We start from the raw sequence: 54,880 nt of genomic DNA, 5'->3' as shown, positions 1-54,880 counted from the left end.
GAGCCGACGATCGTGGCACCGGAACGCGATGTGCCGGGAATCATCGCGAGGCACTGGAAGAGGCCGATCTTGAATGCAAGCGACGGCGGATAATCCATGATGTCGGTATATTTCGGGTTCAGCGGCATGCGGTCGACGGCAAGCAAAATGACCCCGCCGATGATCAGCACCACGCAGATGAGCATGGGCGTTTCAAACAGGACGGTCTTGATGAAGTCATGCGCCAAGGCGCCGATGATGGCCGCCGGCAGGAAGGCGAGAGCGACGGCCAGCACGAAGCGGCGCGCTTTCGCGCTTGTCGGCAGAGCGAGCGCTATCGATACAAGCTTTTGGAAATAAACAAGAAGTATCGCAAGGATCGCACCGAGCTGGATGAGAACCGCAAAGGTGTTGCCGGGTGATTTGAAGCCGAGGAAGTGCCCGGCCAGCAGCACATGCGCCGTTGACGAAACGGGAATGAACTCCGTCAGACCCTCGATGATACCCAGCAGAAGCGCGCTGATGATCGATTGGTCACCCATGAGGAATCCTTCTTTTCAGGGGGAAGTGGCAATGGACGGCAATTGCGTTAAACTTGTTTTAAAGTCGCCAAGCTCTTATAGCGTCTTGATGAAGCGAAACTGAAAAAGTTTTCCGGCAGATGCCGATCATGACAACCAATCGTAAAAATTGAGTACCGATGCCAACTCTCTATCACTCTCCGATGTCGACCGCATCCCGGTTCGTTCGTCTGATCCTTGCGGAATACGGGTTCCAGACCGATCTCGTGGAGGAGCAACCGTGGGAAAGACGGCGGGAGTTTCTGGCGCTCAATCCGGCCGGCACCCTGCCGGTCTATCTCGACGACAATATGCGCTCCCTCAGCGGGCCTTACGTGCTTGCGGAATTTCTCGATGAAACCCATGGGGTTTTGAAGCGTGACAGGCGTCTTCTGGCGGAAGACCCGTTTCAGCGGGCGGAAATTCGCCGCCTGACGGAATGGTTTCTGCAGAAGATGGAAAATGACGTGACCCGGCCGCTGGTGCGGGAGCGTGTTTACAAATTGCAGATGACGACCGCGCAAGGCGGCGGCCCGCCGGATTCCAAATTGCTGCGCACAGCCCGCAACAATATCCGCCAGCACATAAAGTATCTGGAATGGCTGGCCGGTTCGCGCACATGGCTGGCGGGTGATCGGCTGAGCTATGCCGATCTTGCTGCTGCTGCCGCGGTTTCGGTTCTGGATTATCTCGGCGAGATCAACTGGCTCGAGGCACCCATCGCCAAGGAATGGTACCAGCGGGTGAAATCCCGTCCGTCCTTCCGGCCGTTCCTGAGCGAGCGTATTCCACGCCTCGCCCCCTCCTCCCATTATGCCGATCTGGACTTTTAAGTTCAGCCTTTCGGTTGTTTGCTGCGGCCCGGGACTGCGCCTATATATGACGCGCAACAACCCGCAGGAGAGACTACCATCGACGTTGCCGACGAGAAGCAGCGGATACGCGCGCGCAAACTGACGGATTTCATTCGTCACGAAGCCCTTTCGCTTGGCTTCGATCTATGTCGCGTTACAGCGCCGGACAGCATTCCGCTCGCACCGGAACGGCTGAGAGAATTTCTCGGCAAAGGTTATCACGGCACGATGGCGTGGATGGAAGAAACCGAGGCCCGGCGGGCGGAGCCGAAAACGCTGTGGAGCGATGTACGCTCCATCGTCATGTTCGGCCTCAATTATGGTCCCGACGAAGACCCGCGCAATCTGCTCTCGAGACCGGACAAGGCGGCCATTTCGGTCTATGCCCGCAATCGCGATTACCACGACGTCATCAAGGGGCGGCTGAAGGAAATCGCCACGCGCTTTGCCGCACGCGCCGGCGAGGATGTGAAGGTCTTCGTCGACACCGCCCCTGTGATGGAAAAACCGCTCGCCGCCGCCGCCGGTCTCGGCTGGCAGGGCAAACACACGAACCTCGTCAGCCGCAGCCATGGTTCCTGGCTGTTCCTCGGCAGCATGTTCACCACCGCTGATCTTTGTCTCGATGAGGCCGAGAAGGATCATTGCGGCTCCTGCCGGGCCTGTCTTGATGCCTGTCCAACGGCGGCCTTTCCCGCCCCCTATCAACTCGACGCCCGTCGCTGCATCTCCTATCTCACCATCGAACACAAGGGGCCAATTCCGCATGAGTTCCGGCCGATGATGGGCAATCGCATCTACGGCTGTGACGATTGCCTCGCCGCCTGCCCATGGAACAAGTTCGCGGCCAGCGCCTCGGAAATGAAATTGCAGGCGCGCGAGGATCTGAAAGAACCGTCCATCGATTTCCTCCTGACATTGGATGATGCTGCCTTCCGCAGCTTTTTCAGTGGCTCTCCCGTCAAACGCATCGGCCGTAGCCGATTTATCCGCAATGTGCTGATTGCGGCCGGCAACTCCGGAAACCGGCAGTTCGTGGAACGATGCAAGGCTCTTGCCGAAATGGACCCTTCGCCGGAGGTACGCGGCATGGCCGCGTGGGCTTTATCGCGGCTTATGGACAGGCAGGAATTCCGTACATACTCTGCCACGCGCGCACCGGAGACTGATCCGGAGGCGGAAATGGAATGGCAATTGGCAGAGGCGTGAACCATGCATGTGATGATTTTTGGCGCGGGTTATTCGGGGAAAGCCATTGCCTACGCGCTGAAATCCCAAGCAGCAGGGATCTCCGGCACCACGCGCAGTCAGGACAAATTCTCTGGCCTCGCCAGCGCACAGATGACGCCCTTGCTCTTTGACGGCGTCCAGCTCAATGATGAGCTCGTCGCTGCAATGGACAATGTCACGCATCTCATACAATCCGTCGCGCCGGGCAAGGATGGCGATCCTCTCCTTCCGCTTCTGGGCGGCGACTTGAAAAAGCTCCTGCCCAATCTGGCATGGATCGCTTATCTTTCTACCGTGGGTGTTTATGGCGACCACGGCGGCGCTTGGGTGGACGAGACAACACCCTGCCGCCCCGTTTCCCCACGTTCTGTGGAGCGGGTAGCGGCTGAGGCCGCATGGACTGAAGCGGCCCGCGACGCCGACGCGCCGCTTTCCATCCTGCGTCTATCCGGAATTTATGGCCCGGGGCGCAATGCCTTCATGAATTTCGAGAAGGGAACGGCGCGGCGGCTGGTGAAGAAGGACCAGGTATTCAATCGCATCCGCGTGGAGGATATCGGCGCGGCGGTTGCCTTCCTGGCACAGAAACACGAAGGCGGCATCTTCAACGTGACCGATGATGAACCCTGCCCCCCGCAGGATGTGGTAAGCTTCGCGGCAGCGCTGATGGGAGTGGAACCACCACCCGAACAGGCCTTTGAAACTGCCGATCTAACACCGATGGCGCGCTCTTTTTATGGCGAGAACAAGCGCGTTTCCAACGCCAGAATTCGCGATCTGGGCTTCGATTTTCGCTTCCCGGAGTACAGGGCCTCGCTTCGACAATTATGGGAAAACGGCCTCTGGCGAGGCTGAAAAATGCCATCTCCAAAAGCGATGAAAAATCCTTCCAATCCCGCTTTTGCGGATGGTTTTCGTCTTATTTCAGCCAATTAGGATTTTATTAACCAAGCCGAAATCACTAAAATCGTAGTCATTAGAAAAATATTTCACTCACATTTCGTGAAGTGGATTCACGAAGCCGTGACTTGCAACAACATTCCCATTGAGCATTGATTCTTCGTTATTTTTTCCGCTTCTTCAAACGGGCGCGGCAATGGCAGCTTCCGGCCGATGATCACGAATGTTACGGTCTGTAACAGTTCGTGATTTGAGATCAGCTTTTTTTCGCCATTTTTCCCTCGCCCTACAATCTCGCATCAAAAGGCGTTCAGGCCAGTTCATGGCCGTTTAGCAAGGGCACAATCAATCGGCGCGGGGCCGATTTTCAGGGAAGCACTGTTTTGAATATCCGTCGTATAACTTTCACCGCTGCAACTATCGCCGCCTGTTCCATCATCGCGCCTCTTCAGGCGAATGCGGCAAATGGTTGTGGAGGCGCATCGTGGTATGCGTTGACCTCCAAGACTGCTTCTGGCGAGCGTATGAACGCCGCCAACCTGACCGCCGCCCACCGCTCCCTGCGGTTCGGCACCAAGGTCAAGGTTACCAACGCGCGCAACGGCAAGGCCGTCGTCGTTCGCATCAATGATCGCGGGCCATTTATCAAGGGTCGCGTTCTCGATCTTTCCAAGGCTGCGGCCAAAAACATCGGCATGATCAACTCCGGCACTGCCAAGGTCTGCTACGAGGTCGTCAAAGCCGATTGAGCCTTGCCCTCGCCGCCATTCGCGTCTACCAACCGGACTTGTCAGGAAAACGAGGTAGACAATGCGATTAGGCGGGCGTTTGGCCGGAGCAATCGAAGTATTGGCGGATATTGAGGGACGCAGGCGTCCCGTCGCCGATGCTCTGAAGGACTGGGGCCTTGCCCATCGTTTCGCCGGGTCGGGCGACAGGGCCGCGATCGGCAACATTGTCTATGATGCGTTGCGCATGAAACTGTCGCACGCCTGGCTGATGGATGACGACAGCGCCACCTCACTCGGCTACGCTGTTCTGCTGCGTCAATGGGGCAAGAGCTTCACGGAACTGGCAGCGGAATTCGATGGTGACAAATTCGCGCCTGCCGCACCGGACGCTGAAAGACAGCAGGCATTTCTCTCCCGTTCCCTCGCCGAGGCGCCGGCCCATGTTCAGGGCGACATTCCCGATTGGGTGCAATCTTCCTTCGAGACCGCATTCGGGGAGCGCTGGCTGACTGAGGCTCAGGCGCTCAATGAGCGCCCTACTCTCGATCTGCGTGCCAACACCTTGAAGGCGACCCGTGAAAAGGTTTTGAAGGTTCTTGAGGAAAGCGGCGCGGAGGCCACGCACATCGCCCGTCAGGGTGTTCGCATTGCCGCAGGCGAAGGCCCATCCCGCCTGCCGAACGTCACCGCCGAACTCTCCTTTCAGAAGGGCTGGTTCGAAGTGCAGGACGAGGGGTCGCAGATCGTCGCCGATCTCGCCGGCGCGCATGAGGGTGATCAGATCCTCGATTATTGCGCAGGCGGCGGCGGCAAGACGCTGGCCATGGCTGCCAGCATGAACAACAAGGGTCAGGTCCACGCCTTCGACGCCGACCGCAAGCGCCTTGCGCCGATCATCGAACGGCTGAAGCGGGCCGGCACGCGTAATGTGCAGGTTCATGACCGCGCATCGGGCCTCACGCCGTTTCAGGAAAAATTCGACCGCGTTCTCGTCGATGCCCCCTGCACCGGAACCGGAACATGGCGGCGGCGCCCCGACACCAAATGGCGGCTGACCGCGCGCAATCTGGAAGAGCGCGTGCAACAGCAGGGCGAGGCACTTTCGCAGGCCAAGGGATTCGTGCGCCCGGGCGGAGAGCTGCTCTATGTAACCTGTTCGGTGCTTCCCGAAGAAAACGAACAGCAGGTCCGTCGCTTCTGTGAGCAAAATCCAGATTTTGCCATTGGTTCGGCGTTGGAGCGGTGGCAAACGACTTTCGGCAGCAATGCCAGCAAACCACATTCTTCCGACGGCAAGACAGTGACGCTCACGCCTGCAACCACAGATACGGACGGTTTCTTCTTCTGCCTGATGAAACGCAGAGCATAAAAGCATTTTGCATCCAGGGATTTTACCTGGGAAATACAGCACGGGCTTGTTTCAAAGCATTCTAAACTAGAATGTTTGACACAAGTTTGTGATTGGGTCAGAACTCGCTTGCCGCAGCGTGAAGTTATTTCATGCCTGCTCAAGGAGAGGGATCATGATCCGCAAAACCATTCTCAGCGCTTCTTTCGCGCTTCTTGCCGCATCGGCGGCTTTCATCGCGGTTCCTGCAAAGGCTGCCACCGACGCGGCCGCTGTTGTCAAGCACTATGCTGATGTCGCACATGCGAAATACGAGGATTCGCTGATCACAGCGAAGGCGCTGGATAAGGCCGTCGACGCATTGATCGCCACACCGAGCGAAGAATCGCTAAAGGCCGCGCGGGAAGCCTGGATCAAGGCACGTGTTCCCTATCAACAGTCGGAAGTCTATCGTTTCGGCAACCCGATCGTTGACGATTGGGAAGGCAAGGTGAACGCCTGGCCGCTGGACGAAGGCCTGATCGACTACGTCGACGGTGCCTATGGTACGGAAAGCGACGAAAACGAGCTTTATGTTGCGAATATCATCGCCAACCCGAAGATCAAGATCAGTGGTGAAGAGGTCGACGCCTCCAAGATCACCCCGGAACTCATCGAAAGCCTGCACGAGGCGGGCGATGTCGAAGCCAATGTGACGACCGGTTACCACGCCATCGAATTCCTGCTCTGGGGCCAGGATCTGAACGGCACCGGGCCGGGCGCAGGCAACCGCCCTTACACCGATTACGACAAGGCGAAATGCACGAACGGCAATTGCGATCGCCGTGCCGATTATCTGAAATCCGCCTCCACCCTGCTGATCAAGGATCTGCAGGAGATGGTCGACGCCTGGGCGCCGGAAGGCGAAGCAACCAAAACGCTGGAAGGCGATCCGAAGGCAGGCCTCACCGCCATTCTCACCGGCATGGGCTCGCTCTCCTATGGTGAATTGGCCGGCGAACGCATGAAACTTGGCCTTTTGCTGCACGATCCGGAAGAGGAGCATGATTGCTTCTCCGACAATACCTATAATTCGCATCTCAACGACGCGATCGGCATCGCCTCGGCCTATACCGGCGACTATACCCGTGTGGACGGAACGAAGATGACTGGCGCGTCGCTCTCGGAACTGGTCGGCGCCAAAGACAAGGCGTTGAACGACGAGATGCTGGCGAAGCTGGACAAGACGCTCAATGCCATGCACGCGATGGAAAAGCGCGCTCAGACGGTTGAGGCCTACGATCAGATGATTGGCGAGGGCAACAAGGAAGGCAACGCCGTGGTTCAGGCCGCCATCGATGGCCTCCTCGACCAGACGAAGTCGGTCGAACGCGTCATTGCAGCGCTCGATCTCGGCAAGATCGACCTCGAAGGATCCGACAGCCTCGATAATCCGAACGCCGTTTTCAAATAAACGGCAAGAACGGGCCGCAGGGAGACTGCGGCCTGTTGCTCCCCGCACGCGTTTGACTTTCATGGAAATGTCTCTGTCGCCGATCCGTAGGCCGTTCTTATTCGCCGGGGCAGCCTGTCTTTTGGCGACGGCGACGCTTGCCGCATCCTTGCGTGACGATCTGACGGAAAATGACAGAAACCGCGTTCTTGCCGTAACCGCTCCGGCGATCGATTTTACCGACCCGGAGCCTTTCGAGGCCATGTCTGGCGGGGCGTCGACCAATACCAACAGAACTGACAGCAACGCGTTTTCCCATCCGTCAGCCACCATGCCCCCGAAGCGGAGGCAGGATTTTAAGCTCGGCAACGCGCTGTTTCAGAAATTGTGGGTCTCTTCTCCTTCTTCCACGCAGGCTTCAGACGGTTTGGGGCCGCTCTTCAACGCCCGATCCTGCCAGACGTGCCATGTGAAGGATGGCAGGGGCCGTCTGCCTCTTGCCGGCGAAGACGCCGTCTCCCTGTTTCTACGGCTGGCAAGGCCGGCTCGAGACGAGGCGGAACGGACGGCGATCGCGCGCCATGAAGTGTTGAACTTTCCTGACGACACTTATGGACGTCAGCTTCAGAATCTTGCCATTCCCGGCCTTGAGGCCGAGGGCAAGGCTGTCATCACCTATACGGAAAAGCGGGTGTCCCTGGCGGATGGCGAGATGGTGACGTTGCGACAGCCTGATTATGCCGTGGCAGAGTTGAAATATGGCCCGCTCGGCGCCGATACTTCGCTGTCAGCACGCATTGCCATGCCGACCCTTGGGCTTGGCTTGATAGAAGCTATCAGCGACACCGATATTCTGGCCAACGCCGATCCGGACGACAAGAATGGGGACGGCATTCAAGGGCGTCCCGCTTGGGTCAAGGATCATCGCACCGGCGAAACGAAAATCGGGAGGTTTGGTTGGAAAGCTCAGAACGCGAGCGTACGCGACCAGAGCGCAAGCGCTTTCTCCCACGATATCGGCATCTCCACACCGGATGCGCCGAATGCCTATGGCGACTGTACCGACAGGCAGAAAAAATGTCTCGCCATGCCAACGGGCGTGCAACCGCGGCTCGGGCCAGTGGAGGCGCCGGATCAGGTTCTCGATCTCGTGACCTTCTACACTGAAAACCTCGCCGTGCCGCAACGGCGTGATGTCGGTGAGCCGATGGTGCTGCGGGGCAAGCAACTCTTTTACGCCTCGGGCTGCACGGCCTGCCACACCCCAAAATTCGTCACCCGACGCGATGCCGCCGATCCGATGCATGCGTTTCAGCTTATCTGGCCCTATTCCGATTTTCTGCTGCATGACATGGGAGAGGAGCTTGCCGATGGCCAACAGGTGGGCGAAGCAAGCGGACGACACTGGCGGACCCAGCCTCTCTGGGGCATAGGTCTGACAGAACGCGTGAATGGCAATGGTTTTTACCTACATGACGGGCGCGCACGCAGCGTGACGGAAGCGATATTATGGCATGGCGGCGAAGGGCAGAAAGCGCGCGACGCCTTTGCCGTCTTGAAAAAATCCGACCGGCAGGCTTTGCTGGCCTTTCTGGAGTCTCTTTAATGAAAAAAGCCATGCGAAAAATCTCCGGCCTCATATCCATGCTGATGCTTTTGACCACACAGCCGGCCATGGCCCAGGATGTGGAACTGATGCCGCCGCCACCGCTCAACCCCGCACAGGTGCGCGGCGTCATGGAAAAGGCAGTGACCGGCTTCATCCGACCCGGCTACGACCACTTCCGACGCTCCGCAGAGACGCTGGAGGACAGCATGAAGGCTTTCTGCGCGGCGCCTTCTGCTACGACGGAGAAGACGGCGAAGGACGCCTTTGCCGATACCGTCTCAAGCTGGTCGACCATCGAGATCGTGCGTATCGGCCCTGTCATCGAACAGAACCGTTTCGAGCGCGTCCTTTATTATCCCGACAAGAAGGGGCTCGGGCTGAAACAGGTTCAGCGTTACCTTTCCGACAAGGATGAAAGCGTTACAACCGCTGAAGGCCTGAGTGGCAAGAGCGTTGCCGCACAGGGGCTTGGTGCTCTGGAATTCATTCTCTACGGCACCGGCGCGGACGAACTTCTTGATAAGAAGGGCGATTTCCGCTGCCGTTTCGGAGCCGCCATTGCCGGCAATATCGCCGATGTCGCGGCAGAGCTTTCCGATAGCTGGAACGCGGCCGATGGCGCACAGAAAAACTGGACGCAGCCGGGGCCTGATAACCCCGTCTTCCGCGACGAACGAGAGGCGCTGGTTGCCCTGCTCGGCATTCTGGTGCACGGCGCCGAGGCGATCCGCGACCAGCGGATCGAGACCTTTTACAAGGGGCCGGACAAGGCGACGTTTCCCCGCACCGCCATTTACTGGCGGTCTGGCCTGACATGGAGAAGCATCTCCACAAACATCAAGGCCATTCAGACACTGCTGCATACCGCCGATATGGCCGAACTCGTCCCCCCCGACCAACGCTCCATCGTAAATTCCATCGACTTCATCGCCAAATCGATGATCCGCGTGGCCGGGACAATCGATACAGATGTGCAAAAGGCGCTGGATCAGGACGATCAGCGCGCGAAGGTGGATTATCTTCTGCTGAACGGCAAAGACCTTATCTACAGATTAAACGATCAATATGGCGGCGCGATTGGCCTCAGTTCCGGCTTCTCTTTCGCCGATGGGGATTGAGCCGATGATCTCCGGCACCAGGCGGACACTGATAGATCGGCGCAGCTTCATCAAAGCGGCGGGAGTTTCCTTCCTCACCGCCTTGGCTCCCCGTTCACTTTATGCGCTTGAGCGGACAGACGCGGTCTTTGCTTCTGCCTTCCGCGCCCGTGACGGGTCCTACGGCATTGCGACGGTGAGCGAGGGCGGCGAGATCATCGACCGCGTCACGCTTCCTGCCCGCGCCCATGGAATGGCGACGAGCCGCGCGACCGGCATGACCGTGGCCTTTGCCCGCCGGCCGGGGACATTCTTTATGGCCTTCGACCCCGGGGGGCATCGCGAACCGATCGTGATGCACACGCCGGAAAACCGCCATTTCTACGGTCATGGACAGTTTTCGCCAGATGGGTCGATCCTCTATGCCAGCGAAAACGACTTCGACGGCAATCGTGGCGTCATCGGGCTCTATGACGCCAGAAACGGCTTCATACGCATCGGCGAATACGACGCGCATGGCGTCGGCACGCATGACATGACAATGAGCGACGACGGGCGAACGATCATCATCGCAAATGGTGGTATCGAAACCCATCCGGATTTCGGCCGCACCAAGCTCAACGTCGACAGGATGCAACCTTCTCTCGTGCTGCTGGACGCAGCAACCGGCCATTTGATTCAGAAACACGCGATGCCGAACGGACTGCGGCAGCTATCCACACGTCATGTCGATATCGGGGATGACGGGCGCATCTGGTTCGCCTGCCAGTATGAAGGACCGCGCAACGATCTTCCGCCACTTGTCGGCCATTTCTCTAGGGGTGAGGATGTAACATTTGTGGATCTACCGGAAGAAACAACGGTCCGCCTTGCCAATTATGTGGGTGCCATCGCCGTCAACCGACGCGATCAGCTGGTTGGCCTGACCTCGCCCAACGGCAACGCCGCCGTGACGCTGGATGCAAAAACCGGGCGTGTGGTTTCCGAGACGACAGTGCGGGACGCGGCAGGTGTTGCGCCCGCCTTAAGAGGCATCGCGGTTTCGTCCTATCAGGGGTTTTTCGGAACCCGGCGCAGCGATGTGGCATGGGACCAGCACATCGTGCGGCTATCCAGCTAAAATATTGAAAAAACAGGGGAACAAAAGCCCAGCCGGCGCATTGGACCGATCATGAGAAATCTTGCGATCTATATTGTCTTTGTGGTTGTCGTTGTTGCCGTAGGGGCGTTGATCGGCGTCAACAATGTACCCGGCGAATGGTATCAATCGCTGCAGAAGCCTTTCTTCAATCCGCCCAACTGGATTTTCGGGCCTGTCTGGACCGCGCTTTACGTGCTGATCGGCGTTGCTGGCGCGCGGACATGGATTCGCAGGCCGATGGGAACGCGCATGCGGCTCTGGTTCACCCAGATGGTACTGAACTTTCTGTGGTCGCCGATCTTTTTCGGCATGCAAAGTCCGGCTGGCGCATTGATTGTCATCATCCCGATGCTGATCAGCATCGTCGCCTTTATAGCGCTTTCCTATCGTCGTGACCGCATATCAATGTGGCTTTTCGTACCCTATGCCGTATGGGTCGCCTTTGCGACGGTGCTCAACGCAAGCATCGGCATGCTTAACTAAAGTGCTTGCGCATTTCCAAAGGAAAAGCGCGCTGGATTTTTCCTAATTTCTCTAATTTGCCGCATCGCCCTTGTCTTGCCTGCCGCCCCGCGCCATGTCAGTTTGCGATGAGGCAGAAGCAGGCAGGCAGGCCATGGAGATCACTGATCCCGGCGATTTTCGTCAGCGGATAGAAAGAAGCTTTGCGCGGCAGGGCGTGGTTCAGGCGATTAACGCCGAAATCAGCCGTATCGAACACCGGCTGGTGGAAATCGAACTCCCTTTTCATGAAAAGCTGACGCAGCAGCACGGCATACTGCATGCGGGTGTCATCGCCGCCGGTCTGGATACCGCCTGCACCTATGCCGCCTATACGATCATTGAGCCGGAAGCCTCGCTGCTGACCATCGAGTTCAAGGTGAACCTCATGTCGCCGGGACGCGGCGAGCGGTTTCTGTTTCGCGGCGAGATCATCAAGCCAGGCAATAATCTTATCGTCGCCGATGGCCGCGCCTATGCCCTGTCTGATGGGCCGGCAAAGCTGATCGCCTCAATGACGGGCACGATGATGGTGGTGAAAGGACGCGAGGATATTACCGGATGAGCTACCGGCCTATGCATGTCGCGGATAAATCAATCCTCTTCGTCATGGCGGCTTCCGCCGAATACGGTCCCCACCTGCAGGCACGCATCACACCGCTGATGACCGGTGTTGGACCGGTCGAAGCGGCTATTGCGGTCACGACCGCTCTTGCCGGTCTCGATACGGCGGGCCATCTGCCAGACCTCGTTGTGTCGCTCGGCTCCGCCGGTTCCCGCACGCTCGAACAGACCGCAATCTACCAGGCGGTGTCTGTTTCTTATCGTGACATGGATGCCTCTCCCTTCGGTTTTGCGAAGGGTTGCACACCGTTTCTCGACCTGCCGGCGGAGGTGGCCTTGCCATTGCGGATACCCGATGTTGCCGGGGCGCGGCTTTCCACCGGCGCCAACGTCGTTTCAGGCGAGGCCTATGGGCTGATCGACGCCGATATGGTGGAAATGGAGACATATGCAGTTTTAAGAGCATGCCAGCGTTTCGGTTTACCGCTGATTGGCCTGCGCGGTATTTCCGACGGCAAGGCCGATGTGAAACACGTGAATGACTGGACCGAGTATCTGCACATCATCGACGAAAAACTGGCGGATGCCGTTGACCGGCTCTGTCGCGCTATCGAAGACGGCGCGATAGCCCTCTGAACCTTGCGATTTTCGCGATTTTCTACCGTTTGCCACCCGCTTCCGGGTTGCCTAAAGCCGCCATTTTCTTTAAAGGCTCGCCATGACCCAGATAGCCCATCCCGACAGCATTCTCATCATCGATTTCGGCAGCCAGGTGACGCAGCTGATTGCGCGCCGCATCCGCGAAGCCGGGGTCTATTGCGAAATCCACCCGTTCCAGAATGCCGCAGAGGCGTTTGAGAAACTTCAGCCCAAGGGCGTGATCTTCTCCGGCGGCCCCGCATCTGTCACGGCGGAAGGAAGCCCGCGCGCGCCGCAGGCAGTGTTCGACAGCAAGGTACCGATCCTCGGCATCTGCTATGGCCAGCAGACACTGTGCACACAGCTCGGCGGCGTTGTCGAGGGCGGCCATGCGGCGGAATTCGGCCGCGCCGATATCGACATCAAGAAGGCTAGCCCGCTGTTCGAAGGCTTCTGGGAGCAGGGCAAAAGCTACCCGGTGTGGATGAGCCATGGCGACCGCGTGACGAAGCTGCCGGAAGGCTTTGAGGTCATCGCAACCTCCGAAAACGCACCGTTCGCCATCGCAGCGGACGAGAAGCGCCACTATTACTCCACCATGTTCCATCCGGAAGTGGTGCATACGCCCGATGGCGGCAAGCTGCTGTCAAACTTCGTGCACAAGATCGTTGGTCTGAAATCCGACTGGACGATGGCGGCCTATCGCGCCGAGATGATCCGCAAGATCCGCGAGCAGGTCGGCACCGGCCGGGTGCTCTGTGCACTTTCAGGCGGCGTCGATTCTTCGGTTGCAGCTATTCTCATTCATGAGGCTATCGGCGACCAGCTGACCTGCGTTTACGTCGATCATGGGCTGATGCGGCTTGGGGAAAGCGAACAGGTCGTCGGCATGTTCCGCGACCACTACAATATTCCGCTTGTTCATGTGAACGCATCCGACCTGTTCCTCGGCGAACTCTCCGGCGTTTCCGATCCGGAAGTGAAGCGCAAGACCATCGGCCGTCTGTTCATCGAGGTTTTCGAGGCCGAAGCGGCCAAGATTGCCGCCGATGGCAAGGGTGCTCCGAACTTCCTCGCGCAGGGCACGCTCTACCCCGACGTCATCGAAAGTGTCTCCTTCTCCGGCGGCCCTTCGGTGACCATCAAGAGCCACCACAATGTCGGCGGTCTTCCCGAGCGCATGAACATGCAGCTCGTCGAGCCGCTGCGTGAACTCTTCAAGGATGAAGTGCGCGCTCTTGGCCGCGAACTCGGCCTGCCGGAAAGCTTCATCGGCCGCCATCCCTTCCCCGGTCCGGGTCTTGCGATCCGATGCCCCGGTGCGATTACCCGTGAAAAGCTCGATATTCTGCGTAAAGCGGATGCGATCTACCTCGACGAGATCCGCAAGGCCGGTCTTTACAACACCATCTGGCAGGCTTTCGCCGTGCTGCTGCCGGTCCAGACCGTTGGCGTCATGGGCGACTACCGAACTTATGACTTCGTCTGCGCGCTGCGCGCGGTGACCTCGGTGGACGGCATGACTGCGGATTTCTATCCCTACGACATGAACTTCCTCGGCCGTGCGGCAACCCGCATCATCAACGAAGTGCGCGGCATCAACCGTGTCGTCTACGATGTCACGAGCAAGCCGCCCGGCACGATCGAATGGGAATAGGACCATACTCGATACGGTGAGGTTGCTGCCGCAACGCCACCGTATCTAAGGAAGAAAGACGACGCCGCGACTAGTTCGCGGCGTTTTTGTTTTGTCGGATGAGATAGATCATCTGGGCAGTCAGGCCGACCACGAGGATCGCCAGCAATCCTGCCTGGGCGCCGAGAAGCAGCGGCGATTTCAGGTCTGTCACTATCGGATGACCGTCGGGAACACGGCGCAGAATTTCACTCACCGTCGGGACCATCAACAGAAACGCGGTAATGCTGAGACAGATGGTTTCAATATATCTGGCGATACGCGTTGAACCCAGAACGCGTTCGATACCGTAGCCTGCAAGCAGGAACAGGATGGTCAGGACGCCAACGACGTAGCTGATTGGCTGATGCGACACAAGAAAGACAGTTGCGGCGCCAATCAGCATGGACACAAAGTAGATTGCCCCGGGCGTGGATCGGGGGACGATGCGACCGTAACGGGTAAACATGAAAATGGCCGCGGGAATGGCGGGCAGGCTGCCGAGCGTGTGGATCCAGCCAAGCGAAGAAATACCGAACATGCGAAATTGCCTTTCTCTTCCTGAAAGATGGGGTGGTCCGGAACGCAGATTGTCACCGGCATGTCTGCCAGAGCAGCGTCATTAGTTGATCGGTCGGTCTCGTTTGGGTCATGCGTCGACGCCCCTCGCAAGATGCAGTTCAAGCGGTGATGCGCTCCAGCATCGGGCGGGTTATGGCGCCAAAGCTTGCGGCATCGCCATGTGCGCGCGCTGAGAGCATTGCGCCGTGCATGGTGGCCATGAACATCTCAGCATTGACCCGCGCTGTGCCGGTTAGTGCAAGGCGCCCCTGGGAAGCGCCGCGCTCCAGCACGGCTGTAAGCCAGTCCGAGAGACTCCGAAAATGCGCACGCACCTCGAGAACGACCGCTTCGGGAAGAATCGGTATTTCGCCGGCAAGCAGCGCACAGACGCAGAAGGGGTGGGTTGCATCGGCGATGCAGCGCTCCCAATAGCCGATATAGGCGCGAAGCTGCTCCAGCGGATCTGGAATGTGCTGCTCCAGCGCGGCGATACCGGCTTCGGCCTCGTGCCTGTACTGTGACACCAGTTTCGCGACCAAGTCCGCCTTGCTGGGAAAATGGTGATGGATACTCGCGTTGCGAATGCCGACTACATGGGAAATATCGGCATAGCTAAAACTATTATAGCCCCCTCTCACAATCAGGGTCCGGGCGCACTGGAGAATGTCATCGGCTTTGGTTTTAGAGCTTTTCATGCCTTTACCTACCAACTAGTAGGTAGAATGTCAAACACGTTCTTCGCAGTGAATAAGCCCCGGCGATGGGATCCGGACGAGGATCGACCCCGACGATCACAGGCGGAGAACCATAAAAGAAAGGCATGCCCTCAGCCGTTGCCCCGTCATTGCCTGGCCCCATCGACATATCACTCGCATTGGCTTGTTGGTTGGCCCTGCTTCCCGCCACCTTGGCTAGCGGATTGCTGGTCCTGCGGACCAGCTGGGAAGATCGTCTGCCCTAGACCGAGTTGCCGGGTTATACGGATTGCGTTAGCGAAAGTCCGTATCGGATATTGCCCGGCATATGGTGAAGTTTTGTTCGCTTTTTGTTCTTCCAATTTTCCTCGGCGATGATAATATTGCGGCCTTGAGCAAAGGCCGTGGAGCATCGTCGTGAGTTTCGAGTTGACGGATAATGGAGGGTCAGGGCAGCTTTTCCTCGAAGGCTTCGATCTGGAGAAGCAGCGACGGGTCAATCCGCGATTTGGCAACAAGGTCTTGATCGTGCTGAAGCCGCCGGTGGCCTTGGCGGAAAGAATTTTCACCGATGCATCGTGCCATGCCGCCGGGCGGACGAAGCGGGCGGCCCATCCAGCCGAGCTTCTGCATATCACCCTCCTTTGCGTCGGGTGTTTCGACACCGTGCCTCGCAGTTTCGCAAACCGGCTGAAGGCGGCACTGGGGGAAATAAGGGCGCGTCCCGTTCCGATTACATTCGATGGCAGCTCGCTTTTCGGCAATCGCAGCTGTCTGGCGCTAAGCAGCCGCCGCGAGATGCTGGAGCTCAGAGCATTGGCGAAGATGGTGCAGCGCGCGCTTTGGCGGGCCAATCTGCCCTTTGTTGCCGCATCGTCGTTCACGCCGCATCTCACCGTGGTCTATGGCTGCGGGAAAATCGATATCATGCCTGTTGAAAAACCATATAGCTGGCTGGCGGGCAGCTTCGAACTCATCTTCAGCCATAATGGAGAGACGCGGCACGAATCTCTCGGGCGCTTCCCGCTTTCGGCGAAAGCGGACCGCTATGAGCAGCCGGAAAGTCAATTATATCTGCCGGAAAAAATATTCAGGCCGCAGAAGCGGTCGGCGCACAAGATGGCGGCACGATAACGCTTACGTGAAAAAGCACGGCATACATGCCTAGCATTAGCTGCCAAACTGCTGTTAGACGCAGAGGATGCGCCAACAAAAGCGCAGTTTGTAGCGCCCGCCGAGAACCAGGTGTTCCGGTATCCGGCGCGAGCGAGGCGGTGCCGCCTCGCCGGGAACGATAACCAGCTTAGAGCTGAACCTTGTCGAAAGCCTTGCCATCGATGCCGAGGGCTTCGAGATCGGCACGGGCGGGCTTGCGATGCGCGCGAACAGCGGCCGAAACCGAGAGCGCTGCACCGAGAACGGCGAAAGTTTCACCGAAGAAGTTACGCGATGTCTTTGCAACCTGCCGCATTTTTCTCTCCATCTTTGATGCCCAGATAATGGGCATTTCCGCACCGTTCTACAACTCATGATGTAGCAGGGAAGCCATGCAGCTTTGCTCGCGCTCGTTCGGATATCAGCCATTGCGATTTCGCATGGCTCAGGCTTGGCGTCTTCAAAAGGACGCAGGGCGCCTCAGCCGGCGGGTTGAATAAGGCGGATATTTTGTTATGCCGGAAAGCTTGAACACAAAGAGGCTGGCAGCATGACGATCATCATTTACGGCATCAAGAACTGCGACACGATGAAGAAGGCCAGAAGCTGGCTGGAAACCCATGGCGTCGACTATTCTTTCCATGACTACAAGGCCTCGGGCATTGACCGCGCCCATCTGGAGACATGGTGCGATGCCGCGGGCTGGGAAATGGTTCTCAACCGCGCCGGTACGACCTTCAAAAAACTCGATGACGGCCAGAAGGCTGGCCTGAGCCGCGAGAAGGCCATTGCACTGATGCTGGAGCAGCCCTCTATGATCAAGCGTCCGGTGCTGGGGGCGAAGGGCAAGATAACCGTCGGTTTCAAGCCTGAAACCTACCAGACTCTTTTTGCGTGACTGCAATCTGCCATGTCCAAAACAACCCGCGCCACCCAGATGCTGAACAAGGCGGGCGTCGCCTTCACCACCGTTACCTATGATTACGACCCGAATGCAGACCGCATTGGCCTGCAGGCGGCCGAGGCGATCGGCGAGCCACCGCATCTGGTGCTGAAAACGCTGATGGCGGAGCTGGACGGCAAGCCGGTCTGTGTCGTCGTCCCTTCGGATCGTGAGGTCAGCATGAAGAGGCTTGCGGCCGCTTTCGGAGGCAAATCCGCCAGCATGATGAAACCTGCCGATGCCGAGCGTGCCACCGGTTACCATGTCGGCGGCATCAGCCCTTTCGGGCAGAAGAAGCAGGTGCCTACGGCCATCGAGGCCGAAGCGATGACGCATGATTATGTCTACATGAATGGTGGGCAGCGCGGCTTGCAGGTGAGGCTTTCTCCCCGAGATGCCCAAACGGCACTGAAGGCCATTGCCGCACCGCTGGTCGCCGATTGAGGCGCAGGGGCGCGCCTGAAAGCGTTTGGCTTTCAGGAGGAATGGGCTATGGTCGGCGCCTCCGATTGAAATAGACGAAGGCAGATCATGACTGTTTCCCCCATCGATCCCGTCAAACTCGAAAAACTGGCCGAAGTCGCCATCAAGGTCGGTCTGCAATTGCAGAAGGATCAGGATCTGGTGATTACCGCGCCGCTGGCAGCGCTGCCGCTGGTGCGATTGCTGACAAAACATGCCTATATGGCGGGCGGCGGACTGGTTACCACCTTTTACTCCGACGAAGAAACCACGCTTGCCCGCTATCGCCATGCGAGCGACGCCAATTTCGACCGGGCTTCCGGCTGGCTTTATGATGGCATGGCAGAGGCCTATTCGAACGGCGCGGCGCGGCTGGCAATTGCCGGCGATAACCCCATGCTGCTGGCCGAACAGGACCCCGCCAAGGTTGCCCGCGCCAATAAAGCAAACTCCACCGCCTATAAGCCGGCGCTGGAGAAGATTTCCAACTTCGACATCAACTGGAACATCATCTCCTATCCGAACCCCTCCTGGGCAAAGCAGGTGTTTCCCGACGTGACGGAAGACGAAGCCGTCCGCAGGCTAGCCGAGGCCATCTTCGCTGCCTCGCGGGTGGATCTGGCTGATCCGGTCGCCGCATGGGCTGAGCACAATGCCAACCTTGCCAAGCGCTCGGCGTGGCTGAATGGCGAACGTTTCGCTTCACTGCATTTCACCGGCCCTGGCACGGATGTGAAGATCGGCCTGGCGGACGGCCACGAATGGCATGGCGGCGCCTCCACCGCCAAGAATGGGGTCACCTGCAACCCCAATATCCCGACCGAAGAAGTGTTCACGACACCGCACGCGTTGCGGGTCGACGGTTACGTCTCCAGCACCAAGCCCCTGTCGCATCAGGGAACGCTGATCGACGATATCCAGGTAAAGTTCGAGGGTGGACGTATCGTCGAAGCCAAGGCTTCGAAGGGCGAAGCCGTATTGAACAAGGTCCTCGACACTGACGAAGGCGCGCGGCGTCTCGGTGAAGTGGCGCTGGTGCCGCATTCCTCGCCGATTTCGGCAAGCGGCATCCTGTTCTACAACACGCTGTTCGATGAAAATGCCTCGTGCCACATCGCGCTCGGTCAGTGCTATTCGAAGTGCTTCCTCGACGGCGCGTCGCTGTCGCAGGATCAGATCAAGGCGCAGGGCGGCAATTCCAGCCTGATCCACATCGACTGGATGATCGGCTCCGACAAGGTGGATATTGACGGCGTGAGGCCGGATGGCTCCACGGTTCCTGTCATGCGCAAGGGCGAATGGGCCTGACGACACCTATCTCGGCAACTGGCTGCGCTGACTGAGCCAGATGCTGAAGAGCACCGCAACGAAACCTGCGATCTGCGCTGGCGTGAGGCTTTGGCCGAGCGCCAGCCAGCCGAGCAGGGTTGCAACGACCGGGCTTAGAAAACCAAGCGATGCGGCGGCGGAAGGTTCGATGCGGGCAAGGCCGCGAAACCACAGAAAATAGGTCAAGGCAGCGCCAATAAGACCCAGATAGGCCATGCCGAGAATATTGGCGGCTGTCGGCGTCGGCAGTGCGGGTTCAAAAAAATACGCGACCGGCAGCAGCAGGATACCACCGGCTGTCAGTTGCCAGGCGGTAAACGTCAGGTTCGACACCGGCGGACGCCATTTGCGGGTCAGCACTGTTCCAAAAGCCATGGACACGGCACCGGCAAGGCCTGCCGCCACGCCGATACCATCCATCGCAGCCCCCGGCGCCAGAACCAGAAGCGCCACACCGACAATACCCAGAAAACCGGCCGCGATAGCCAGCGGCCGGACCGGTGTCGCGAGAAACAGCCGGGAAAGGCCAATCACGATCAGGGGCTGGACCGCGCCCACCGTTGCCGCCACGCCGCCGGGCAGCCGATAGGCCGAAACGAAAAGCAACGCCCAGAAGAACGAGAAATTCAGTGCCCCCAGAATGAGGCTGCGCGGCCACCAGACACCGTTTGGCAGTTTTCTCACGAAAAGCAGCAGCAACACGCCAGCCGGCAATGCGCGCAGCATGGCGACATGCAGAGGGTATCCATGAGGCAAAAGCTCGGTCGTGACGAAATAGGTCGTGCCCCAAATAGCGGGAGCAAGGGCAGTCGTCAGCACATCGGCGGCATAGCCTGTGTTTTTCTTCATTTCAAGAATCTCTATATCAAGACAAATGCATCCTAAGTGATTTTATCTTGACGTCAAGATACTAATTGTTATGCCTTGATGATGAGCAAAGAACCACTTGACCGTGTCGATCACATTCTGGCGCAATGGCGCAGGGAGCGGCCCGATCTCGATGTCGAACCCATGGCGCTGCTGGGGCGCCTGAACCGTCTCACCACCCATCTAGCGCGAGAGGTGGAGACCGTGCTGCTGAAGCACGGACTTTCCTCCTCCGCTTTCGATGTTCTCGCGACATTACGGCGTTCCGGATCACCCTACCGGCTTTCCCCCGGCGATCTGCTGGCGATGACAATGGTAAGCTCCGGCACCATGACCAACCGCATCGACCAGCTCGAAAAAGCTGGGTTTGTGAAGCGCATACATAATCCCGACGACCGGCGCAGCGTCTTGATATCGTTAACACAACCGGGATTTTCCATTGTCGAGGAAGCGGTCGGTGCACATGTCGAGAACCAGCAGCGCCTGGTCTCCAGTCTGAGCGAGGAAGAGCGCACGACGCTGAACCAGCTGTTGAAACGGTTCTTGCGGGATTTCGAAGCGTAGGCATTTCCGCCTGGCAAACATAATGCTCCGTGATGCCGCTTGTTTCGCGCCGAAAAATCCTGTAAGCAATTTTCCGTAAACCTGTACTACAGGTTGGAGGAAAAATGTTAAGTGCCATTTCGCATGAATCCGGTCTCGTCAGCAGCACGATTGGCGCGATCACGCGTCATATCCGCGAAAACGAACTTGCGCCCGGCGCCAAGCTCCCGAGCGAACTTTCGCTCTCGCAGCAGCTCGGCGTTTCCCGCACCGTCGTCCGTGAGGCCTTCCGGTCCCTATCGGCCATGCGGCTGATCGATGTCAGCGCCGGCAAACGCGCTACGGTAGCGACGCTGGATCATGGTGCGATGTCGCTGATGTTCGAACATGGCATTCACACTGAGCAGATCAACATTCAGCAGATCTACGATGTGCGCCGCACGATCGAGGTCAGAACCGTGACGCTCGCGGCGCTCAGAAGAACGGATGCGGAAGCGCTCACCATTCTCGACCATGCCAACAACATGGAGCGGGACTTTGGCGACAATGACAAGGTCATGGAACATGATCTGGCTTTTCACCTTGCTGTTGCAAGAGCCTCCAAGAACCCGGTTTTTGAACTCATTCTCGGCGCCTTTCAGAATGTAACGCGCCAGACGTGGCCGATCGGCTGGAAAAGCCGCACATCCGATGCACAGCGACATGCTGCAGGCGAACTTCACATCGCCATCGGACGGGCCATTGCCGCCGGTGACCCGCAAACCGCTTCAACGCTGATGGCGCGTCATTTCGATGAAAGCGTTCACGCGCTTCTGGCGGCCGGCATCGCCTGATTTTTTTCAACGCCGTCCCAGACGGAAACTGACTGCCTCTGGAGGAGACACTTCATGAAAATCACCAAACTCGAGACCGTCCGCGTGGCGGAACGGGCAAACCTGCTCTGGGTTCTGGTCCATACGGATGAAGGCATTACCGGGCTTGGCGAAACCTTTTATGGCGCCGAGACGGTGGAGACCTATGTGCATGAATATATTGCACCCAGGGTCATCGGCCGCGATCCGCTGCAGATCGACCTTCTGGCGCAGGATCTCGTCGGTTATCTCGGCTTCCGCTCATCCGGTGCGGAAGTGCGCGGCAATTCGGCATTCGATATTGCGCTTTGGGATATTTTCGGCAAGGCCACCAACCAGCCGATAGCCCAGCTGCTCGGTGGTTTCAGCCGCAAGGAAATCCGCACCTACAATACCTGCGCGGGCACGGAATATATCAAGAAAGCCACCGGCCAGCAGACGGCCAATTACGGCCTCTCCGGTGGCAAGGATTATGACGATTTGAACGGCTTCCTGCATCGCGCGGACGAGCTTGCCCATTCGCTGCTGGAAGACGGCATCACGGCCATGAAGATCTGGCCTTTCGATGCAGCGGCGGAGAAGACGCGCGGGCAATATATCTCGATGCCGGACCTGAAGACTGCGCTTGAGCCGTTTGAAAAAATCCGCAAAGCGGTGGGCGACAAGATGGATATCATGGTGGAGTTTCACTCCATGTGGCAGCTTCTGCCCGCCATGCAGATCGCCAAGGCGCTCACGCCATACCAGACCTTCTGGCATGAAGACCCGATCAAGATGGACAGCCTTTCCAGCCTGACGCGATATGCCGCTGTTTCGCCCGCACCGATTTCCGCGTCCGAAACGCTGGGCTCCCGCTGGGCCTTCCGCGACCTGCTCGAGACAGGTGCTGCCGGTGTGGTGATGCTTGATATCAGCTGGTGCGGCGGGATTTCCGAAGCGCGCAAGATTGCCTCGATGGCGGAAGCCTGGCATCTGCCGGTCGCCCCGCATGATTGCACCGGGCCGGTGGTGCTCTGCGCCTCCACACATCTGTCGCTCAATGCGCCGAATGCGCTGGTGCAGGAAAGCGTGCGTGCCTTCTACAAGACCTGGTATCGCGATCTCGTGACCGCATTGCCGGAAGTGAAGAACGGCATGATCACAGTGCCGCCAGGCGCTGGCCTCGGCATGGAGCTGCATCCCGATATCGAAAAGACCTTCACCGTCAGCCGCCGTTTTTCAGATGCGGCATCGATCTGATCAGAACAGGCTGCCCTGGTTGCCAGGGTCCGAAGAAGCCGGTTTGACCGGCTTCTTTTTCAACGCGACGGGCGTATCCGGGGACGGCGTCCCCTCTCCCGTTGTGATGGCGGAGACGCGACCGTCAGCAAATTCCATAGAGACAACAGCGCCTGACGCGATAGCCGCCGCGCGAGTCAGCGGCCGGTTCTCATCATCGCGGATCACCGCATAACCGCGATTCAGCACGTTCTTATAGGACAGCGATTGCAGGATACGATCATGGGCGGCGAGACCGGAACGGTTCTGCGCCATGCGATGCAACACGGCGGTATCGGCGCGACGAGACGCGGTGACGACGCGTTCCTTCTGCCGCTCCAGTTGGCCGAGAAGTCGGGCGGGGAGCGAACGCAACGCGGAATCGAAAGCATCAACGCGGCCCTGCCCCTGCAACAGGCGGCGTTCCACCAGGGTCTCGGCCCGGTGCATGCGTTCGGTGATCCGCTGCCTGTGGTGTTTGAGACCGTTCAACAGGGTTTCCGGCCTGAGACCCGAGGCAGAACGTTCGAAGGCACGGCGCTTGTTGAGGGCTGTTATTTCCAATCCGCGACCGAGACCGCTCGCGGCTTCGTCGAACCGGCGGCGCGGCAAAGCAAGAAGCTGATCAAGCGAAGGCAGCGCGCGCACCAGCGCACGCACACCTTGACGGCGATTGTCCATCTGCCGCAAGACCGAACCGGAAAGGCGGGCAGCGAGGCCCGACAGCTGCGCTTCGAGTTCCGCCCGCACCGGCACCGCCATTTCGGCGGCTCCCGTCGGCGTCGGGGCGCGCACGTCGGCGGCATAATCGATCAATGTCGTATCGGTCTCGTGTCCGACGGCGGAAATCAGCGGGATTTCGCTCTCGGCAGCGGCGCGCACGACGATTTCGTCATTGAAGCTCCAGAGGTCTTCGAGGCTGCCGCCGCCGCGCGCAACGATCATTACATCGGGGCGGGCAATCTCGCCGCCGGGCTGAAGCGCGTTGAAGCCGCGAATGGCGTTCGCCACCTCCTCACCCGAGCCTTCGCCCTGCACTTTGACCGGCCAGACGACGACATGGACCGGGAAACGATCCGAAATGCGGTGGAGAATATCGCGGATGACCGCGCCCGTCGGCGAGGTCACAACCCCAATGACGCGCGGCATGAAAGGCAGGCGGCGCTTGCGGGCCGGATCGAACAGCCCTTCCGCCGCCAGCCGCCGGCGGCGATCCTCCAAAAGCGCCATCAGCGCGCCGGCGCCGGCGGGCTCAAGGTTTTCGATGACGATCTGGTATTTCGAGGAACCGGGAAAGGTGGTGATCTTGCCGGTGGCGATGACTTCCATGCCCTCTTCCGGGCGGAATTTCAGCCGCGAGAAGGTGCCCTTCCAGATCACCGCATCGATGCGGGCACGATCATCCTTCAGTGAGAAATAGGCGTGTCCTGACGAATGCGGCCCACGATAACCAGAAATTTCGCCCCGCACCCGCACCTGTTCGAACGCCGTCTCCACCGTGCGTTTGATGGAGCCCGACAGTTCGGAGACCGAGAATTCGGCAAGATTGCTCAATGCGGCGTGGGAGAAGATATCGCTCATGCCTGTTTGTAACCAAAAGCCGTCGATTCGGAAATGCCAGCGCCGGCCAGCGCTTTTTTAACCGCGATGAAACCATATCCTCAACTACCGAGTTAGGAAAATGGGGAATGGAGGAGAAAACAAGGGTTCGTTAGGGAAGACGGCGTTACGTCTGTCCCAGGCCCGGCAACCAAAGAGGAGGCGGCATCATGATTTTTCTTACCGCCACATTGCTTGGCGTAACCGCAGTTGCGTTACGTTCGGTTTTCAGCATCGTTTTCATCTGCATGATGATTATCGGTGCCTATGGCGTGGCGATTGCACTTTCTCCCACGGCCGTACCGCTGATGTCGCTGCTTCTGGCACTCGCCGGTTACAATTTCGGTGTCGTCGGTGTCGTTATCAGCCTTCTCGTGCTGCAGCGCCCGCGTTCCACTCAGCCAACCCTCTAAAAGTCCCCCGGCCTTGAGGCTTCCGCGCTTTGCCCTTACCGAGATTTGCGGGCTGGCCGCCGACATCATCGTTACCTGCCTGCTTATGCTCTATCTCGGCGTTGATCCGCTCGTCGCCCGCGTGCCCGGCGCGGCAACGGGTCTCGCAACAAGCTGGCGGCTGAACCGGGTCAATGCTGAGGCATCAGTTAGGCCGAACGGTTTTTTGATGAACGCCGTAACTTTCACCTCACGTAGTGTCAGCGTCGGGCTTTTTGCGCTGCTGCAATGGCGCAACCCCCTGGTGCAACCGCTTGTGACACTTGTCTTTTCAGCATTCGCGGCACTGGTGCTGGCGCTTTACGGCTATTGGCGGCTTCAAAGGCAACGGCAAGAGCGAGACTAAACCGTTTCCCAGCCGTCCTTTTCCGCCGCCCGGTAAATGGCGTCGATGAAAAGCTGGTTCTTCCTTGAGCTTTCCAACGTGACGACGTCGCCCTCACCTTTCGCCGCACGGGCAAAGGCCTCCGCTTCCAGCTTGTACTGACGGCTGTCCTGAAACCGGAAGATTTGCGAGGCGTTATGGGTCTGATTGGTTAACTCGATCTCTTCCGCACCCCACCGATTGGCGTTGAAAGGCGACTTTACCTCGATGTAACCGTCCGTGCCATGGAAGACCATGAGCTGGCGGGAGGCGAGTTGTGTCGCCAGATAGAAGCTCAGTTCAAAACCGCCAAAATCGGCCCTGACGCTAGCGTAGATATCCGTGCCGAATTCACTGTCGCGTTCGACGGTCGCTTGCACACGTTTTGGTTCCGCACCGGTGACAAAACGCGTCACGATCGTCGGGTAGACGCCGATATCCGGCAGGGCGCCGCCGCCCAGTTCGGGAATATTACGCATATTACCGGGATCGCGGTTGAAGTAGGTGAAAGCGCCCTGCACATGTTTCAGCGAACCAATTGCGCCCGAAGCCAGCAGTTCTTTCACTTTCGCCCAGACCGGAGCGTAGGCCACCATGAAGGCCTCGGATACGATAACGCCGTTACGGTCGCGCGCGGCGATAAGGGCGTCTATCTCCTCGGCCTTTAATGAAATCGGCTTTTCGCAAAGAACATGCTTGCCGGCATCAGCCGCCCTGACGGTCCATTCCACATGCTGCGAGGTGGGAAGCGGAATATAAACCGCATCGATGACATCAGAAGCCAGCATTTCTTCATAGGAGCCGAAAGCGTAGGGCACTGAAAAGCGATCGGCCACCGCGCGCGCTTTGGCAGGATCGCGGCTGGCGATGGCGCTGACCACACAGTTCTGTGCATCCTGTATTGCCGGAATAACGTGGTCCTGAGCGATTTTCGCCGTTGAGATTATTCCGAAGCGCAGCATTCCGTTCTCCCGTTCTGTCATTCCTGGAAACTTAGCACCGCCACACACTCTGGCAAGCCGCGGCAGCGCTACTGATAAAGAATGGCCGGATCTGTCCGGTCATTGTCGGTCTGGCTGCTTTTATACGTACATCAAAAGGGAAATGATGCTAGATATGAACCCAACGGAGAACCGTGAAATGTCCTCTTCCAACACCGCGCTGCTTGTCATCGACGTTCAGGAATCCTTTCGTCACGCCCCTTACTTTGATGAAAGCGGCCTCACGCTTTATCTTGAGAAACAGCAGGCGCTCATCGATGGCGCCAAAGCCGCTGGTATTCCCATTGTGCAGATCTTCCATGTCGATGGTGACAAGGCCTTCTCAAAAGACAGCGGTTACATCCGTGCACTTGAGGGCGTAAGAATTACCCCAGATGTCACCTTTCACAAGAACCGCCATTCGGCCTTTGCCGGCACCGGTCTTGAAATCTGGCTGACTGAGAAGGGCATCAACCGATTGATCGTCTCCGGCATCCGTACCGAGCAATGCTGCGAAACCACCACCCGGCACGCTTCCGATCTTGGTTACAAAGTCGACTACGTCAGCGAAGCGACGCTGACTTTCCCGATGACACATGCTTCCGGCACCGTTTTCAGTGCGGAAGATATCCGCAAGCGAACCGAACTGGTGCTGGCTGGCCGCTTCGCGCGCATCGCAACTGTCAGCGACGTGCTTGCAACCATCAAAGAGGCCGCCTGATGGATGAGGGCGGCACCCGCGTCATTCCCTTTTATACGCTTGTGCCGCCACATGCGCTGTTGCTCGATATAGCCGGCCCGCTTGAGGTGATCCGTTATGCCAACGGGGAACAGCGCGACATTCATTTTGACTGCCGGTACATTGCTGCGAGCGACGAACAACAAACTTCCATTGGCCTTGCGCTTGCCCGGCTTGAGAGCTTGCCGGCGAGGTTGCCGGAAAATGCTCTTCTACTGATCTCCGGGAGCACATCACGCTTTGACAGTGATCCGGAGACGCAGCGTGAGCGGCAGGCGCTGGCGACATGGCTGCGCCGTGCAGTGCGTCCCGACACCACGGTGATTTCCATTTGCTCCGGCGCGCTTCTGGCGGGCGAAGCGGGCCTTTTCGACGGCCGCAACTGCACGACCCATGCCGACTGTATAGAGGGGCTACGCCGCATTGCGCCATTGTCACAGGTGGCCGAAAACCGCCTTTTCGTCGAGGACGGCAACCGTTTCTCCAGCGCCGGTATTTCCACCGGCATCGACCTGATGCTGCATGTGGTCTCCCGGCTGACATCGCCTGCGGTTGCGGCACGCATCGCCAAAACCATGGTGGTTTATCTCAGGCGTAGCGGTAACGATCCGCAAATCTCCCCCTGGCTCACAGGCCGCAACCACATCCATCCCGCCATTCACCGGGTGCAGGACCGCGTAATGGCCGAACCGGCGCAGGACTGGTCGCTGGAGCGGCTAGCGGATATCGCCGCGCTCAGCGAAAGGCATCTCTCACGTCTGTTTCGCGAGCATGCCGGCATCAGCGTCATCGATTATGTCAACCTGATGCGGGTCAACCTCGCCCGTGATATTCTCGCAAACAGCCGCCTTGATATGGAGGCCATTGCCGAACGGGCGGGTTTTGCCTCCGCGCGGCATTTGCGGCGGGTCTGGCAGCAGCATAACCGGTATCCGCCCAGCCACTATCGCGGCTTTCACGCCTGATAATCTCGGACCTCCCGCAGCCTGATGATTGCCATCAAAGGAATTGAATGGTTATGCCGGCGGGCAGTTGCTAACCTTGCGATAAGACAGCAACAGGAGCATTCCCCGTGGAAAAACGAAGCCTCGGCCGCACCGGCCTCTCCATCGCCCCCATCGTCTTCGGCGGCAACGTGTTTGGCTGGACAGCGGATGAAAAGACGTCCTTTGCCCTGCTTGACGCCTTTTTTGATGCGGGGTTCAACGCCATCGACACCGCAGATGTCTATTCCGCTTGGGTGGATGGGCATGTGGGCGGTGAATCCGAGGCCATCATCGGCAAGTGGCTGAAGCAATCCGGCGTCAGGCGCGAGGACGCGGTGATCGTCACCAAGGTGGGTTTCGACAATCGCGGCCAGAAGACCGGTCTCAGTGCCAAGTGGATCGCCGAAGCGGTCGAAGCTTCGCTGAAGCGGCTTCAGACTGATTATATCGACCTTTACCTCGCGCATAAGCCGGATGCCGACGTGCCGCTGGAAGAAACACTTGCCGCTTTCGCAAAACTGAGGGAACAGGGAAAAATTCGCGCCATAGGCTGCTCCAACTATTCCGCGGGCCAGCTTCAGGATGCGCTGGACACGGCAGCAAAAAATAATCTTCCGCGTTACGACGTGCTGCAGCCGGAATACAATCTCTATAACCGCAAGGATTTCGAAGGCCCGCTTGCCGAGCTTTGCCAGAAGGAAGAGATTGGCGTCATCAATTATTACAGCCTAGCGGCCGGCTTTCTGACCGGGAAATATCGTGCCAAGGCCGATACAGAGGGCGTCGCCCGCAGCTATCGCGTGGGCGAATATGTCAATGCCCGTGGCCTTGCCGTTCTGGGGGCCATGGATGCGGTGGCAGTCGAAACGGGGGCCAAGCTTGCAGATATTGCGCTGGCCTGGCTGTTGAGAAAGAAGGCGATAACCGCGCCCATCGCCAGCGCCACCAGCCTGTCCCAGCTCGAAAGCTTCAAACGCGCCGTCGAGTTGAACCTGACGGATGAGATGATGACGCTTCTCGACAAGGCGGGTGCATAAATGGAGCTTGTAATTCGCGATGCGCAGCCGGCTGACCGGGCGGAATGGCTGCGCCTGTGGAACGACTATCTCGCCTTTTACGATGTCGATCTTGCCGACGAGGTAACCGACCATACATGGGAGCGCATTCTCGACCCCGCCTCCCGCGTTTCGATGCGGGTGGCAATGCTTGGCGACCGCATGGCCGGTTTCGCCATTCACCACTTCCATGATTCCACTTGGGTGAAAACGCCTGACTGCTATCTGGAAGACCTTTTTGTCGATGGCGAAATCCGCGGTAAGGGGACGGGCCGGGCGCTGATGGACGACCTTATCGCTATCTGCAAGGAAAAGGGCTGGTCCAGGCTTTACTGGAACACCGGCGAGGACAATCACCGCGCCCAGAAGCTCTACGACAGCTACGTGAAAAACGACGGCCATATCCGCTATCGCATCACCTTCTGATCACCCCCGGAAGCGGAAGAAATCCACGAAGGCCCTCAGCGCCGGACGCATCTGCCGGCGCGAGGGGTAATAGATGTAAAATCCATCAAACGGCGCGCACCAATCCTCGAGAACGCGGATCAGCCTGCCCTCCCTTATATCGTCTTCGACACGCTGTTCAAAAACGAAGGCAAGCCCTGCACCGTCTATCGCCGCCCGGCGAATGAGACTCTGGTCCGACAGGATCAGCGGCCCCTGAACGTCGACCACAAGCGCTTTGCCATTTTTCTCCAGCTCCCAGCGATAGATCAATCCACTCGCAAAACGCCGGCGGATGCAGCGATGCCGGATGAGGTCCCTCGGATCACGGGGAGGCGGATTTTCCGCAAAATAGGACGGTGCGCCGACAATCGCGCCACGCCAGGCCCCGCTCGCTTTCACGGCGATCATATCTGCATCGAGATGTTCCCCGAGACGAAGCCCGGCATCGAAACCTTTTGCGACAATATCTTCAAAGCGATCATCGGTCGAAATTTCGAGGGAGATTTCGGGATAGAGCCGCAGGAATTCCCCCAGCCGGGGCACAATAAGATCTTCAGCGGCAAGTCTGGGGAGAGTGATGCGCAAAGGACCTGCGGGTCGACCGCCCTGTTCGGCAAGGGTATCGATGACGGCGTCGATATCGGCAAGCGCCGGACCCAAGGTTTCGAGAAGCCGCTTTCCTTCCTCTGTCGGAGAAACGCTGCGGGTGGTACGGTGAAGTAGCCGCAGGCCCAGGCTCGCCTCCAGCGACGAGACCGCATGGCTGACGGCGGAAGGGGCAATGCCGAGTTCGGCAGCCGCCTTGCGAAAGCTCCGGCCTTCGGCAACGGCGGAGAGAACGGCCAGTTGGGAGAGTTGCACACGGTTCATTGTTCTAAATTATAGAACAACCCACGCGGATTTGCAGCGATTATTTTTCCTGCTCTCATTCGCTATGTTCCCATCACGCCCTGATGACGGGCGGTTCCTTATGGAAGGACGAACAGATGAAAAGCAGAACCCTTGGAGACAATCTGACCGTATCGGCGCTCGGCCTCGGTTGCATGGGAATGACCCATGCCTATAGCCCGACGGGCGATGAAAGCAGTGCGATCGCGACGCTGCATCGCGCTGTTGACCTCGGCGTTACATTTTTCGATACGGCGGAAGTTTATGGGCCCTACACGAACGAAATTCTCCTCGGCAAGGGCCTGCAGCCTTATCGTGACAGGGTGGTGATTGCCACCAAGTTCGGCTTCAAGATTGATGGCAGCAAACCCGCGGGCCAGATGATGGTGGGAACGGACGGTCGACCGGAAAATGTTCGTGCCGTCGCCGAAGCCTCCCTCAAGCGCCTCGACGTTGACGCCATCGACCTCTTTTACCAGCACCGTGTCGACCCCGATGTGCCAATCGAAGAAACTGTGGGGGCGATGGCGGAACTGGTGAAGCAGGGCAAGGTAAAACATCTCGGCCTTTCCGAAGCCAGTGCCGAAACGCTTCGAAAAGCCCACGCCACCCACCCGATTGCCGCCATTCAGAGCGAGTACTCGCTGTGGACCCGCGACCCGGAAGAAAATGGCGTGCTGGATACCTGCCGTGAGCTTGGCATCGGTTTCGTACCGTTCAGCCCGCTTGGGCGCGGTGCGCTGACCGGAGCGCTGAAATCGCTGGACGGACTTGCGGCCGATGATTTCCGGCGTGGCCTGCCGCGTTTCCAGGGTGAAAACTTCGACGCGAACCTGGCGCTGGTCAGACTTCTGGAAGACATGGCTGCCGAAAAGGGTGTGACTGCCGGGCAACTGGCATTGGCCTGGGTGTTGGCGCAGGGGGATTTCATCGTACCGATCCCGGGCACCACGAAGATTGCCAATCTGGAGAAAAACGTCGCGGCCGCTGATGTGTCCCTGACGCCGGAAGAAGTCGAAAGCCTTGGCGCGTTGCTGGCTCCGTCCAAGGTTGCGGGCGAACGTTATCCCGAACGCATGTCACAGATGGCCAATCGTTAAAAAACAAAAAGCCGCGGTGGTTGCCGCGGCTTTTTTCAATCTGTTATCCGACGTCAGGCGCGCAGAACGCCGCCTGTCGATTTCTCGACATTGCCGACGATCTTGGCCGTCAAGGCTTCGAAATCCTCATCGGTCAGAGTTTTGTCGACCGGTTGAATCTGCACTTCGATGGCGACCGACTTGCGGTTTTCTCCGAGCGATGCGCCTTCGAAAATATCGAAGACATTGACGCCTGTGATCAGTTTGCGATCAGCGCTCGTTGCCGCCTTGATGATCGCCCCCGCCTCTACGGCCTTGTCAACCACGAAGGCGAAGTCGCGCTTGACCGCCTGGAAGGGGGAGAGTTCGAGCGCAGGCTTGGTGCGGGTGGCTTTCTTCTTCGGCTCCTGCATGGCGTCGAGATAAATCTCGAAACCGCAATAGACACCCGACACATCCAGCTCGGACAGTGTTTTCGGATGGAATTCACCGAAGTAACCAAGCACGACCTTCGGGCCCATCTTGATGGTGCCGGAGCGGCCGGGATGATACCAGGCAGGCCCGCCGGCCTCGATCTGGACATTGGCCATGGGGAGGCCGCAGGCTTCCAGCACCGTCAGTGCATCCGCCTTTGCGTCGTAGACATCCACGGGCTTGCCGCCGCCCTTGGACGCATTGGACCACATGCGGCCGCTGCCAGCGAGCGAGGCCGTGCCACGGCGAACACCGCCAGCAACACGGCGCTGCGTATCAGGCGTGTCGCCTTCATAGGTGCCGGAGACCTCGAAGATTGCGACGTCACCATAGCCCTTGTCGGCATTGCGCTGTGCGGCGGTCAGCAGGCCCGGCAGCAGCGAGGGCCGCATATCTGACATATCGGCCGCAATCGGGTTGGCGAGCTTCAGCGCCGGCGAGCCGCCGCCGAATAGCTTCGCCTGCGCTTCCGGGATGAAGGACCAAGTGACGGCCTCCAGCATGCCGCGGCTTGCCAGCGCACGGCGCGCGGTGCGCGTGCGGACCTGCAGCGTGGTCAGGATGCGACCGTTGACGGCACCGAAGCTTTCCAGCGGCTCGGGTTTGATATTGTCAACGCCATGAATGCGCATGACCTCTTCAACCAGATCAGCCTTGCCGTCGACATCCGGGCGCCAGGACGGCACAGTGACGGATACGCGCTCGCCCGTTCCCTCGACCCCAAAACCCAGGCCCTTGAGGATGGCCAGGCTCTCTTCAGCCGAGACTTCGAGCCCCGTCAGCCGCTTCACTTCCGCAAGCGGGAAATCCACGACCTTGGGCTGATATCCCTTGTAACCAACGACCCTGGCTTCGCCGGCAACGCCGCCGCAGAGCTCCAGAACCAGTTCGGTGGTCCGCTCCAGGCCCGGAACCATGTATTCCGGATCGACACCGCGCTCGAAACGGTAGCGCGCATCGGTGATGATGCCGAGCGAACGGCCGGTCTTGGCAATGTTGATCGGGTCCCAGAGGGCGGATTCGATCAGCACGTCGACGGTGTTTTCGTCGCAGCCGGAATGTTCGCCACCCATCACGCCGCCGATAGACTCGAGGCCCTTTTCATCGGCGATGACGACATTGTTCGGGCCGAGCTTATATTCACGCTGATCGAGCGCGAGGATCGTCTCACCCTCCTTTGCGCGGCGAACGGTCAGATCACCCTTGACCTTGGCGGCGTCGAAGACGTGCATCGGCCGGCCCTGATCGAAGGTCATGTAGTTGGTGATATCAACAAGCGCATTGATCGGACGCAGGCCGATCGCCAGAAGACGCTGCCGCATCCATTTCGGGCTGGGGCCGTTCTTCACACCGCGCACGATGCGTAGCGAGAAGCCAGGGCAGAGGGCGGGATCGTCCAGTTCCAGCTTCACATCGACGGGCGTTGCGCCTTCCACCTTGAAGGAGGGTGCAGGCTTTGTCTTCAGCTTGCCGAGACCGGAGGCCGCGAGATCACGCGCAATGCCGTAGATCGAGGTGCAGTCCGGACGATTGGGCGTGAGATTGATCTCGATGACAGGATCATCGAGGCCGGCATATGATGCGAAGGAAGTACCGACGGGCGCATCCGCCGGCAGGTCAATGATGCCGTCGTGATCGTCGGAAATGTTGAGCTCCTTTTCGGAGCACATCATGCCATGGCTTTCCACACCGCGAATCTTCCCGATGGCGAGCGTGACATCGATGCCCGGGACATAGGTGCCGGGACGTGCGAGCGCACCGACGAGGCCAGCGCGCGCATTCGGTGCACCGCAGACGATCTGCACCGGCTTGCCGTCACCGGCATCGACCATCAGCACTTTCAGGCGGTCGGCCTCCGGGTGCTTTTCAGCGGAAACCACCTTGGCAATGACGAAGGGCTTGTAGGCCGCCTTGTCGTCAACATCCTCGACCTCAAGGCCAATCGCCGTCAACCGCTCGCAAATCTCGTCCAGCGTCGCATCGGTATCGAGATGCTCTTTCAGCCAGGAAAGAGTGAATTTCATGTCTTTGCTCCTTGGCTAACCGGATTAAACGCTCAGACCGCCGAACAGCGTCGGCATGTCGAGCGGGCGGAACCCGTAGTGGTTCATCCAGCGGACATCGGCGTTGAAGAAATCGCGCAGATCGGGCATGCCGTATTTAAGCATGGCGATGCGGTCGAGACCCATGCCCCAGGCAAAGCCCTGATATTCATCCGGATCCAGCCCGCCGGCGCGCAGCACGTTTGGGTGCACCATGCCGCAGCCGAGAATTTCCATCCAGTCCTTGCCCTCGCCGAACTTGACGATGGGGCCGGAACGGTCGCACTGGATATCCACCTCGAAGCTTGGCTCCGTGAACGGGAAGAAGGACGGGCGGAAGCGCATGACGACGCTGTCGACCTCGAAGAAGGCCTTGCAGAACTCCTCAAGAATCCAGCGCAGATTGCCGACATGCGCCTTCTTGTCGATGACAAGACCTTCGACCTGATGGAACATCGGCGAATGGGTGGCATCGGAATCCTGGCGATAAGTCTTGCCGGGGATGACGATGCGGATCGGCGGCTTCTGGCTCTCCATGGTGCGGATCTGCACCGGTGAGGTGTGGGTGCGCAGCACCTTACGCTCGCCTTTTTCGTCCGGCTGGAAGAAGAAGGTATCGTGCATCTCGCGGGCCGGATGGCCTTCCGGGAAGTTCAGCGCCGTGAAGTTGTAATAGTCAGTCTCGATGTCAGGACCTTCGGCGATGGAGAAACCCATATCCGCGAAGATGGCAGTGATTTCGTCGACGATCTGACTGATGGGATGAATGCGGCCGCGCTCTGCCGGAGACTGGCGGACGGGCAGGCTGACGTCCACCGTTTCGGCCTTGAGACGCGCGGCGATGGCGGCGTCTTTCAGCGCGTTCTTGCGCTCGCCGATAAGGTCGGTAATTTCGGTCTTGAGCTGATTAATGGCGGCGCCGCGGGTCTGGCGCTCCTCCGGGCTCATGCTGCCAAGCGTCTTCAGAAGCTCCGAAACCGAGCCCTTCTTGCCAAGCGCGGAGACGCGCACGGCTTCGATGGCCGGTTCATCGGCAGCGGCGGCGATCTCCGACATCAATTGCGATTTCAAGGTATCAAGTTCAGTCATCTTTTCCTGCCTTGCCGGATTTTTTAACAGCGGCGTCGGTGTTCACAGCATTCATCAGATAGTCGGTCGCCATGATAAAGCGTCGCAGATCACTACCCATCCGCACGCGCCCGATCAACCGGGCAAGCGGTAAAAAACGCCCGAGAGTGCGGGTCAAGCGGGTTAATTCTTCCAGTGCGCGGGGTGGAGCATTTTCGAGCCAGCGCGAAAAGGCGGCGTCGCGGGTTTTGGGGGCATCATTGGCGCGCGTGGCCACCTGCAGAAACAGCAGCCAGATATCACGAGCCTGCGCCGTTTCCAGCGGCATGACATCCTGAGGGCGCTCCTCGAAATCCATGAAACCGATACGGCCATCCTTCAAGAAGAAGTCTCGTACATGCGGGCGGCCGTGGCAGAGGCCTGCGGCATGCAGCTCGCCAAGTGCTTCTGCGGATTTAACAAGCAGGGCGTCATGCTCGATCGGATCGGAGGCCTTCAGGGCATCCATGCGCTCCATGAGCGTCGGGCCTACATCTCCCAGCACCACGGCCGTGCGGGATGAGTAGATCAGCGGCGGAACCGGGAAGCCGCGCTGCTGGAACTGCTGCAAGGTTTCGAGTTCCCGCTGCATGAGGCCCGCGCCATCACGCGGTTCGGAAGGGCGAAGAAAAGCGTAGGGCAGGAGTTTTGACAGCAGCTTCTGAATTTTCATCCACCACGTCACACGCTCCGTGCCCTGCCGTTTGATCCACACCGTCAGCTGCGAGAGTTCAACCTTCTGAATGCGACGGTCACTTTTCAGGAGGACACGCATCACGGTTGCGATGTCATCGTCGTCGAGATGAACGCGGAAACCTTCCGCTTCCACAACCTCACTTTTATTGACCTGCATTTCGTCCACCAAAGGTTTCGCTTCAAACGGCGTGAATACTCCAAGTCTTCTAAATTTCTAAATTAAAAAACGCCGATAGAAATGTATGGCAGCTGAAAAGAAAAAACCCGCGCCGGTTGCCCGACGCGGGTTCAAATGAACAACAGATTGTCCGCGCCGTAATTACTTTACAGCGGTTTCAAACTCGTTGGCCGTACCAGCATCCTTGAGGTACTCAAGCGCCTTCTTCGCTGCTTCGACGAGCGCGCCGAATGCTGCCGGCTCATGGATAGCCATGTCGGACAGAACCTTGCGGTCCACTTCGATGCCAGCCTTGTTCAGGCCGTCGATGAAGCGGCCATAGGTGAGGCCGAATTCGCGGACAGCAGCGTTGATACGCTGGATCCAAAGAGCGCGGAAGTTACGCTTGTTGACCTTGCGGTCGCGGTAAGCGTACTGCTTGGAACGATCCACGGCAGCCTTTGCTGCGCGGATGGTGTTCTTGCGGCGGCCGTAGAAACCCTTGGCTGCCTTGAGTGTCTTGGTGTGCTTGGCGCGGGAAGTTACGCCACGTTTTACGCGTGCCATGTCATGATCTCCTTAAAGTGTCCAAAAATGCGGAAAAGTCTCAGAGACCGTTCGGCAGGTAGTTCTTGACGACCTTCTTGCCGTCAGCTTCGGCGAGAACCATGGTTCCACGCGCGTCGCGAATGAACTTGTTGGTACGCTTGATCATGCCGTGGCGCTTACCGGCGGCGGCTGCAACAACCTTGCCGGTTGCAGTGATCTTGAACCGCTTCTTTGCAGCGGACTTCGTCTTCATCTTGGGCATTTTGCTACTCCGTTTTTGTATCGAAACAGGCAGACGAGGCCTATTTCAAGCTATTCAGGAACGGCCTCGGCATGCCCTGCCGGACCGTTCGGACGCGCGCTTATAACCGCAGTCGGTTAAAAGCGCAACGGGGAAAGCGAACTTCCCCGTGCGGCTCATTCCGCCAGTTCTGTGGCGGTATAAATTATTTCGGCGCGAGAACCATCATCATCTGACGGCCTTCAAGCTTCGGCTCGGCCTCCACCTTGGCAATCGCCTGAGTGTCCTCCTTCACCTGAAGAAGAAGCTTCATGCCCAGTTCCTGGTGGGCCATTTCACGGCCACGGAACTTCAGCGTCACCTTCACCTTGTCGCCATCTTCAAAGAAACGGCCCATCGCCTTCATCTTCACGTCATAATCATGCGTGTCGATGTTAGGGCGCATCTTGATTTCTTTGACTTCGACGATCTTCTGTTTCTTGCGCGCTTCAGCGGCCTTTTTCTGGGTCGCGTATTTCAGTTTGCCGAGATCGAGGATCTTGCACACCGGCGGTTCAGCGTTCGGCGAAATCTCAACGAGATCGAGACCGGCCTCCTCCGCCAGTTTCAATGCCTGATCCGTCGGCATGCTACCGAGGTTCTGGCCCTCTTCATCAATAAGCTGAACTCTGGGAACCCGAATTTCCCGGTTGGAGCGCGGCCCCTCCTTGACGGGGGCATCGGCTTTGAAAGGTCTGCGAATGGTCGTATTCTCCTGATCTGTTTCTGGATCACGTCGGCAAAAAACAGCTTGTTTGGTACAAGCGGCGGAAATGTCGTTATTGCCGTGGCGAAGTCAATAGCATATCTGCCCGAAAAGATCACCTGTTGTCACGGTTTTTGCAAATACGCCGCCGTTGTTGCACTAAAATCAGGAGAATTGCATATACATGAGCGAACAAGCCGCCGAATTCCTGCGCGTAGGTCCCGATAACGACAGCCGCGAGATTGCCATTCTCCATCGTCCGGCGATTTCCGGCAAAAGCGAACCCATGCTGGTGTGGCTCGGCGGCTATCGTTCAGACATGACCGGAACAAAGGCGGTCGAACTGGATCGCTTTGCAGCGGAAAACGGCCTTGCGTGCCTTCGGTTCGACTATTCCGGCCACGGCGCGTCCGGCGGAGATTTCAAAAAAGGCACGATCTCCCGATGGCTGGAAGAGGCACTCGCCGTAGTGCGTGCAAAGGCGCCGTCGAGCGTCATTCTCGTCGGCTCTTCGATGGGCGGATGGATCGCCTTGCGCATGGTTGAGGAACTACGCAAGACAGGTGGCACCCCAACCGTCGCAGGCCTGATCCTCATCGCGCCTGCGCCTGATTTCACGGCGGAACTGATAGAGCCCAGCCTGACGGAGGCAGAAAAGACATCGCTGCTGGAGAGGGGATATTTCGAGGAGCACTCGGAATACAGTCCTGAGCCCAACATCTTCACCCGCGCGCTCATGGAAGACGGCCGGCAGAACCGCGTGTTGCAGGGCATCATCACCACCGGTTGCCCCGTTCACATCCTGCAGGGCATGCGCGATCCCGACGTGCCCTATCAACACGCGCTGAAACTTCTGGAACACCTGCCAGCGGACGACGTGGTTCTGACGTTGATCCGCGACGGCGACCACCGGCTCTCCCGGCCACAGGACATTGAAAGGATGCTCACGGCGGTGAGAGCCCTTGCAACATAGGCATTTCCGCAACGCTCTTAACCATATTCAACGAGTCTTGCGCGCCATTGATTGCTAAAGATTGACTCCTGCCCCCCAACCCTCTTAACTTTTCATTAAGAATTAAGGGACGGGTTTCATGATGAACGCACCGCTGGCGCGTGCGCTGCTGTCTGCAGTTGCCGCCGGGCTAATGACTGCTGCCTCCGCCATGGCGGAAACCAAGGGAAGCCCTTCCATGGTGACGGGCGGGATCACCTCCCAGCCGATCGGCCATTACGAGTTCTGTCAGAAATATGCTGACGAGTGCAACATTCGCAGCAAGGCGACGCCGCCGCCACGCGTCACCGACTATGGCTGGGGCGTCATTCGCGAGGTCAACACCTCCGTCAACACGACCATCGTGGCGATGACCGACCAGGAAATCTATGGCAAGGACGAGGTCTGGGAATACCCGACAACCGCCGGCGATTGCGAAGATTTCGTACTGCTGAAGCGCAAGAAGCTGATCGAGCGCGGATTTTCCGTGGCCGACCTGCTGATAACAGTCGTTCGCAAGCCTGATGGTGAAGGTCATGCGGTGCTTACCCTTCGCACCACGGATGGCGACTATATTCTCGATAATCTCACCGACGACGTGAAGCTCTGGACCGACACAAACTACACCTATCTGAAGCGGCAGGCGTCCTTTAATACGGGCCGCTGGGTTTCCATCGAGGATGGTCGGGACGTTCTGGTCGGCGCGTTGCGCTGATCTGCATGAAATCGATTATATCGAAAAGCCCGCGGCACGCGCCGCGGGCTTTTGCCTATTAGCCATTGCCGATGATAATGCCGGCCGCCAGCACCAATGAGCCACCGAGGACCACCTGAAAGACGGCGCGCAGGAATGGCGTTTCCATGAAGCGGTTCTGAATGAAGGCGATAGCCCAGAGTTCCACGAAAACAACGATCGCGGCAATAGCCGTGGCTGTCCAGAAATGCGGGATGAGATAGGGCAGCGCGTGGCCGAGGCCGCCAATGGCCGTCATGATGCCCGATGCCAGGCCGCGCTTCAGTGGCGAGCCTCGACCGGAAAGCTTGCCGTCATCATGAGCGGCTTCCGTAAACCCCATGGAGATGCCCGCGCCGACGGAGGCGGAAAGACCGATGAGGAAGGTCTGCCAGGTATCCTGTGTGGCAAAGGCCGCTGCAAAGATTGGCGCCAGCGTCGACACGGAACCGTCCATAAGCCCGGCGAGACCCGGCTGCACATAGGTCAGGAGGAACTGACGCTTGGCGGTCTCCTCTTCTTCCGTTCTGCCGTTTTCATCGAGATGTTTTTCCTCGAGCATATGCGCGATATCCTCGTGGCCGCGCTCTGCCTCCGCCAGATCACCGAGCAACTTGCGCGTCGAGGCATCCGTGGTGCGCTTGACGGCTTCGTCGTAAAAACGGATTGCCTGCGCTTCCATCAATTCCGCCTGGGCGCGAATTTTTTCCAGTGAGAGATTCTTCACCAGCCAGTCCGGTGTGCGTTCGTAGAAACCACGCACATGTTCGCGGCGTATCAACGGTATGGTTTCTCCGAAGCGGCGGCGATGCATGTCGATCAACACGTTTCGATGCTGCTGCTCGACCTCGGCCATGTCGTCAAAAACCTTCGCCGATTGAGGATATTGCGCGCGCATGTGATCGGCATAGGAGCGGTAGATGCGAGAGTCATCTTCTTCCGACGAGATGGCGAGCGCCAGGATTTCCTGTTCGCTGAGGGAGGAAAAGGGACGTTTGGAAAGCGAGAAAAGACTGTGGAACATGGCTGAAACCTTTTTAGAATAATTCTAAATACATCCGCATCACCCCGCGATCAAGCCATCTTAGAATAATTCTAATCAGTCAAAGCGCCGCATTGCCGATGGCAGCGCAGCGGCGTAAATTCGTCGGGAAAGGATCGATGATGCAGAACCCAGCCGCGGCAAGAGCCGCCCACAGCGCAGAAATTCAAGACAGGGCAGAAAAAGCGATGGCGGCTATCGGTGTCGATGCCCGTTTCATCGATCTGCTGGTGGAAACATTTTACGGTCGCGTGCTGGAGCACCCCGCGCTCGGGCCCTTTTTCGATGCGCGGCTTGCAGGCCGCTGGCCGGAACATATGGCCAGGATGAAGCAGTTCTGGGCGGCCGTCGCGTTCAAGAATGGCGGCTATGGCGGCAAGCCGGTCCAAGCCCATCTTGGCGTAAAAGGCATGACCGCCGAGCTTTTCCCCCAATGGCTTGCGCTGTTTTCCGCCACACTCGATGACATTGCACCAGGCAGAGAGGCGCACGACTGGTTTATGGAAACCGCTGAACGCATCGCCAGAAGCCTGACGCTCTCGCTCTTTTACAATCCGGCGCTCGATGATCCCGCGTTGACACGATCGTCATCTTAACCGCAAGGCGCGGGGCCTGGGTACGGCACCTGATTGCAGAGTTGGAACTATGACGAAGCGCCGCGCAGGAGCGTGCAGGTTTCGAACATTCCCTCTTGATGGCCGCAAGGATAAATGTTTAGTAGCCGGCGGGAGGCGTACCGTGCGGTTCGCCTGTAATATGAAGCATAGCAGGGCTTATCGACATGGATCGCAGATCATTTATCCGCAAGGCTGGCGCCGTGGGCGCCGGTGTTACCGCAACGGCGCTGGCCGCTCCGGCCATCGCACAAGAAAATCCCAAGATTACCTGGCGCATGACGTCGTCCTTCACCAAGGGCCTCGACATTCTGTTCGGCGCGGGCCAGATCGTCGCCGATCACGTCAAGGAAGCTTCCGGCGGCAATTTCGTCATTCAGCATTTCGCGGGCGGCGAGATCGTGCCGGCCCTGCAGGCCGCGGACGCGGTGACAGCCGGAACCGTCGAAATGGCGCATACATGCGCCTATTATTATGTTGGCAAGGACCCGACCTTCGCGCTCGGGACCTCGGTTCCCTTCGGCCTCAATGCGCGCCAGACGAATGCGTGGTTCAACCAGGCCGGCGGCAACGAGCTGCTCAATGAGTTCCTTGCCCAGCACAATATCTACTCGATCCTGCTCGGCAACACCGGTGCCCAGATGGGCGGCTGGTTCCGCAAGGAAATCAACACCATCGACGACCTCAAGGGTCTGAAGATGCGTATCGCCGGCCTCACCGGCCAGGTGATGCAGAAGGTTGGCGTGACGCCGCAGCAGATCGCCGGCGGCGATGTCTACGCCGCGCTCGAAAAGGGCACGATCGACGCCACCGAGTTCGTCGGCCCCTATGATGACCAGAAGCTCGGCTTCTACAAGGTCGCGAAATATTACTATTACCCCGCATGGTGGGAAGGCGGCCCGGCCGTTCATGCCTTCGTCAACCTGCAGAAGTTCAACGAACTGCCGGAAAACTACAAACGCATCCTGAAAGACGCCTGCGCCGCGGGCAGCGCCAGCATGCTGGAACGCTACGATGCACGCAATCCGAAGGCGCTGAAGGAATTGGTAGCGCAGGGCGCGATCCTGCGCCCCTTCAGCCAGGAAATCCTCGATGTCTGCCACAAAGCGGCGCAGGAAACCTATGCGGAGATTTCGGCCAAGAACGAGAGCTTCAAGAAAATCTATGAGAGCCAGCAGGCCTTCAAGAAGGATGCCTATCTCTGGGCACAGATCGCCGAATACACCTATGACACCTACATGATGATCCAGCAGCGTAACGGCACGCTCTGATCGACAATCATTTCCCGACGATCTTCAGACGGTCATCCGGCATCTGCCGGGTGGCTGTTTTGTTGGGGGAGACCAGTTTCCACACCTGCCGTTCCCGCCAGTCGACCGGGCTCATGCCGGTGACGCGGCGAAATTCCCGGTTGAAGTTGGACTTGGTTTGAAAGCCGGAAGAAAACATGATCGATGTCACCGATTGCTCCGTCTCCTCCAGCAACCGGCAGGCTTCGCGGATGCGCAGCTGGTTGACATATTGCGAGACGTTGACGCCAAGCGAACGATTGATCGCACCCGAAATCTGCCGGCTCGGCAGGCCGAGGCGTCTTGCTAGGCGCGACAGGTTGAGATTTTCGTCGCGGTAGAGCGCCTGCGACGTCATCAGGCGATCGAGGCCCGCAACAATCTCGCGGTCCTGTTGTGATGGTTCCGAAGGAGGCGGCACCTCTGCCGGCGGCTCCGCGGCCGCTTGCGACGCCTTGCTTTTCCCGGCCATGGCCGCCATCAGCCCGATCAGCAACAGGCCGAAAAGATTGGCGTTGCTGACGAGCGCCGCGACGTTCTCGCCATGTGCCCATTCGAAATCGAGAAACACCAGAAGATCGAACATAGCGGAAACGCACAGCGCCGCAGCAGCGATGATGAGCGCCTTGTGTGCCGAAGCGACGCTCGCAAATTGCGCCTCGTCCAGCCCATCAGGCCCTTTTCTTCCGAGCAGCAGCAGGGCGGTCGCATGGCCAACGAAGAGGGCAATCAGGCCAAGATCGATAGCGACCGGGAATGTGAATTCCAGAAGAATGATCAGCAGAGGGGACAGGGCGAGGCTTGCCAGCATGGCCCTTCTGCTTTCCGGCCCCACCTTCATCAGGCCGCGAAAGGCAATGTACACAAGTGGTGGCAGGCAGGCGGCCAAAACCGGCAGCACGTATCGCACCAGGCTCACACCATATCCCCAGCGCAGGCCGACGAGCACAGACTGCACGGCGCAAAGGGCGATAAGCGCCAAAAATACGCGGCTTGTCCGCACATCGTCTCCGCTTCGAAAGAAGACGATGAACATGACCACCAACAACAGCGCCACGACGAAAGGCAGGGGAATGAAAAGCACGATAACCATCCCGGAGCGAAACCTTGTCGCACTTCATGGACCAGATCGCGTTTCGGTACGACCTTTAACGCGATCAAGGACGCAAAAAATACGTGGCGGCGCAGATTGAGCCCCGTTCTTCCCAGAAACACGAGGTTTTCATGCGCCCTGTCACCACCATAGCGACCATGTTATTTTCCGCTTTCGTCACTCAACCGGTTTTTGCGGCGGACGCCGTCGGCATCAGCGAAACTACCGTTCATTCGCCAGCTCGCGGCAAAGACCTTGCTCTCACCGTCTGGTATCCATCTGACGGAAAGGGCACACAGGCGCCTTCCGGCGAGGACCGAATTTTTCAGGGCACGCCCGTGTTCAAGGATGGTGCGGTGAAAACGGGCCGTTTGCCGCTCGTGCTTCTGTCCCACGGCTCGGGTTCAAGAGTGTCCGGCATGGCATGGATCGCCGCGAAGCTTGCGAGCGAGGGTTTCATCGTCGCCGGCACCAACCATCCCGGCACCACCAGCGGCGATTCCACGCCCGCCGATACGCCGAAAATCTGGGAGCGAACAGACGATCTCTCAACGATCATTACGGTCATGACGGCAGAAGGCAAGTGGTCGAATGCGATCGACACGAAGAGGATCGGCGTTCTCGGCTTCTCGCTGGGCGGCAGCGCGGCGATGGAGATTGTGGGTGCGCGCGCCGATCTCGATGCCTATGCCCGCTATTGCGAGGACTATTCTTCGATGATGGATTGCCAGTGGTTCGCCGGCGGCCGGGGTTACCTCAATGGCGAGCCGGTCAGCGTTCCGAAGCTGGATATCAAAACCCTCGACGAGGCCCGTTTTGAGCAGCAGAACCGCGATCCCCGCATTCGCTCCGCCGTGCTGATCGATCCCGGCCTGGCGCTGGCTTTCAAACCGGAGAGCCTGAAAGCGATCGATATTCCGCTGACCTTCATCAATCTCGGCAGCAAAGGTAAAATTCCGCCGGCCGTGCTTGCGGATAAACTCGCAGACGACGTGCCCGGCGCGACCTACCTGCGGGTGGACGACGCCAACCATTTCAGCTTCCTGCCCCTCTGCAAACCGGATGCCGATGCATTTCTCAAATCCATCGGCGAGCATGATCCGATCTGCGAACCGGCCGGACCACGAGACCGCGCGGATATTCACGCACAATTGGAGACGATGATCCTTACAGCTTTCAACCGCACGCTGAAGCCGGGCCAGTGAGGCTGCAGTCTCAAAGGCCTAGCCGATCCGCTTATAGAACAGGGTCGTGCTGCAAAAGCGTCCATCCGGAAACAGGGCGTAATCCGGAATGACGCCGACCCGTTCCCAGCCGAGACGGGGATAAATCGCCTCGGCATCGCTGCCAGTTGCCGTATCCAGAACCAGAAGGGTACGGCCACGTTTTGCCGCTTCCTCCTCCACCCTTTGCATGAGCTTGCGAGCGACGCCAAGGCCTCGGGCGGATGGGTGCACGAGAAGTTTCATCAGATCGCCGCGATGCGGCTGATTGCGCTTTGAGGCAAGGCCGACCTGCACGGTGCCGACCACCTTGCCATCCACTTCCGCTACCACATGAATAGTCGCACCCTGACCTGCCGCTTCAGCCACGGATCGCCAGAAGGGTTCGGCATCCTGCGGGGAAAAGGGCAACATGAAGCCGACGGAGGCGCCGCCGTTCACGCAGGCGGCGAGGACTTCGCAGAGTTCTGGCAGGGCATCGATGGTCTCTTGCCCGTTCAACATGCGGATGATGGTCATAAAAACTCCTGTGGGGAAATCAGCGCTGTCTTTGATCCAGCACAACGGCATAACGGGCAGGTTTTTCGGAAGGATTGTGGAAGACGTGCCCTTCTCCGACCGGCATGAAAAGGCAATCGCCTGGCTCCAGCCGGTGAACGTTTCCGCCGCTCGTCATTTCCAGCACGCCTTCGAAAAGCCAGACATATTGCGTCATGCCCCGGCTTGCCGCATGCGGCGGAAAACCGACGCGCGCGCCGGCTGGAAATTCGACTTCGACAATATCGACATCCGATCCCACACGCGGCGGGGAAATGGCGCGGCGGACATAGCCTGTCTCGGGATCTTTCCAGAGCTGCTGGTCGCGCTTTCTCACCAGCGGAGAAACGGTCTCTTCATTTTCGGCGAAGAAACCGGAGAGCGACAGGCCAAATGCCGCGCAGATGCGGGCGAGCAGCGACGCGGTGGGGCTCGCCTCTCCCCTTTCAATACGGGAAATCATGGCGCGGCTGACGCCCGATTCGGATGCAAGCCTGTCCAGCGTCAGGCCGCTTTCAGCCCGCAACGTTTTGATGCGCTCGCCGATCGAGCGTTCGAGAATGTGATCTTCGTTTTCCATCATATGAGAATTTCACTCTCACATGATGGAGTCAATATCCTTCATCGTGGAAATTGTCATTTTGCCGCCGGGTGCTTCACAGCAAATAGGCGTCAGGCGCCGACCTGGGCAATCCAGTCATTCAGATTATAGTAGTTCGTTACTCGACTAACCTTTCCATCTTTCAGATCAAAAAAGGCGCCGGCCGGCAGCACATATGTCTGACCGTTCGCCTCGGGCAACCCTTCGTCAGTCTTGAGATATTCGCCATTGACAATGAATTCGGCGGACGCGCGCTTTCCATCCTCGCTCGCCATGATCACCATATCGGTAAGGTTTTCCTTATAGCAGCGGTTCATATGATCCATGAAGGACGCAAAGGCGGCCTTGCCGGTCTGGCGCTCGCCCTGATTAATGTCATGCACCACCTCATCGTGAAGCAGCGCCAGGAAGGCATCCATATCCTGACGGTTGAAGGCATCGTAATAGGCGCGGATGGTCTCGGCAGCGGTCATCGTCTTCTCCGTTCATGCTTGCGCGGGTGTTCCATGACGGTATAACCAGTGCAACCGAGAGTGAAAATGCCCATGACCGTCGAAATCAAGTCTCTTTCCGGCATTGACGCCACACCTTATTTCGATGACCTCGCGCGCCTGCGGATCGAGGTGTTTCGCGCCTTTCCGTATCTCTATGACGGCTCGCTGGAGTATGAGCGCAAATATCTTGCGACCTATGCCGATACGGACGGGGCGATCTTCGTGCTGGCGCTCGATGACGGCAGAGTGGTCGGCATGTCCACCGGCATGCCGATGGCCGCCGAAACCGACGAGGTGAAAACGCCATTCGTGGAAGCGGGCTACGATCCGGACCGGGTATTCTACTTCGGTGAAAGCGTGCTGCTTCCCGGCTATCGCGGCCACGGCGTCGGCGTGCGCTTCTTCGAGGAGCGGGAGGCACATGCAAACCGGCTCGGCTTCAACCAGTGCACCTTCTGCGCTGTCGAGCGGCCTGCCGACCATCCCCGCCGGCCGACGGATTACGTGCCGCTCAATGCCTTCTGGGAAAAGCGCGGTTATCGCCACCACCCCGAGCTGCATACAAGCTTCACCTGGCAGGACCTCGACGAAAGCACCGAGAGCCCCAAACCCCTGTCATTTTGGATGAAGACCATCCTTGCCCGAGATGGAGACACATGACACGCCTCGCCGCCAGCCAATATGCCATCGAGCTGATCGAGACATGGGAGGCCTATACCGCCCATCTGTCCGCCGTTGTCCGCGAGGCCAAGAGCGAGGGCGCAGAACTGCTGCTGCTGCCGGAATATTCGGCTATGGCGCTGACCGGTCAGTTGCCACCCGACATCCGTTCTGATCTGCACCGTTCCATCGAAGAGATACAGCCGATGATCCCCTCCTGGGTAGAGCTATGCGAGGAGCTGGCGCGGCAACATCAAATTCTGTTCCAGCCCGGCAGCGCGCCTGTGAAGGACCCGGACGGCAAATTCCGCAATCGCGCGTGGCTTTTCGGTCCGGATGGCCTGATCGGTTATCAGGACAAGCAGATCATGACCCGCTTCGAACGGGAGCAATGGAACATCCATGCCGGCGTCGAGGGCCTTAAAGCGTTTGATACGCAGATCGGCAGGCTGGGCATTCTCATCTGTTACGACAACGAGTTCCCGATGCTTGGCCGCAGGCTGGCGGAACTCGGCGTCGAACTGGTCCTCGCGCCCAGTTGCACCGATACCCTCGCGGGTGCCTATCGGGTCCGCATCGGCGCGCAGGCGCGGGCGCTGGAAAACCAGTATTCCGTCCTGTCATCGCCCACCGCCGGGGAAGCGCCATGGTCCCCGGCCGTCGATGAAAATCGTGGTCGCGCTGCTCTTTACGTGCCGTCGGACTACGGCATGCCAGCATCCGGCATCGTCGCGGAAAGCGAAAGTGATGCGGTGACGCAAAGCAGCCTTTTGATCGCCGATATCGATCTTGCCGCAGTGGCAAGGCTGCGCACCGAAGGACAGGTGGCCACCCGCCGTGACTGGCCGGAGCAATTTGCGATCTGAAAAGCCGATTTTAAAAGGCTTTTAACCAAATTCCCGCTTTGCGGCATGACAAGCCCCTGCTATAGCGCGGAACATGAGCACAAATTCGACCCGCACGCCCCTGGACCATATCCGCAACTTTTCGATCGTTGCCCACATCGATCACGGCAAATCGACGCTGGCCGACCGGTTGATCCAGTCGACAGGCGGCCTCGCCGAACGCGACATGTCGGAACAGGTCCTCGATTCGATGGATATCGAGCGCGAGCGCGGCATCACGATCAAGGCTCAGACCGTGCGCCTGCATTACAAGGCGAATAACGGCGAGACCTATGTGCTTAATCTTATCGACACGCCCGGCCACGTCGACTTTGCCTATGAAGTCTCCCGCTCGCTTTCGGCCTGCGAGGGCTCGCTGCTGGTGGTCGATGCATCGCAGGGTGTGGAAGCCCAGACGCTCGCCAACGTCTATCAGGCCATCGACAATAATCACGAGCTGGTCACCGTTCTCAACAAGATCGACCTGCCGGCAGCCGAACCTGACCGCATCAAGGAACAGATCGAGGAAGTCATTGGCATCGACGCTTCCGACGCCGTGATGATTTCCGCCAAGACAGGTCTTGGCATTCCCGATGTTCTGGAAGCCATCGTCCACCGCCTGCCGCCGCCGAAGAGCGATGTCGGCGAAAACGGGCCGCTGAAAGCGCTGCTTGTTGACAGCTGGTACGACACCTATCTCGGCGTCATGGTTCTCGTGCGCGTCATTGACGGCGTGCTGAGCAAGGGCCAGCAGATCCGCATGATGGGTTCGGGCGCGAAATACGGCATCGAGCGCGTCGGTGTCCTGACCCCGAAGATGGTCAATGTCGATAGCCTCGGCCCCGGCGAGATCGGCTTCATCACCGCCTCGATCAAGGAGGTGGCCGATACACGCGTTGGCGATACCATCACCGACGACAAACGTCCGACGGCGCAGGCGCTGCCCGGCTTCAAGCCCGCGCAGCCCGTGGTGTTCTGCGGCCTCTTCCCGGTCGATGCGGCCGACTTCGAAGATTTGCGCGCGGCGGTGGGCAAGCTTCGCCTTAACGACGCCTCCTTCTCCTTCGAAATGGAATCGTCTGCCGCTCTCGGCTTCGGTTTCCGCTGCGGGTTCCTGGGCCTGCTTCATCTCGAAATCATTCAGGAACGCCTCGAGCGCGAATTCAATCTCGATCTCGTCGCGACAGCGCCTTCGGTCGTTTATGAAATGACGCTGACGGATGGCACGGAAAAGGAACTTCACAACCCGGCGGACATGCCCGACGTGGTGAAGATCAAGGAAATCCGCGAGCCCTGGATCAAGGCGACGATCATGACGCCGGATGAATATCTCGGCGGCATCCTGAAACTCTGTCAGGACCGGCGTGGACTGCAAACCGAGCTGACTTATGTCGGCAACCGCGCGATGATCACCTATGAATTGCCGCTCAACGAAGTGGTGTTCGATTTCTACGACCGTCTGAAATCGATCTCCAAGGGTTATGCCTCGTTCGACTACAACATCATCGACTATCGCGAAGGCGATCTCGTCAAGATGTCGATCCTCGTCAATGGCGATCCCGTCGATGCGCTTTCCATGCTGGTCCACCGCTCGGCGGCCGACCGGCGCGGGCGCGGCATGTGCGAAAAGCTGAAGGAACTCATTCCGCCGCACATGTTCCAGATCCCGATCCAGGCCGCCATCGGCGGCAAGGTCATCGCCCGCGAAACCGTGCGCGCGTTGCGCAAGGATGTAACGGCGAAGTGCTACGGCGGCGACGCCACACGCAAGCGCAAACTTCTGGACAAGCAGAAGGAAGGCAAAAAGCGCATGCGCCAGTTCGGCAAGGTGGAAATTCCGCAGGAAGCCTTTATCGCCGCGCTGAAGATGAACGACGAATAAGCGGCGAAGTACCGCGATTGCTTTTGAAAGGGAGGCTTGCGGCCTCCCTTTTCCTTTCAAAAACACCGTTCTCAGGCGTGCAGCTTCGCGCCTTTTGTAATCTTGTCGACAATTTTCTTATCGGCTCTAAGCGCCATTCCGACAACCTTTGCGGTTTCCGGAGAAAATTCCGAGAAGACCTGACGGTTCGCCGCGTCGTGTCCGGTGGAGAACATTTCCTCGATATAAAGCGATGTCGTGACATCACGTTCAAGAGAACGCTGATGGATTTTGCGCAATGCCTCCTGATCCGCGGCCATCACGACAATCGGCTGGACAGACAGAGGATTGTAGACGTTCCCCGCCCCGTCGCGGTATGGTTCCCCGATGATCTCTCCGGTCTGAGCTACGATCCCGGACATGAGAAATGCGGTGACGTTCAATTTTTGCCAAACGGCAAGGTCGTCACGAAGGACGACGGCGATCTTGGTATCAAACATGCGAACTCAATCTGGCTGTGGTTACGAAGGAGAAGCAATCCTACAGCCTCTGCATGCCACCGATCTTGAACGTTCGTGCAAATTCGAGGGCATCGTGCAGGCCCCCGCGAGCGACGGTTTCGAGCGCATAGAAGCGCGCTTTCACGGTAATGCTTACGCGCCGCACCGGCATGATACCTATGCGCTGGGCGTTACGCTCTCAGGCGTTCAGACCTTTTCCTATCGTGGCGCATCGCATTTCAGCATGCCCGGAAATGTGATCGTGCTGCATCCCGACGAAGTTCACGATGGCGGCGCCGGCACGGATGAGGGCCTGCGCTACCGCATGCTTTACCTTCCGCCTGAAAAGATGATGCAGGCAGGACATAAGTCGCTGCCTTTTTCCAAACATCCCGTTATCGAGGACGAGGCCTTTCGCCTATGCCTGATCGAAGTGCTTGCCAACCTCGAAAGCGAGCCGGACAATCTACTTGTGACAGACTGGCAGGCGCGACTTGCGGATCTGCTCTGCAAACATTCGAATGAAAGAACTGGGAATATCAAGCGAGTTGACAGGGCGGCCGTCCTGCGGTGCAGGAATTACCTGCTGGAGAACAGCGCCGCAACCGTGGGGTCGGAAGAGCTGGAAGAGATAAGCGGGCTCGACCGCTTTACGCTTTTTCGGCATTTCCGTTTCCTGTTCGGAACGAGCCCGCACCGTTATCTCATCATGCGGCGGTTGGAAAAATGCAAGGAGATGATGCGGGCCGGTGGCAGCCTTGCGGAAACAGCCTTCGCCTGCGGGTTCGCGGATCAGGCACATTTCACGCGGCATTTCAAAAATGCCTTCGGCATGCCACCGGGGCGCTGGCTCAACCTCGTTTCACACTGATCATTGCGGAAACAGGATCGACCGATGCGCCGCCGCACCGGCCATTGCGCCGTCGCCAACCGAAAGGGCGACAGAGCCGGCAGCCCTTGCCACATCGCCGCAGGCAAATATGCCGGCAATGGTGGTCTGTTTCATCGGATCGGTAACGACGGTCGATCCCATCGGTCCTTCCTCGATGGCGCAGCCAAGTTTTTTTACCCAGTCTGAGGCGATACGCAATTTCGGCTGGGTGAAAAGGCCCGCCAGTGCAACATTACGCCCATCCACCAGAGCGATATCCGCATGTCCGGCGATTTCCCGGATATGCGTTTTTTCCACATGGACCCCGCGAGCAGACAGAAGCGCATCCTGATCAGCATCCGGCTCGAAGACGCCATTGGTAAAGAAGGTCGTCTCCCCCCAGTCCGGGAGCATCAGTGCATGATGTATGGCCAGAGGTGAAGCCGCGATAACGCCGATCTTTCCCTGATCCAGTTCGTAGCCATGGCAATAAGGGCAGTGGAAAACAGAGGACCCCCAGCGGTCCTTCAGCCCGGCTATATCCGGAAGTTCGTCGGTGACGCCCATGGCGAGAATGAGACGGGCGCCGCTTTCACGGCGACCGCCATCGATTTCAACCTCAAAGTCACCAAAAGTCCCTTCCGCATCCGTTACCCTCCCCCGCGCCCACTCGATCGTCGGGTAGCGCTCGATCTGGCTACGTGCCTCGCTCACGATCTCGCCGGGCGCCTTGCCGTCCTGCCCAAGAAAACCATGGGAGTGGCTGGCAAAGCGATTTCGTCTTTCGCCTGCGTCCACCACCAGAACCCGCTTCCTTGCGCGGCCCAGCTGCAGGGCGGCGGATAACCCGGCGTAACTGCCGCCTATTATGATCACGTCGAATTTCATGATGCACCCATAGTTTGAGACCGACCGTAACCGCGGTCCATATCATGCTACTTATACTGTTACATGAAAGATCGAGTCAATGGTCATGCAACTTATATTGTTACGTCAGCCGGAGGGTGGTAAGCGTGAATGCAAACAGGCGGGCTTCAACAATGAGACACGACACGCGACTTTCCCGGGTGCTGCATATTCTGATCCATATGGAAAAACACGAGGGCGCGGCGACTTCGGAAAGTATCGCAGCCATGTTGCAGACCAATCCGGTGGTGGTGCGCAGGACGATGGCGGGCCTGCGCGAGCAGGGATATGTTTCTTCGGAAAAAGGACATGGCGGAGGATGGGTTCTGGCGCGCCCACTCGATGAGATTACATTACTCGATATCTACAGAGCGCTTGGCGCACCCGGACTGTTCTCTATCGGGCTGGCAGGTGACAATCCGGATTGTGTTATTGAACAGGCAGTCAATGCTGCACTTTTCGAGGCCATGACCGAGGCGGAGAGCATTTTGTTATCCCGCTTCGGAAATATTACGCTTTCGGCGCTGGCGGCAGAATCGATCACCCGCTGGTCAAAAGTCTCCAATCATCCTTCCGCCATGGACCAGCTCTGAGCGAGCAAACCAGCGATTGCTCAATCGAAAAAACCGCCTGCTCGGAAGCAGGCGGCTTCATCATGTCCAGTCAGCCATTAAGGCTGGGTCTGGGTTCCACCCGTGTTCGGACTTGCCGGGGCGGCGTTATTTGCCGGCGGCGTTGCCGGGGTAGTCGGTGCCATCGGTGCCGGCGCCTGGTCCGTCGCAGCGGGTGGCGTAGTGGACGACGTCGTGGCCGGATCGGTGGTCGGGCCGCTCATCTGCGACCAGGCGAAGACGCCCACCAATACGACGACGATGATTGCCAGCCATGGCACCCAGGACGACGAGGTGCGGGCACGCGGTTCGTTATTGATATTCAGTTCCGGACGAAGATCGCGGTCCGGACGCGGGTTGTTGGGATCGAATGTCATGGTGTTTCCTCCTCTTCATTCTGCCGAGAAAACGACGTTCCCGCGATTTTGTTCCGATCAGTCGCCCCTGCGGTCAGGACGAAGGTGAAACGGGCGGCTGACGAAGAGCGTCTGCAAGCACGGTCATGACGTGTGGACCACCCATTTGCGACACGTTGAAACGCATGAAACCGGACGCGCTCTGCGAGGAACTGAACACATTCCCCGGCGCGAGCACCAACTGCTGCGCGAGCGCGCGGCGCGCCACATCGGCAGCATCCGCGCCTTCCGGCAGGCGGCACCATAAAAACATGCCCGCCTGCGGTTCGATCCACGGCACGCATCCAAGTGAGATGAGGCGCGCCGCCGACTCCGGCATCGCCGCCGCAAGCCGCAGACGAAGCGCCTCGACATGTTTGCGATAACTGCCATCCGTTAGAAGCGACAGGACCAGCGCGGCTGAGAAATGCGCTCCGCCAAAAGCGGTGGCGATCTTGAGGTCGGTCAACGCTTCCACCCACGCCAGGGGCGCTGCTATGAAACCGCAGCGCACGGAAGCCGACAGTGTTTTTGAAAAACTACCGATCTGGACAACGCGGTTCAGGCCGTCGAAGGCCGCCAGACGCGGGGCGGCCTGAGTTTCGAAATCGGCGAAAATATCATCCTCAATGATGGTCAGTCCCGACTGTTCGGCCAACATCAACAAACGGTGGGCATGAACGGCGGAGAGCCGCGCGCCAGTGGGATTATGGATCGCGGAATTGGTGATATAGAGCCGTGGCCGGTGCTCTTTCAGCGCCTGCTCGAAAATAGGCAGGTCCGGCCCTGTAGGTGTATAAGGCACGCCAATGGCCCTGACGCGGTGCGCGCGCAAAAGGGCGTGGAAATTGAAATAACATGGATCGTCGACGATTACTGTATCTCCAGGCTGCAGCAAAAAGCGGCACAGGAGATCGATTGCCTGGGTACCGGAATCGGTCAGCATGATCTGGCTGGCCCCGGCCTGAACCCCGTGATCGGCCAGCCTGCGCGACAGGAGCTGCCGCAGCGGCAGAAGCCCCATCGGGCTCGCATAATCCGTCAGCAGGGCGGCATCCGCGCGCGCAAGCCCCCTGATCGCCCGCCGCATTGCCTCTTCCGGCATCCAGGACGCGGGAAGCCAGCCGCAACCGGGCTTGGCAAGGACGGACCCTTCGTCCAGCGCCTGACGGGATACCCATAGCGGGTCCACCGCCCTGTCAAGCCGGGGCTCGATATCGGCGAGAGACAGGGGCGCAAGCGGACCGGCTACAAAAAATCCGGAGCCCGGCCGCGAGCTTATCGTGCCATCGGCCACCAGCCGGTCATAGGCTTCGACAACAGTGGAGGTGGAAACGTGCATGGCTTTCGCCAGCCCGCGCACCGAAGGCAGGCGCGCGCCTGGAACGAGGCTGCGCGAAGCAATGCGCTGGCGAATGCTCGCCATGACCTTTTCTATGCGCGTACCGGGTTCGATCTGCGCGAGGGTTGAAAACCGCCCGTCCACAACTCTCTCCATCCGTACTGGAACATCAACCATAACAGTTTCTTTAAATTGTACATGACTGTCGCTGTTGCCGCCAGCAGTTCCGGAGGAAGAAGGACAAAATGCAGGAGATGACGATGGACAAGGCGACAAGCGGCTGGCTGAACGGTCTGACGGGCGTGGTGATATTTAGCGGCTCGCTGCCCGCCACGCGCGTTGCGGTGACGGGTTTCGATCCCGTGTTCCTCACTGTGGCCCGCGCCAGCATTGCGGGTCTATTGGCGGTGGTGCTGCTGCTTGTTTTCAGGCAAAAGCGCCCGGCGCGCCATGATCTGACATCGCTCTTCATCGTCTCGCTTGGGGTTGTCGTGGGCTTTCCGCTGTTGACGGCGCTTGCCCTCCGACACGTTACCTCGGCGCATTCCATTGTTTTTGTCGGGCTGTTGCCGCTGGCCACCGCAATCTTTGCGGTTCTGCGCGGAGGCGAGCGCCCGCGCCCGGCCTTCTGGCTCTTTTCCTGCGCGGGCAGCGCCCTGGTGGCGGGCTTTTCGATGTGGAATTCATTTTCGACCGGGCTTGAGGCC

At 58.7% G+C, this 54,880-nt stretch carries 61 protein-coding genes (2 of these 61 running past the window's edge); 38 read left to right on the top strand and 23 right to left on the bottom strand.

What is annotated here, in order from left to right:
* A protein-coding gene (locus EYD00_RS13680; RefSeq protein ID WP_004439460.1) for an undecaprenyl-diphosphate phosphatase crosses the window boundary here: on the bottom strand, nt 1-521 show its 5' portion. 286 nt of this gene lie to the left of the window's left edge; only the first 521 of its 807 coding nucleotides appear in the window; its start codon is at nt 519-521; its stop codon lies beyond the left edge, outside the window.
* A gap of 158 nt (nt 522-679) precedes the next feature.
* Here EYD00_RS13680 and EYD00_RS13675 point away from each other — a divergent pair, with 158 nt between their 5' ends.
* The 13 genes from EYD00_RS13675 to guaA all read left to right on the top strand — a co-directional run bounded on the left by EYD00_RS13675 (nt 680) and on the right by guaA (nt 14,242).
* Entirely contained in the window at nt 680-1,372 is a 693-nt protein-coding gene (locus EYD00_RS13675; protein WP_006699702.1) for a glutathione S-transferase family protein, read from the top strand.
* 78 nt (nt 1,373-1,450) lie between these two features.
* On the top strand, nt 1,451-2,602 hold the full coding sequence (gene queG, locus EYD00_RS13670; RefSeq protein ID WP_034496335.1) for a tRNA epoxyqueuosine(34) reductase QueG: 1,152 nt from the start codon (nt 1,451-1,453) through the stop codon (nt 2,600-2,602).
* Between the two features lie 3 nt (nt 2,603-2,605).
* A complete protein-coding gene (locus EYD00_RS13665; protein ID WP_004439456.1) occupies nt 2,606-3,478 on the top strand; it encodes an SDR family oxidoreductase in 873 nt (290 codons plus the stop codon).
* 428 nt (nt 3,479-3,906) lie between these two features.
* Nucleotides 3,907-4,272, top strand: a complete 366-nt coding sequence (locus EYD00_RS13660; protein ID WP_004439454.1) for a septal ring lytic transglycosylase RlpA family protein — start codon at nt 3,907-3,909, stop codon at nt 4,270-4,272.
* Nucleotides 4,273-4,333: 61 nt separating this feature from the next.
* Complete coding sequence (locus tag EYD00_RS13655) at nt 4,334-5,623, top strand: RsmB/NOP family class I SAM-dependent RNA methyltransferase (protein WP_004439451.1); 1,290 nt, start codon at nt 4,334-4,336, stop codon at nt 5,621-5,623.
* A gap of 154 nt (nt 5,624-5,777) precedes the next feature.
* The gene (locus EYD00_RS13650; RefSeq protein ID WP_004439448.1) at nt 5,778-7,055 is read left to right on the top strand and encodes an imelysin family protein; all 1,278 of its coding nucleotides are present in this window, start codon (nt 5,778-5,780) and stop codon (nt 7,053-7,055) included.
* A 61-nt stretch (nt 7,056-7,116) separates the two neighbouring features.
* A complete protein-coding gene (locus EYD00_RS13645; protein ID WP_034496336.1) occupies nt 7,117-8,640 on the top strand; it encodes a di-heme oxidoreductase family protein in 1,524 nt (507 codons plus the stop codon).
* The gene (locus EYD00_RS13640) at nt 8,640-9,761 is read left to right on the top strand and encodes an imelysin family protein (protein ID WP_034496120.1); all 1,122 of its coding nucleotides are present in this window, start codon (nt 8,640-8,642) and stop codon (nt 9,759-9,761) included. The genes EYD00_RS13645 and EYD00_RS13640 overlap by 1 nt, the downstream gene beginning before the upstream one ends.
* 4 nt (nt 9,762-9,765) lie before the next feature.
* Entirely contained in the window at nt 9,766-10,860 is a 1,095-nt protein-coding gene (locus EYD00_RS13635) for a DUF1513 domain-containing protein (RefSeq protein ID WP_004439440.1), read from the top strand.
* 51 nt (nt 10,861-10,911) lie between these two features.
* Complete coding sequence (locus EYD00_RS13630) at nt 10,912-11,364, top strand: TspO/MBR family protein (protein WP_004439437.1); 453 nt, start codon at nt 10,912-10,914, stop codon at nt 11,362-11,364.
* Between the two features lie 133 nt (nt 11,365-11,497).
* The gene (locus EYD00_RS13625; protein ID WP_003520131.1) at nt 11,498-11,947 is read left to right on the top strand and encodes a PaaI family thioesterase; all 450 of its coding nucleotides are present in this window, start codon (nt 11,498-11,500) and stop codon (nt 11,945-11,947) included.
* Nucleotides 11,944-12,582 carry a 5'-methylthioadenosine/S-adenosylhomocysteine nucleosidase gene (locus EYD00_RS13620; RefSeq protein ID WP_004439434.1) on the top strand — a complete coding sequence of 213 codons (639 nt, stop codon included), beginning with the start codon at nt 11,944-11,946 and terminating at the stop codon, nt 12,580-12,582. Before EYD00_RS13625 ends, EYD00_RS13620 begins: the two co-directional genes overlap by 4 nt.
* Nucleotides 12,583-12,664: 82 nt before the next feature.
* Complete coding sequence (gene guaA, locus EYD00_RS13615) at nt 12,665-14,242, top strand: glutamine-hydrolyzing GMP synthase (RefSeq protein ID WP_004439432.1); 1,578 nt, start codon at nt 12,665-12,667, stop codon at nt 14,240-14,242.
* Nucleotides 14,243-14,312: 70 nt separating this feature from the next.
* On the opposite strand, the gene EYD00_RS13610 is transcribed toward guaA, so the two are convergent.
* Entirely contained in the window at nt 14,313-14,801 is a 489-nt protein-coding gene (locus EYD00_RS13610) for a hypothetical protein (RefSeq protein ID WP_004439429.1), read from the bottom strand.
* Between the two features lie 139 nt (nt 14,802-14,940).
* Entirely contained in the window at nt 14,941-15,519 is a 579-nt protein-coding gene (locus EYD00_RS13605; protein ID WP_004439427.1) for a TetR/AcrR family transcriptional regulator, read from the bottom strand.
* A gap of 417 nt (nt 15,520-15,936) precedes the next feature.
* Here EYD00_RS13605 and EYD00_RS13600 point away from each other — a divergent pair, with 417 nt between their 5' ends.
* Nucleotides 15,937-16,653 carry a 2'-5' RNA ligase family protein gene (locus EYD00_RS13600; RefSeq protein WP_004439423.1) on the top strand — a complete coding sequence of 239 codons (717 nt, stop codon included), beginning with the start codon at nt 15,937-15,939 and terminating at the stop codon, nt 16,651-16,653.
* A gap of 169 nt (nt 16,654-16,822) precedes the next feature.
* Here EYD00_RS13600 and EYD00_RS25920 read toward each other — a convergent pair whose 3' ends face one another.
* Nucleotides 16,823-16,990 (bottom strand): hypothetical protein, encoded by a 168-nt coding sequence (locus EYD00_RS25920; RefSeq protein ID WP_003503889.1) that lies wholly within the window; start codon nt 16,988-16,990, stop codon nt 16,823-16,825.
* 234 nt (nt 16,991-17,224) lie between these two features.
* On the opposite strand from EYD00_RS25920, the gene EYD00_RS13590 reads away from it, so the two are divergent.
* From EYD00_RS13590 to EYD00_RS13580, 3 genes are all read left to right on the top strand, one after another.
* Nucleotides 17,225-17,572, top strand: coding sequence for an ArsC family reductase (locus tag EYD00_RS13590; RefSeq protein WP_034496123.1), 348 nt, complete (start codon nt 17,225-17,227; stop codon nt 17,570-17,572).
* 12 nt (nt 17,573-17,584) lie between these two features.
* On the top strand, nt 17,585-18,061 hold the full coding sequence (gene ybaK / locus EYD00_RS13585) for a Cys-tRNA(Pro) deacylase (protein ID WP_004439416.1): 477 nt from the start codon (nt 17,585-17,587) through the stop codon (nt 18,059-18,061).
* 87 nt (nt 18,062-18,148) lie between these two features.
* The gene (locus EYD00_RS13580; RefSeq protein ID WP_004439414.1) at nt 18,149-19,387 is read left to right on the top strand and encodes an aminopeptidase; all 1,239 of its coding nucleotides are present in this window, start codon (nt 18,149-18,151) and stop codon (nt 19,385-19,387) included.
* 6 nt (nt 19,388-19,393) lie between these two features.
* Here the strand turns inward: EYD00_RS13580 and pecM are convergent, their stop codons facing one another.
* Nucleotides 19,394-20,257: a 4-hydroxybenzaldehyde efflux transporter PecM gene (gene pecM, locus EYD00_RS13575; RefSeq protein WP_004439411.1), complete on the bottom strand. Its 864-nt coding sequence runs from the start codon at nt 20,255-20,257 to the stop codon at nt 19,394-19,396.
* Between the two features lie 81 nt (nt 20,258-20,338).
* Here pecM and EYD00_RS13570 point away from each other — a divergent pair, with 81 nt between their 5' ends.
* The 3 genes from EYD00_RS13570 (at nt 20,339) to EYD00_RS13560 (ending at nt 22,908) form a co-directional block, all read left to right on the top strand.
* Nucleotides 20,339-20,839: a MarR family winged helix-turn-helix transcriptional regulator gene (locus tag EYD00_RS13570; protein ID WP_006699719.1), complete on the top strand. Its 501-nt coding sequence runs from the start codon at nt 20,339-20,341 to the stop codon at nt 20,837-20,839.
* A 104-nt stretch (nt 20,840-20,943) separates the two neighbouring features.
* Entirely contained in the window at nt 20,944-21,651 is a 708-nt protein-coding gene (locus EYD00_RS13565) for a FadR/GntR family transcriptional regulator (protein ID WP_034496126.1), read from the top strand.
* Between the two features lie 54 nt (nt 21,652-21,705).
* Entirely contained in the window at nt 21,706-22,908 is a 1,203-nt protein-coding gene (locus EYD00_RS13560) for a mandelate racemase/muconate lactonizing enzyme family protein (RefSeq protein WP_004439403.1), read from the top strand.
* Here EYD00_RS13560 and xseA read toward each other — a convergent pair whose 3' ends face one another.
* Nucleotides 22,909-24,507: an exodeoxyribonuclease VII large subunit gene (gene xseA / locus EYD00_RS13555; protein WP_004439401.1), complete on the bottom strand. Its 1,599-nt coding sequence runs from the start codon at nt 24,505-24,507 to the stop codon at nt 22,909-22,911.
* Nucleotides 24,508-24,695: 188 nt separating this feature from the next.
* Here xseA and EYD00_RS13550 point away from each other — a divergent pair, with 188 nt between their 5' ends.
* Complete coding sequence (locus EYD00_RS13550; RefSeq protein ID WP_004439396.1) at nt 24,696-24,938, top strand: hypothetical protein; 243 nt, start codon at nt 24,696-24,698, stop codon at nt 24,936-24,938.
* Nucleotides 24,939-24,951: 13 nt separating this feature from the next.
* Nucleotides 24,952-25,323, top strand: a complete 372-nt coding sequence (locus tag EYD00_RS13545; RefSeq protein ID WP_004439392.1) for a hypothetical protein — start codon at nt 24,952-24,954, stop codon at nt 25,321-25,323.
* Here EYD00_RS13545 and EYD00_RS13540 read toward each other — a convergent pair.
* Nucleotides 25,320-26,303 carry a Gfo/Idh/MocA family protein gene (locus EYD00_RS13540; protein WP_004439390.1) on the bottom strand — a complete coding sequence of 328 codons (984 nt, stop codon included), beginning with the start codon at nt 26,301-26,303 and terminating at the stop codon, nt 25,320-25,322. The two genes, EYD00_RS13545 and EYD00_RS13540, sit on opposite strands and share 4 nt — an antisense overlap.
* 178 nt (nt 26,304-26,481) lie before the next feature.
* On the opposite strand from EYD00_RS13540, the gene EYD00_RS13535 reads away from it, so the two are divergent.
* The 4 genes from EYD00_RS13535 (at nt 26,482) to EYD00_RS13520 (ending at nt 29,527) form a co-directional block, all read left to right on the top strand.
* Complete coding sequence (locus tag EYD00_RS13535; RefSeq protein WP_004439387.1) at nt 26,482-27,042, top strand: isochorismatase family protein; 561 nt, start codon at nt 26,482-26,484, stop codon at nt 27,040-27,042.
* Entirely contained in the window at nt 27,042-28,025 is a 984-nt protein-coding gene (locus EYD00_RS13530; protein WP_004439384.1) for a GlxA family transcriptional regulator, read from the top strand. Before EYD00_RS13535 ends, EYD00_RS13530 begins: the two co-directional genes overlap by 1 nt.
* 107 nt (nt 28,026-28,132) lie before the next feature.
* A complete protein-coding gene (locus tag EYD00_RS13525; RefSeq protein ID WP_004439382.1) occupies nt 28,133-29,083 on the top strand; it encodes an aldo/keto reductase in 951 nt (316 codons plus the stop codon).
* Nucleotides 29,084-29,527 carry a GNAT family N-acetyltransferase gene (locus EYD00_RS13520; protein WP_004439379.1) on the top strand — a complete coding sequence of 148 codons (444 nt, stop codon included), beginning with the start codon at nt 29,084-29,086 and terminating at the stop codon, nt 29,525-29,527. It abuts the gene before it with no gap.
* On the opposite strand, the gene EYD00_RS13515 is transcribed toward EYD00_RS13520, so the two are convergent.
* Complete coding sequence (locus tag EYD00_RS13515; RefSeq protein WP_004439376.1) at nt 29,528-30,418, bottom strand: LysR family transcriptional regulator; 891 nt, start codon at nt 30,416-30,418, stop codon at nt 29,528-29,530.
* Between the two features lie 116 nt (nt 30,419-30,534).
* On the opposite strand from EYD00_RS13515, the gene EYD00_RS13510 reads away from it, so the two are divergent.
* On the top strand, nt 30,535-31,536 hold the full coding sequence (locus tag EYD00_RS13510) for an aldo/keto reductase (protein ID WP_004439373.1): 1,002 nt from the start codon (nt 30,535-30,537) through the stop codon (nt 31,534-31,536).
* Nucleotides 31,537-31,589: 53 nt separating this feature from the next.
* Here the strand turns inward: EYD00_RS13510 and pheT are convergent, their stop codons facing one another.
* The 6 genes from pheT to infC form a co-directional block, all read right to left on the bottom strand.
* A complete protein-coding gene (gene pheT / locus EYD00_RS13505) occupies nt 31,590-34,013 on the bottom strand; it encodes a phenylalanine--tRNA ligase subunit beta (RefSeq protein ID WP_004439370.1) in 2,424 nt (807 codons plus the stop codon).
* A gap of 24 nt (nt 34,014-34,037) precedes the next feature.
* Entirely contained in the window at nt 34,038-35,120 is a 1,083-nt protein-coding gene (pheS, locus tag EYD00_RS13500) for a phenylalanine--tRNA ligase subunit alpha (protein ID WP_004439367.1), read from the bottom strand.
* The gene (locus EYD00_RS13495) at nt 35,113-35,991 is read right to left on the bottom strand and encodes a lipopolysaccharide kinase InaA family protein (protein WP_004439364.1); all 879 of its coding nucleotides are present in this window, start codon (nt 35,989-35,991) and stop codon (nt 35,113-35,115) included. Before EYD00_RS13495 ends, pheS begins: the two co-directional genes overlap by 8 nt.
* A 162-nt stretch (nt 35,992-36,153) precedes the next feature.
* Entirely contained in the window at nt 36,154-36,558 is a 405-nt protein-coding gene (gene rplT / locus EYD00_RS13490; RefSeq protein WP_003493358.1) for a 50S ribosomal protein L20, read from the bottom strand.
* A gap of 40 nt (nt 36,559-36,598) precedes the next feature.
* The gene (gene rpmI / locus EYD00_RS13485; protein WP_003493355.1) at nt 36,599-36,802 is read right to left on the bottom strand and encodes a 50S ribosomal protein L35; all 204 of its coding nucleotides are present in this window, start codon (nt 36,800-36,802) and stop codon (nt 36,599-36,601) included.
* Nucleotides 36,803-36,986: 184 nt separating this feature from the next.
* Complete coding sequence (gene infC / locus EYD00_RS13480) at nt 36,987-37,523, bottom strand: translation initiation factor IF-3 (protein ID WP_004439353.1); 537 nt, start codon at nt 37,521-37,523, stop codon at nt 36,987-36,989.
* A gap of 187 nt (nt 37,524-37,710) precedes the next feature.
* Here infC and EYD00_RS13475 point away from each other — a divergent pair, with 187 nt between their 5' ends.
* Nucleotides 37,711-38,499, top strand: a complete 789-nt coding sequence (locus tag EYD00_RS13475) for an alpha/beta hydrolase (RefSeq protein WP_004439351.1) — start codon at nt 37,711-37,713, stop codon at nt 38,497-38,499.
* 118 nt (nt 38,500-38,617) lie between these two features.
* Complete coding sequence (locus EYD00_RS13470; RefSeq protein ID WP_004439350.1) at nt 38,618-39,232, top strand: transglutaminase-like cysteine peptidase; 615 nt, start codon at nt 38,618-38,620, stop codon at nt 39,230-39,232.
* Between the two features lie 58 nt (nt 39,233-39,290).
* On the opposite strand, the gene mbfA is transcribed toward EYD00_RS13470, so the two are convergent.
* A complete protein-coding gene (mbfA, locus tag EYD00_RS13465) occupies nt 39,291-40,274 on the bottom strand; it encodes an iron exporter MbfA (RefSeq protein WP_004439348.1) in 984 nt (327 codons plus the stop codon).
* A 140-nt stretch (nt 40,275-40,414) separates the two neighbouring features.
* Here mbfA and EYD00_RS13460 point away from each other — a divergent pair, with 140 nt between their 5' ends.
* Together EYD00_RS13460 and EYD00_RS13455 are read left to right on the top strand one after the other, a co-directional pair.
* Complete coding sequence (locus tag EYD00_RS13460) at nt 40,415-40,888, top strand: group III truncated hemoglobin (protein ID WP_004439346.1); 474 nt, start codon at nt 40,415-40,417, stop codon at nt 40,886-40,888.
* Nucleotides 40,889-41,073: 185 nt separating this feature from the next.
* Nucleotides 41,074-42,177: a TRAP transporter substrate-binding protein gene (locus EYD00_RS13455; RefSeq protein WP_004439343.1), complete on the top strand. Its 1,104-nt coding sequence runs from the start codon at nt 41,074-41,076 to the stop codon at nt 42,175-42,177.
* A gap of 7 nt (nt 42,178-42,184) precedes the next feature.
* On the opposite strand, the gene EYD00_RS13450 is transcribed toward EYD00_RS13455, so the two are convergent.
* Nucleotides 42,185-43,279 carry a helix-turn-helix domain-containing protein gene (locus EYD00_RS13450; RefSeq protein WP_034496339.1) on the bottom strand — a complete coding sequence of 365 codons (1,095 nt, stop codon included), beginning with the start codon at nt 43,277-43,279 and terminating at the stop codon, nt 42,185-42,187.
* Nucleotides 43,280-43,419: 140 nt separating this feature from the next.
* Between EYD00_RS13450 and EYD00_RS13445 the strand changes: the two genes are divergently transcribed.
* The gene (locus EYD00_RS13445; RefSeq protein ID WP_004439339.1) at nt 43,420-44,493 is read left to right on the top strand and encodes an alpha/beta hydrolase family protein; all 1,074 of its coding nucleotides are present in this window, start codon (nt 43,420-43,422) and stop codon (nt 44,491-44,493) included.
* A gap of 18 nt (nt 44,494-44,511) precedes the next feature.
* Here EYD00_RS13445 and EYD00_RS13440 read toward each other — a convergent pair whose 3' ends face one another.
* From EYD00_RS13440 to EYD00_RS13430, 3 genes are all read right to left on the bottom strand, one after another.
* Entirely contained in the window at nt 44,512-45,030 is a 519-nt protein-coding gene (locus EYD00_RS13440) for a GNAT family N-acetyltransferase (protein ID WP_004439337.1), read from the bottom strand.
* 19 nt (nt 45,031-45,049) lie between these two features.
* Nucleotides 45,050-45,631: a helix-turn-helix domain-containing protein gene (locus EYD00_RS13435; RefSeq protein WP_004439336.1), complete on the bottom strand. Its 582-nt coding sequence runs from the start codon at nt 45,629-45,631 to the stop codon at nt 45,050-45,052.
* An 89-nt stretch (nt 45,632-45,720) separates the two neighbouring features.
* Nucleotides 45,721-46,122: a ketosteroid isomerase-related protein gene (locus EYD00_RS13430; protein WP_004439334.1), complete on the bottom strand. Its 402-nt coding sequence runs from the start codon at nt 46,120-46,122 to the stop codon at nt 45,721-45,723.
* Nucleotides 46,123-46,194: 72 nt separating this feature from the next.
* Here EYD00_RS13430 and EYD00_RS13425 point away from each other — a divergent pair, with 72 nt between their 5' ends.
* The 3 genes from EYD00_RS13425 (at nt 46,195) to lepA (ending at nt 49,569) form a co-directional block, all read left to right on the top strand.
* The gene (locus tag EYD00_RS13425) at nt 46,195-46,803 is read left to right on the top strand and encodes a GNAT family N-acetyltransferase (RefSeq protein ID WP_034496131.1); all 609 of its coding nucleotides are present in this window, start codon (nt 46,195-46,197) and stop codon (nt 46,801-46,803) included.
* Nucleotides 46,800-47,669, top strand: a complete 870-nt coding sequence (locus EYD00_RS13420) for a carbon-nitrogen hydrolase family protein (RefSeq protein ID WP_004439330.1) — start codon at nt 46,800-46,802, stop codon at nt 47,667-47,669. Before EYD00_RS13425 ends, EYD00_RS13420 begins: the two co-directional genes overlap by 4 nt.
* A gap of 73 nt (nt 47,670-47,742) precedes the next feature.
* Nucleotides 47,743-49,569, top strand: coding sequence for a translation elongation factor 4 (gene lepA, locus EYD00_RS13415; protein ID WP_004439328.1), 1,827 nt, complete (start codon nt 47,743-47,745; stop codon nt 49,567-49,569).
* Between the two features lie 71 nt (nt 49,570-49,640).
* Here the strand turns inward: lepA and EYD00_RS13410 are convergent, their stop codons facing one another.
* The gene (locus tag EYD00_RS13410; protein WP_004439326.1) at nt 49,641-50,048 is read right to left on the bottom strand and encodes a DUF2000 family protein; all 408 of its coding nucleotides are present in this window, start codon (nt 50,046-50,048) and stop codon (nt 49,641-49,643) included.
* A gap of 94 nt (nt 50,049-50,142) precedes the next feature.
* On the opposite strand from EYD00_RS13410, the gene EYD00_RS13405 reads away from it, so the two are divergent.
* Complete coding sequence (locus EYD00_RS13405; protein WP_034496341.1) at nt 50,143-50,919, top strand: AraC family transcriptional regulator; 777 nt, start codon at nt 50,143-50,145, stop codon at nt 50,917-50,919.
* Here the strand turns inward: EYD00_RS13405 and EYD00_RS13400 are convergent, their stop codons facing one another.
* Nucleotides 50,920-51,807, bottom strand: coding sequence for an NAD(P)/FAD-dependent oxidoreductase (locus tag EYD00_RS13400; protein ID WP_004439323.1), 888 nt, complete (start codon nt 51,805-51,807; stop codon nt 50,920-50,922).
* A 152-nt stretch (nt 51,808-51,959) separates the two neighbouring features.
* Between EYD00_RS13400 and EYD00_RS13395 the strand changes: the two genes are divergently transcribed.
* The gene (locus EYD00_RS13395) at nt 51,960-52,418 is read left to right on the top strand and encodes an Rrf2 family transcriptional regulator (RefSeq protein WP_004439321.1); all 459 of its coding nucleotides are present in this window, start codon (nt 51,960-51,962) and stop codon (nt 52,416-52,418) included.
* A gap of 77 nt (nt 52,419-52,495) precedes the next feature.
* On the opposite strand, the gene EYD00_RS13390 is transcribed toward EYD00_RS13395, so the two are convergent.
* Both EYD00_RS13390 and EYD00_RS13385 read right to left on the bottom strand, forming a co-directional pair.
* A complete protein-coding gene (locus tag EYD00_RS13390; protein ID WP_004439319.1) occupies nt 52,496-52,813 on the bottom strand; it encodes a hypothetical protein in 318 nt (105 codons plus the stop codon).
* A gap of 73 nt (nt 52,814-52,886) precedes the next feature.
* A complete protein-coding gene (locus EYD00_RS13385) occupies nt 52,887-54,329 on the bottom strand; it encodes an aminotransferase-like domain-containing protein (RefSeq protein WP_044459963.1) in 1,443 nt (480 codons plus the stop codon).
* 104 nt (nt 54,330-54,433) lie between these two features.
* Between EYD00_RS13385 and EYD00_RS13380 the strand changes: the two genes are divergently transcribed.
* A protein-coding gene (locus EYD00_RS13380) for a DMT family transporter (protein WP_004439316.1) crosses the window boundary here: on the top strand, nt 54,434-54,880 show its 5' portion. It continues 429 nt past the right edge of the window; the window shows 447 of its 876 coding nt (coding positions 1-447); its start codon is at nt 54,434-54,436; its stop codon lies off the right edge, out of view.

It is taken from the genome of Agrobacterium sp. 33MFTa1.1 (assembly GCF_004328495.1).
In the GTDB taxonomy this organism is placed as follows: Bacteria; Pseudomonadota; Alphaproteobacteria; order Rhizobiales; family Rhizobiaceae; genus Agrobacterium; species Agrobacterium pusense.
Note: the sequence above shows the minus strand (reverse complement) of the source record. Positions and strands in the feature narration are given on the sequence as shown.

What these genes read in the sequence shown, in the direction of transcription:
- EYD00_RS13440 (WP_004439337.1), bottom strand. Translation starts at nt 45,030, where the DNA reads ATGACCATCATCCGCATGTTGAACGGGCAAGAGACCATCGATGCCCTG.
- EYD00_RS13445 (WP_004439339.1), top strand. Translation starts at nt 43,420, where the DNA reads ATGCGCCCTGTCACCACCATAGCGACCATGTTATTTTCCGCTTTCGTC.
- EYD00_RS13510 (WP_004439373.1), top strand. Translation starts at nt 30,535, where the DNA reads ATGAAAAGCAGAACCCTTGGAGACAATCTGACCGTATCGGCGCTCGGC.
- EYD00_RS13570 (WP_006699719.1), top strand. Translation starts at nt 20,339, where the DNA reads ATGAGCAAAGAACCACTTGACCGTGTCGATCACATTCTGGCGCAATGG.
- EYD00_RS13395 (WP_004439321.1), top strand. Translation starts at nt 51,960, where the DNA reads ATGAGACACGACACGCGACTTTCCCGGGTGCTGCATATTCTGATCCAT.
- EYD00_RS13425 (WP_034496131.1), top strand. Translation starts at nt 46,195, where the DNA reads ATGACCGTCGAAATCAAGTCTCTTTCCGGCATTGACGCCACACCTTAT.
- EYD00_RS13520 (WP_004439379.1), top strand. Translation starts at nt 29,084, where the DNA reads ATGGAGCTTGTAATTCGCGATGCGCAGCCGGCTGACCGGGCGGAATGG.
- EYD00_RS13470 (WP_004439350.1), top strand. Translation starts at nt 38,618, where the DNA reads ATGATGAACGCACCGCTGGCGCGTGCGCTGCTGTCTGCAGTTGCCGCC.
- guaA (WP_004439432.1), top strand. Translation starts at nt 12,665, where the DNA reads ATGACCCAGATAGCCCATCCCGACAGCATTCTCATCATCGATTTCGGC.
- EYD00_RS13475 (WP_004439351.1), top strand. Translation starts at nt 37,711, where the DNA reads ATGAGCGAACAAGCCGCCGAATTCCTGCGCGTAGGTCCCGATAACGAC.
- EYD00_RS13655 (WP_004439451.1), top strand. Translation starts at nt 4,334, where the DNA reads ATGCGATTAGGCGGGCGTTTGGCCGGAGCAATCGAAGTATTGGCGGAT.
- EYD00_RS13515 (WP_004439376.1), bottom strand. Translation starts at nt 30,418, where the DNA reads ATGAACCGTGTGCAACTCTCCCAACTGGCCGTTCTCTCCGCCGTTGCC.
- lepA (WP_004439328.1), top strand. Translation starts at nt 47,743, where the DNA reads ATGAGCACAAATTCGACCCGCACGCCCCTGGACCATATCCGCAACTTT.
- pheS (WP_004439367.1), bottom strand. Translation starts at nt 35,120, where the DNA reads ATGACTGAACTTGATACCTTGAAATCGCAATTGATGTCGGAGATCGCC.
- mbfA (WP_004439348.1), bottom strand. Translation starts at nt 40,274, where the DNA reads ATGTTCCACAGTCTTTTCTCGCTTTCCAAACGTCCCTTTTCCTCCCTC.
- EYD00_RS13530 (WP_004439384.1), top strand. Translation starts at nt 27,042, where the DNA reads ATGGATGAGGGCGGCACCCGCGTCATTCCCTTTTATACGCTTGTGCCG.
- rpmI (WP_003493355.1), bottom strand. Translation starts at nt 36,802, where the DNA reads ATGCCCAAGATGAAGACGAAGTCCGCTGCAAAGAAGCGGTTCAAGATC.
- EYD00_RS13550 (WP_004439396.1), top strand. Translation starts at nt 24,696, where the DNA reads ATGATTTTTCTTACCGCCACATTGCTTGGCGTAACCGCAGTTGCGTTA.
- EYD00_RS13610 (WP_004439429.1), bottom strand. Translation starts at nt 14,801, where the DNA reads ATGTTCGGTATTTCTTCGCTTGGCTGGATCCACACGCTCGGCAGCCTG.
- EYD00_RS13390 (WP_004439319.1), bottom strand. Translation starts at nt 52,813, where the DNA reads ATGACATTCGATCCCAACAACCCGCGTCCGGACCGCGATCTTCGTCCG.
- EYD00_RS13410 (WP_004439326.1), bottom strand. Translation starts at nt 50,048, where the DNA reads ATGTTTGATACCAAGATCGCCGTCGTCCTTCGTGACGACCTTGCCGTT.
- EYD00_RS13640 (WP_034496120.1), top strand. Translation starts at nt 8,640, where the DNA reads ATGAAAAAAGCCATGCGAAAAATCTCCGGCCTCATATCCATGCTGATG.
- pecM (WP_004439411.1), bottom strand. Translation starts at nt 20,257, where the DNA reads ATGAAGAAAAACACAGGCTATGCCGCCGATGTGCTGACGACTGCCCTT.
- EYD00_RS13665 (WP_004439456.1), top strand. Translation starts at nt 2,606, where the DNA reads ATGCATGTGATGATTTTTGGCGCGGGTTATTCGGGGAAAGCCATTGCC.
- EYD00_RS13650 (WP_004439448.1), top strand. Translation starts at nt 5,778, where the DNA reads ATGATCCGCAAAACCATTCTCAGCGCTTCTTTCGCGCTTCTTGCCGCA.
- EYD00_RS25920 (WP_003503889.1), bottom strand. Translation starts at nt 16,990, where the DNA reads ATGCGGCAGGTTGCAAAGACATCGCGTAACTTCTTCGGTGAAACTTTC.
- EYD00_RS13435 (WP_004439336.1), bottom strand. Translation starts at nt 45,631, where the DNA reads ATGATGGAAAACGAAGATCACATTCTCGAACGCTCGATCGGCGAGCGC.
- EYD00_RS13460 (WP_004439346.1), top strand. Translation starts at nt 40,415, where the DNA reads ATGCAGAACCCAGCCGCGGCAAGAGCCGCCCACAGCGCAGAAATTCAA.
- EYD00_RS13400 (WP_004439323.1), bottom strand. Translation starts at nt 51,807, where the DNA reads ATGAAATTCGACGTGATCATAATAGGCGGCAGTTACGCCGGGTTATCC.
- EYD00_RS13565 (WP_034496126.1), top strand. Translation starts at nt 20,944, where the DNA reads ATGTTAAGTGCCATTTCGCATGAATCCGGTCTCGTCAGCAGCACGATT.
- EYD00_RS13540 (WP_004439390.1), bottom strand. Translation starts at nt 26,303, where the DNA reads ATGCTGCGCTTCGGAATAATCTCAACGGCGAAAATCGCTCAGGACCAC.
- EYD00_RS13560 (WP_004439403.1), top strand. Translation starts at nt 21,706, where the DNA reads ATGAAAATCACCAAACTCGAGACCGTCCGCGTGGCGGAACGGGCAAAC.
- EYD00_RS13645 (WP_034496336.1), top strand. Translation starts at nt 7,117, where the DNA reads ATGGAAATGTCTCTGTCGCCGATCCGTAGGCCGTTCTTATTCGCCGGG.
- rplT (WP_003493358.1), bottom strand. Translation starts at nt 36,558, where the DNA reads ATGGCACGCGTAAAACGTGGCGTAACTTCCCGCGCCAAGCACACCAAG.
- EYD00_RS13605 (WP_004439427.1), bottom strand. Translation starts at nt 15,519, where the DNA reads ATGAAAAGCTCTAAAACCAAAGCCGATGACATTCTCCAGTGCGCCCGG.
- EYD00_RS13580 (WP_004439414.1), top strand. Translation starts at nt 18,149, where the DNA reads ATGACTGTTTCCCCCATCGATCCCGTCAAACTCGAAAAACTGGCCGAA.
- EYD00_RS13590 (WP_034496123.1), top strand. Translation starts at nt 17,225, where the DNA reads ATGACGATCATCATTTACGGCATCAAGAACTGCGACACGATGAAGAAG.
- EYD00_RS13630 (WP_004439437.1), top strand. Translation starts at nt 10,912, where the DNA reads ATGAGAAATCTTGCGATCTATATTGTCTTTGTGGTTGTCGTTGTTGCC.
- EYD00_RS13430 (WP_004439334.1), bottom strand. Translation starts at nt 46,122, where the DNA reads ATGACCGCTGCCGAGACCATCCGCGCCTATTACGATGCCTTCAACCGT.
- EYD00_RS13625 (WP_003520131.1), top strand. Translation starts at nt 11,498, where the DNA reads ATGGAGATCACTGATCCCGGCGATTTTCGTCAGCGGATAGAAAGAAGC.
- EYD00_RS13455 (WP_004439343.1), top strand. Translation starts at nt 41,074, where the DNA reads ATGGATCGCAGATCATTTATCCGCAAGGCTGGCGCCGTGGGCGCCGGT.
- pheT (WP_004439370.1), bottom strand. Translation starts at nt 34,013, where the DNA reads ATGAAATTCACTCTTTCCTGGCTGAAAGAGCATCTCGATACCGATGCG.
- EYD00_RS13635 (WP_004439440.1), top strand. Translation starts at nt 9,766, where the DNA reads ATGATCTCCGGCACCAGGCGGACACTGATAGATCGGCGCAGCTTCATC.
- EYD00_RS13495 (WP_004439364.1), bottom strand. Translation starts at nt 35,991, where the DNA reads ATGCAGGTCAATAAAAGTGAGGTTGTGGAAGCGGAAGGTTTCCGCGTT.
- EYD00_RS13535 (WP_004439387.1), top strand. Translation starts at nt 26,482, where the DNA reads ATGTCCTCTTCCAACACCGCGCTGCTTGTCATCGACGTTCAGGAATCC.
- EYD00_RS13675 (WP_006699702.1), top strand. Translation starts at nt 680, where the DNA reads ATGCCAACTCTCTATCACTCTCCGATGTCGACCGCATCCCGGTTCGTT.
- EYD00_RS13420 (WP_004439330.1), top strand. Translation starts at nt 46,800, where the DNA reads ATGACACGCCTCGCCGCCAGCCAATATGCCATCGAGCTGATCGAGACA.
- EYD00_RS13620 (WP_004439434.1), top strand. Translation starts at nt 11,944, where the DNA reads ATGAGCTACCGGCCTATGCATGTCGCGGATAAATCAATCCTCTTCGTC.
- EYD00_RS13385 (WP_044459963.1), bottom strand. Translation starts at nt 54,329, where the DNA reads ATGGAGAGAGTTGTGGACGGGCGGTTTTCAACCCTCGCGCAGATCGAA.
- ybaK (WP_004439416.1), top strand. Translation starts at nt 17,585, where the DNA reads ATGTCCAAAACAACCCGCGCCACCCAGATGCTGAACAAGGCGGGCGTC.
- xseA (WP_004439401.1), bottom strand. Translation starts at nt 24,507, where the DNA reads ATGAGCGATATCTTCTCCCACGCCGCATTGAGCAATCTTGCCGAATTC.